At 69.5% G+C, this 54,623-nt stretch carries 54 protein-coding genes (1 of these 54 only partly in view); 34 read left to right on the plus strand and 20 right to left on the minus strand.

What is annotated here, in order from left to right; genetic code table 11:
• Both BM175_RS16420 and BM175_RS16425 read left to right on the plus strand, forming a co-directional pair.
• Nucleotides 1-655, plus strand: the final stretch of a protein-coding gene (locus BM175_RS16420) for a sugar ABC transporter ATP-binding protein (RefSeq protein ID WP_090964908.1). Its footprint begins 899 nt before the window's first position; only the last 655 of its 1,554 coding nucleotides appear in the window; its start codon lies beyond the left edge, outside the window; the stop codon is at nucleotides 653-655.
• A complete protein-coding gene (locus tag BM175_RS16425) occupies nucleotides 652-1,719 on the plus strand; it encodes an ABC transporter permease (protein WP_090964910.1) in 1,068 nt (355 codons plus the stop codon). The genes BM175_RS16420 and BM175_RS16425 overlap by 4 nt, the downstream gene beginning before the upstream one ends.
• A 327-nt stretch (nucleotides 1,720-2,046) precedes the next feature.
• On the opposite strand, the gene BM175_RS16430 is transcribed toward BM175_RS16425, so the two are convergent.
• Nucleotides 2,047-2,931, minus strand: coding sequence for an NmrA family NAD(P)-binding protein (locus tag BM175_RS16430; protein ID WP_090964911.1), 885 nt, complete (start codon nucleotides 2,929-2,931; stop codon nucleotides 2,047-2,049).
• Nucleotides 2,932-3,058: 127 nt separating this feature from the next.
• Between BM175_RS16430 and BM175_RS16435 the strand changes: the two genes are divergently transcribed.
• Complete coding sequence (locus BM175_RS16435) at nucleotides 3,059-3,955, plus strand: AraC family transcriptional regulator (RefSeq protein WP_342029284.1); 897 nt, start codon at nucleotides 3,059-3,061, stop codon at nucleotides 3,953-3,955.
• 221 nt (nucleotides 3,956-4,176) lie between these two features.
• On the opposite strand, the gene BM175_RS16440 is transcribed toward BM175_RS16435, so the two are convergent.
• Nucleotides 4,177-5,223 carry a Gfo/Idh/MocA family protein gene (locus BM175_RS16440; protein WP_090964915.1) on the minus strand — a complete coding sequence of 349 codons (1,047 nt, stop codon included), beginning with the start codon at nucleotides 5,221-5,223 and terminating at the stop codon, nucleotides 4,177-4,179.
• A 109-nt stretch (nucleotides 5,224-5,332) separates the two neighbouring features.
• Between BM175_RS16440 and uxaC the strand changes: the two genes are divergently transcribed.
• From uxaC to BM175_RS16485, 9 genes are all read left to right on the plus strand, one after another.
• Complete coding sequence (gene uxaC, locus BM175_RS16445) at nucleotides 5,333-6,739, plus strand: glucuronate isomerase (RefSeq protein WP_090964917.1); 1,407 nt, start codon at nucleotides 5,333-5,335, stop codon at nucleotides 6,737-6,739.
• Nucleotides 6,740-6,878: 139 nt separating this feature from the next.
• A complete protein-coding gene (locus BM175_RS16450; protein ID WP_090964918.1) occupies nucleotides 6,879-7,853 on the plus strand; it encodes a TRAP transporter substrate-binding protein in 975 nt (324 codons plus the stop codon).
• Between the two features lie 117 nt (nucleotides 7,854-7,970).
• A complete protein-coding gene (locus BM175_RS16455) occupies nucleotides 7,971-8,561 on the plus strand; it encodes a TRAP transporter small permease (protein ID WP_090964920.1) in 591 nt (196 codons plus the stop codon).
• Nucleotides 8,562-8,566: 5 nt separating this feature from the next.
• Entirely contained in the window at nucleotides 8,567-9,847 is a 1,281-nt protein-coding gene (locus tag BM175_RS16460; protein ID WP_090964922.1) for a TRAP transporter large permease, read from the plus strand.
• An 11-nt stretch (nucleotides 9,848-9,858) separates the two neighbouring features.
• Entirely contained in the window at nucleotides 9,859-10,653 is a 795-nt protein-coding gene (locus tag BM175_RS16465; RefSeq protein WP_090964924.1) for a FadR/GntR family transcriptional regulator, read from the plus strand.
• Nucleotides 10,650-11,486, plus strand: a complete 837-nt coding sequence (kduI, locus tag BM175_RS16470) for a 5-dehydro-4-deoxy-D-glucuronate isomerase (RefSeq protein WP_090964926.1) — start codon at nucleotides 10,650-10,652, stop codon at nucleotides 11,484-11,486. Before BM175_RS16465 ends, kduI begins: the two co-directional genes overlap by 4 nt.
• Nucleotides 11,486-12,244, plus strand: coding sequence for a 2-dehydro-3-deoxy-D-gluconate 5-dehydrogenase KduD (gene kduD / locus BM175_RS16475; protein WP_090964928.1), 759 nt, complete (start codon nucleotides 11,486-11,488; stop codon nucleotides 12,242-12,244). Before kduI ends, kduD begins: the two co-directional genes overlap by 1 nt.
• A gap of 5 nt (nucleotides 12,245-12,249) precedes the next feature.
• The gene (locus tag BM175_RS16480; protein WP_090964930.1) at nucleotides 12,250-12,603 is read left to right on the plus strand and encodes a cupin domain-containing protein; all 354 of its coding nucleotides are present in this window, start codon (nucleotides 12,250-12,252) and stop codon (nucleotides 12,601-12,603) included.
• Nucleotides 12,604-12,708: 105 nt separating this feature from the next.
• Nucleotides 12,709-13,581, plus strand: coding sequence for an MBL fold metallo-hydrolase (locus tag BM175_RS16485; RefSeq protein ID WP_090964932.1), 873 nt, complete (start codon nucleotides 12,709-12,711; stop codon nucleotides 13,579-13,581).
• A 50-nt stretch (nucleotides 13,582-13,631) separates the two neighbouring features.
• Here BM175_RS16485 and BM175_RS16490 read toward each other — a convergent pair whose 3' ends face one another.
• On the minus strand, nucleotides 13,632-14,525 hold the full coding sequence (locus tag BM175_RS16490; RefSeq protein ID WP_090964933.1) for a polysaccharide deacetylase family protein: 894 nt from the start codon (nucleotides 14,523-14,525) through the stop codon (nucleotides 13,632-13,634).
• Nucleotides 14,526-14,952: 427 nt separating this feature from the next.
• On the opposite strand from BM175_RS16490, the gene BM175_RS16495 reads away from it, so the two are divergent.
• Genes BM175_RS16495 through BM175_RS16515 form a run of 5 tightly spaced genes read left to right on the plus strand, consistent with a single transcriptional unit; the run spans nucleotide 14,953 to nucleotide 20,233 of the window.
• Entirely contained in the window at nucleotides 14,953-16,563 is a 1,611-nt protein-coding gene (locus BM175_RS16495; RefSeq protein ID WP_090964934.1) for an ABC transporter substrate-binding protein, read from the plus strand.
• Nucleotides 16,564-16,594: 31 nt separating this feature from the next.
• Nucleotides 16,595-17,686, plus strand: a complete 1,092-nt coding sequence (locus BM175_RS16500; protein ID WP_090964936.1) for an ABC transporter permease — start codon at nucleotides 16,595-16,597, stop codon at nucleotides 17,684-17,686.
• On the plus strand, nucleotides 17,683-18,606 hold the full coding sequence (gene nikC, locus BM175_RS16505) for a nickel transporter permease (protein ID WP_090964938.1): 924 nt from the start codon (nucleotides 17,683-17,685) through the stop codon (nucleotides 18,604-18,606). The genes BM175_RS16500 and nikC overlap by 4 nt, the downstream gene beginning before the upstream one ends.
• Entirely contained in the window at nucleotides 18,603-19,460 is an 858-nt protein-coding gene (locus BM175_RS16510; RefSeq protein ID WP_090964940.1) for an ABC transporter ATP-binding protein, read from the plus strand. Before nikC ends, BM175_RS16510 begins: the two co-directional genes overlap by 4 nt.
• The gene (locus tag BM175_RS16515) at nucleotides 19,457-20,233 is read left to right on the plus strand and encodes an ABC transporter ATP-binding protein (RefSeq protein ID WP_090964941.1); all 777 of its coding nucleotides are present in this window, start codon (nucleotides 19,457-19,459) and stop codon (nucleotides 20,231-20,233) included. The genes BM175_RS16510 and BM175_RS16515 overlap by 4 nt, the downstream gene beginning before the upstream one ends.
• 9 nt (nucleotides 20,234-20,242) lie before the next feature.
• Here the strand turns inward: BM175_RS16515 and BM175_RS16520 are convergent, their stop codons facing one another.
• From BM175_RS16520 to BM175_RS16530, 3 genes are all read right to left on the minus strand, one after another.
• Nucleotides 20,243-20,680, minus strand: coding sequence for a BLUF domain-containing protein (locus BM175_RS16520; RefSeq protein WP_090964943.1), 438 nt, complete (start codon nucleotides 20,678-20,680; stop codon nucleotides 20,243-20,245).
• On the minus strand, nucleotides 20,677-22,305 hold the full coding sequence (locus BM175_RS16525) for a sensor domain-containing protein (protein ID WP_090965014.1): 1,629 nt from the start codon (nucleotides 22,303-22,305) through the stop codon (nucleotides 20,677-20,679). Before BM175_RS16525 ends, BM175_RS16520 begins: the two co-directional genes overlap by 4 nt.
• 111 nt (nucleotides 22,306-22,416) lie before the next feature.
• Nucleotides 22,417-23,304, minus strand: a complete 888-nt coding sequence (locus tag BM175_RS16530) for a sensor domain-containing diguanylate cyclase (protein ID WP_090964945.1) — start codon at nucleotides 23,302-23,304, stop codon at nucleotides 22,417-22,419.
• A 274-nt stretch (nucleotides 23,305-23,578) separates the two neighbouring features.
• Between BM175_RS16530 and BM175_RS16535 the strand changes: the two genes are divergently transcribed.
• The 7 genes from BM175_RS16535 to BM175_RS16565 all read left to right on the plus strand — a co-directional run bounded on the left by BM175_RS16535 (nucleotide 23,579) and on the right by BM175_RS16565 (nucleotide 32,196).
• Nucleotides 23,579-24,322 carry a FadR/GntR family transcriptional regulator gene (locus BM175_RS16535; RefSeq protein WP_244546045.1) on the plus strand — a complete coding sequence of 248 codons (744 nt, stop codon included), beginning with the start codon at nucleotides 23,579-23,581 and terminating at the stop codon, nucleotides 24,320-24,322.
• Between the two features lie 32 nt (nucleotides 24,323-24,354).
• Nucleotides 24,355-25,863: an ABC transporter substrate-binding protein gene (locus BM175_RS16540; protein ID WP_090964949.1), complete on the plus strand. Its 1,509-nt coding sequence runs from the start codon at nucleotides 24,355-24,357 to the stop codon at nucleotides 25,861-25,863.
• 64 nt (nucleotides 25,864-25,927) lie between these two features.
• Nucleotides 25,928-26,875, plus strand: coding sequence for an ABC transporter permease (locus BM175_RS16545; RefSeq protein ID WP_090964951.1), 948 nt, complete (start codon nucleotides 25,928-25,930; stop codon nucleotides 26,873-26,875).
• Between the two features lie 53 nt (nucleotides 26,876-26,928).
• Complete coding sequence (locus BM175_RS16550) at nucleotides 26,929-27,756, plus strand: ABC transporter permease (protein ID WP_090965016.1); 828 nt, start codon at nucleotides 26,929-26,931, stop codon at nucleotides 27,754-27,756.
• Between the two features lie 14 nt (nucleotides 27,757-27,770).
• Complete coding sequence (locus BM175_RS16555) at nucleotides 27,771-29,576, plus strand: gamma-glutamyltransferase family protein (protein ID WP_090964953.1); 1,806 nt, start codon at nucleotides 27,771-27,773, stop codon at nucleotides 29,574-29,576.
• 13 nt (nucleotides 29,577-29,589) lie between these two features.
• Nucleotides 29,590-31,401 (plus strand): ABC transporter ATP-binding protein, encoded by a 1,812-nt coding sequence (locus BM175_RS16560; protein WP_090964955.1) that lies wholly within the window; start codon nucleotides 29,590-29,592, stop codon nucleotides 31,399-31,401.
• Between the two features lie 36 nt (nucleotides 31,402-31,437).
• Complete coding sequence (locus tag BM175_RS16565; protein WP_090964956.1) at nucleotides 31,438-32,196, plus strand: sulfite exporter TauE/SafE family protein; 759 nt, start codon at nucleotides 31,438-31,440, stop codon at nucleotides 32,194-32,196.
• A gap of 31 nt (nucleotides 32,197-32,227) precedes the next feature.
• Here the strand turns inward: BM175_RS16565 and BM175_RS16570 are convergent, their stop codons facing one another.
• The gene (locus BM175_RS16570; RefSeq protein WP_244546046.1) at nucleotides 32,228-32,989 is read right to left on the minus strand and encodes a LuxR family transcriptional regulator; all 762 of its coding nucleotides are present in this window, start codon (nucleotides 32,987-32,989) and stop codon (nucleotides 32,228-32,230) included.
• Between the two features lie 156 nt (nucleotides 32,990-33,145).
• Here BM175_RS16570 and BM175_RS16575 point away from each other — a divergent pair, with 156 nt between their 5' ends.
• From BM175_RS16575 to BM175_RS16610, 8 genes are all read left to right on the plus strand, one after another.
• A complete protein-coding gene (locus BM175_RS16575) occupies nucleotides 33,146-34,066 on the plus strand; it encodes a proline iminopeptidase-family hydrolase (RefSeq protein ID WP_090964958.1) in 921 nt (306 codons plus the stop codon).
• A gap of 9 nt (nucleotides 34,067-34,075) precedes the next feature.
• On the plus strand, nucleotides 34,076-35,014 hold the full coding sequence (locus BM175_RS16580; protein WP_090964961.1) for an ABC transporter permease: 939 nt from the start codon (nucleotides 34,076-34,078) through the stop codon (nucleotides 35,012-35,014).
• Nucleotides 35,015-35,037: 23 nt separating this feature from the next.
• The gene (locus BM175_RS16585; RefSeq protein ID WP_090964963.1) at nucleotides 35,038-35,871 is read left to right on the plus strand and encodes an ABC transporter permease; all 834 of its coding nucleotides are present in this window, start codon (nucleotides 35,038-35,040) and stop codon (nucleotides 35,869-35,871) included.
• Complete coding sequence (locus BM175_RS16590) at nucleotides 35,868-36,869, plus strand: ABC transporter ATP-binding protein (protein WP_090964966.1); 1,002 nt, start codon at nucleotides 35,868-35,870, stop codon at nucleotides 36,867-36,869. The genes BM175_RS16585 and BM175_RS16590 overlap by 4 nt, the downstream gene beginning before the upstream one ends.
• Entirely contained in the window at nucleotides 36,866-37,927 is a 1,062-nt protein-coding gene (locus BM175_RS16595) for an ABC transporter ATP-binding protein (RefSeq protein ID WP_090964968.1), read from the plus strand. The genes BM175_RS16590 and BM175_RS16595 overlap by 4 nt, the downstream gene beginning before the upstream one ends.
• Entirely contained in the window at nucleotides 37,909-39,423 is a 1,515-nt protein-coding gene (locus BM175_RS16600) for an ABC transporter substrate-binding protein (protein WP_425285285.1), read from the plus strand. Before BM175_RS16595 ends, BM175_RS16600 begins: the two co-directional genes overlap by 19 nt.
• A gap of 287 nt (nucleotides 39,424-39,710) precedes the next feature.
• Nucleotides 39,711-40,820 carry a metallophosphoesterase gene (locus BM175_RS16605; protein ID WP_090964972.1) on the plus strand — a complete coding sequence of 370 codons (1,110 nt, stop codon included), beginning with the start codon at nucleotides 39,711-39,713 and terminating at the stop codon, nucleotides 40,818-40,820.
• 160 nt (nucleotides 40,821-40,980) lie between these two features.
• Nucleotides 40,981-41,856, plus strand: coding sequence for a formate/nitrite transporter family protein (locus BM175_RS16610; RefSeq protein ID WP_090964974.1), 876 nt, complete (start codon nucleotides 40,981-40,983; stop codon nucleotides 41,854-41,856).
• A 9-nt stretch (nucleotides 41,857-41,865) separates the two neighbouring features.
• On the opposite strand, the gene BM175_RS16615 is transcribed toward BM175_RS16610, so the two are convergent.
• Nucleotides 41,866-42,336, minus strand: a complete 471-nt coding sequence (locus BM175_RS16615) for a hypothetical protein (RefSeq protein WP_090964976.1) — start codon at nucleotides 42,334-42,336, stop codon at nucleotides 41,866-41,868.
• An 80-nt stretch (nucleotides 42,337-42,416) separates the two neighbouring features.
• Here BM175_RS16615 and BM175_RS16620 point away from each other — a divergent pair, with 80 nt between their 5' ends.
• Nucleotides 42,417-43,580 carry a PQQ-dependent sugar dehydrogenase gene (locus BM175_RS16620; RefSeq protein ID WP_210185804.1) on the plus strand — a complete coding sequence of 388 codons (1,164 nt, stop codon included), beginning with the start codon at nucleotides 42,417-42,419 and terminating at the stop codon, nucleotides 43,578-43,580.
• Nucleotides 43,581-43,604: 24 nt separating this feature from the next.
• On the opposite strand, the gene pqqE is transcribed toward BM175_RS16620, so the two are convergent.
• From pqqE to BM175_RS16650, 6 genes are all read right to left on the minus strand, one after another.
• Nucleotides 43,605-44,714 (minus strand): pyrroloquinoline quinone biosynthesis protein PqqE, encoded by a 1,110-nt coding sequence (pqqE, locus tag BM175_RS16625; protein ID WP_090964978.1) that lies wholly within the window; start codon nucleotides 44,712-44,714, stop codon nucleotides 43,605-43,607.
• Nucleotides 44,711-44,983 (minus strand): pyrroloquinoline quinone biosynthesis peptide chaperone PqqD, encoded by a 273-nt coding sequence (gene pqqD / locus BM175_RS16630; protein WP_090964980.1) that lies wholly within the window; start codon nucleotides 44,981-44,983, stop codon nucleotides 44,711-44,713. The genes pqqE and pqqD overlap by 4 nt, the downstream gene beginning before the upstream one ends.
• 17 nt (nucleotides 44,984-45,000) lie before the next feature.
• Complete coding sequence (pqqC, locus tag BM175_RS16635) at nucleotides 45,001-45,756, minus strand: pyrroloquinoline-quinone synthase PqqC (RefSeq protein WP_090964982.1); 756 nt, start codon at nucleotides 45,754-45,756, stop codon at nucleotides 45,001-45,003.
• Nucleotides 45,753-46,685 (minus strand): pyrroloquinoline quinone biosynthesis protein PqqB, encoded by a 933-nt coding sequence (pqqB, locus tag BM175_RS16640; RefSeq protein ID WP_090965022.1) that lies wholly within the window; start codon nucleotides 46,683-46,685, stop codon nucleotides 45,753-45,755. The genes pqqC and pqqB overlap by 4 nt, the downstream gene beginning before the upstream one ends.
• Before the next feature lie 347 nt (nucleotides 46,686-47,032).
• Entirely contained in the window at nucleotides 47,033-47,974 is a 942-nt protein-coding gene (locus BM175_RS16645) for an ROK family protein (RefSeq protein ID WP_090964984.1), read from the minus strand.
• A 16-nt stretch (nucleotides 47,975-47,990) separates the two neighbouring features.
• Nucleotides 47,991-49,001: an SIS domain-containing protein gene (locus BM175_RS16650; protein WP_090964986.1), complete on the minus strand. Its 1,011-nt coding sequence runs from the start codon at nucleotides 48,999-49,001 to the stop codon at nucleotides 47,991-47,993.
• Nucleotides 49,002-49,120: 119 nt separating this feature from the next.
• Here BM175_RS16650 and BM175_RS16655 point away from each other — a divergent pair, with 119 nt between their 5' ends.
• A complete protein-coding gene (locus tag BM175_RS16655) occupies nucleotides 49,121-50,125 on the plus strand; it encodes a LacI family DNA-binding transcriptional regulator (RefSeq protein ID WP_244546047.1) in 1,005 nt (334 codons plus the stop codon).
• 32 nt (nucleotides 50,126-50,157) lie between these two features.
• Here the strand turns inward: BM175_RS16655 and BM175_RS16660 are convergent, their stop codons facing one another.
• The 6 genes from BM175_RS16660 to BM175_RS16685 all read right to left on the minus strand — a co-directional run.
• Entirely contained in the window at nucleotides 50,158-50,949 is a 792-nt protein-coding gene (locus tag BM175_RS16660; RefSeq protein ID WP_090964989.1) for a transporter substrate-binding domain-containing protein, read from the minus strand.
• Between the two features lie 18 nt (nucleotides 50,950-50,967).
• On the minus strand, nucleotides 50,968-51,885 hold the full coding sequence (locus BM175_RS16665; RefSeq protein ID WP_090964991.1) for an isoaspartyl peptidase/L-asparaginase: 918 nt from the start codon (nucleotides 51,883-51,885) through the stop codon (nucleotides 50,968-50,970).
• A 7-nt stretch (nucleotides 51,886-51,892) separates the two neighbouring features.
• Complete coding sequence (locus BM175_RS16670) at nucleotides 51,893-52,627, minus strand: amino acid ABC transporter ATP-binding protein (protein WP_090964993.1); 735 nt, start codon at nucleotides 52,625-52,627, stop codon at nucleotides 51,893-51,895.
• A gap of 1 nt (nucleotide 52,628) precedes the next feature.
• On the minus strand, nucleotides 52,629-53,300 hold the full coding sequence (locus BM175_RS16675) for an amino acid ABC transporter permease (RefSeq protein WP_090964995.1): 672 nt from the start codon (nucleotides 53,298-53,300) through the stop codon (nucleotides 52,629-52,631).
• Nucleotides 53,300-53,971 carry an amino acid ABC transporter permease gene (locus BM175_RS16680; RefSeq protein WP_090964997.1) on the minus strand — a complete coding sequence of 224 codons (672 nt, stop codon included), beginning with the start codon at nucleotides 53,969-53,971 and terminating at the stop codon, nucleotides 53,300-53,302. Before BM175_RS16680 ends, BM175_RS16675 begins: the two co-directional genes overlap by 1 nt.
• Nucleotides 53,972-54,115: 144 nt before the next feature.
• A partial coding sequence (locus BM175_RS16685; protein WP_483073371.1) for a Rossmann-fold NAD(P)-binding domain-containing protein occupies nucleotides 54,116-54,623 on the minus strand: 508 nt, incomplete at its 5' end.

Here is a 54,623-nt window from a genome sequence, read left to right on the forward strand (position 1 = left end):
CGAGCTCTTCGACTGCATCATGGGCCGCGAGCCGCTGTCGACCGGCCGCGTGACGCTGGGCGGCGAGACGCTGTCCGACCGCTCGATCCACGGCCGCATCAAGCGCGGCATCGCGCTGATCCCGGAGGACCGCAAGGCGGAAGGGCTGGTGCAGATCCTCTCGGTCGCCGAGAACATGTCCATGTCGAGCCTGTCGTCCTTCACGCGGCTCTTCCACCTCGATGTCGGTCGCGAGCGGTCGAGCGTGCGCGACTTCGTCAGGCGGCTCGCGGTCAAGGTGTCGAACATCGACAACCCGGTGTCCTCCCTGTCGGGCGGCAACCAGCAGAAGATCGTCATCGGCAAGGCGCTGATGACGGGCCCCAAAGTGCTCCTGATGGACGAGCCGAGCCGCGGCATCGACATCGGCGCGAAGGCGGAGGTGTTTCGCGTCATGCGCGAGCTGGCCGCGCAAGGGCTCGGCATCCTGTTCGTGACCTCCGACCTCGAGGAGGTGATGGAGCTGTCGGACCGCATCATCGTCATGTCCAACGGCCGCGTCGCCGGCGAGCGCCACCGCTCCGAGACCGACGAGCCTGAGATCGTCGCCCTGTCCGCCGCCGGCCACGGCCGGGCGCCCGCCATTCCACCGACCCGACCGGAGCCCGCCCGATGACCGCCACCCATCCCGCGGCCACCGCGCCCGCCAGCGACCTGTCCCTCGCGCTCCTGCTTCTCAAGGCGCGCACCTTCATCGCGCTGATCCTCGTCGTCCTGTTCTTCTCCTTCGCCGCCCCGAACTTCCTGTCGACGGCGAACCTCATCATCATGTCGGAGCATGTCGCGCTGAACGCGTTCCTCGCGATCGGCATGACCTTCGTCATCATCACCGGCGGCATCGACCTGTCGGTCGGCTCGATCGTCGGCCTCTGCGGCATGGTCGCGGGCTACCTGGTGCTGAACGGCGTGGCGATCGACCTCGTCGGCTACACCGTGTTCTTCAACACGTTCGAGATCGTGCTGATCACGCTCGGCGTCGGCGTCCTGGTCGGCGTGGTCAACGGGCTCCTGATCACCCGGCTCAACGTCGCCCCTTTCATCGCGACGCTCGGCACGCTCTACGTCGCGCGCGGGCTGGCGCTCCTGTCGTCCGACGGGGCGACCTTCCCGAACCTTCGCGGCTCGGCCGAATGGGGCACGGCGAGCTTCCCCCTGATCGGGTCCGGCTCGTTCCTCGGCATCCCCGTCTCGATCTGGACGCTGGTCGTGGTGGGGTGCGGAGCGGCCTATCTCGCCGCCCGCACGCCGCTCGGCCGCGCGATCTATGCGGTCGGCGGCAACGAGCGCGCCGCCGCCCTGTCGGGCCTGCGGGTCAACCGGACCAAGATGTTCGTCTACATGTTCTCCGGCTTCTGCGCCGCGATCGTCGGTCTGATCGTCGCATCGCAGCTCGTCGCCTCGCATCCCGCCACCGGCGAGACCTTCGAGCTCAACGCCATCGCGGCGGCCGTGCTCGGCGGCACCTCCATGTCGGGCGGACGGGGGCGGATCGGCGGCACGATCGTCGGTGCCTTCGTAATCGGCATCCTGTCCGACGGGCTCGTGATGATGGGCGTCTCCTCGTTCTGGCAGACCGTGATCAAGGGCCTCGTCATCATCGCGGCCGTCGTCGTCGACCAGTTCCAGCAGCGCCTCCAGCAGCGGATCGCCCTCCAGCGCCAGGCGGCGCTCGCGCGCTAGCGCGGCCCTCGGGCGCGGGGCCCCGAGGGCATCCGCGCCCCGCGCCTCACGTGAGGTTCTTTGCCGCGACGAGGGATCGACCGCCGCAGCGGCGATCGCGGCAAGGGTCCCCCGAGACGCCTGATCGCCGAAAGGGCGGCCGTGCCGGCGCTGCAGAAGCGGCCGACGGCACGATGGATACCAACCTTCGGATGCCGACGTCGGAAGGAAAGGCTGCCGGCACGGTCACCGAAAGCCGATGGGTGACCAGTCAGCCATGCGCGGTCCGGAACGGAGACGGGAGCGAGCCGGCGCCTCCCCGCACCGGCTCTTCACCGCGGGAGCCCCTCAGCCGTCGACCGCCGGTTTCAGGACGTCCGTGCACCATTGGCGGAAGGTCGTCGGCGTCGTGTTCTCGGGCGTGCGGGCGACGAAGTTGTCGAGCCCCTCGGCCTTGGCCGCCATCATCGCGGCATAGCCGTCCGCGATGGCCGGCGACAGGCCGCGCCGGGCGAGCGTGGCGCGGAAGTCGTCGAGCGCGACCTCGCGGAAGGCGATGGGCCGCCCGAGAGCGTCCGACATGATGCGGGCCAGGTCGTTCGGCGAAAGGTCCTCCGGTCCGAGCACCGGCTGCTCGCCCTGACCCGTCCAGGCCCGGTCGCGCAGGAGCGTCACGGCCCTGTCGGCGATGTCGCCCGTCGCGCAGATCGGCGCCTTCAGATCGCCCGGTGCCGGCAGGTAGAACTCGCCGCGCTCGCGCAGCGAGGCGGCCTGCCGCAGCAGGTTGTCCATGAAGGACGGCATGACGAGCGCCCGAAAGGCGACACCGGTGGACGCGATCAGATCGTCCATGGCGAGCGAGGCCGTCACGAACCCCGCCTGCTGCGCCAGCGGCGTGCCGCGCCCCAGCGCCGAGACGCCGACGACATGGCCGACGCCGCACCGCGCGAAGGCCTCGCAGGCCGGACGGGCGAAGCCCGCATAGACGTCGTCGAGATCGCGCGCATGCATGTCCGGCGGCGGCAGCCAGAAGACGGCGCGCGCCCCCTCGAATGCGCGGTTCACGACGACGGCATCGCCGTGCGATCCCGCGACGACGTCGACGCGCTCCCGGATTTCCGGCGGGATGCGGCCGGGATCGCGCACGACGACGCGGACGGTTTCGCCGAGATCGAGGAGCTTTGCCAGAACCTGGCTGCCGATGGCACCGGTCGGTGTGGTGACGACGATCATGACATCCACCTTTCCTGAGGGCCGACATGCGCGGCCGATGGAAATCGTATAATCCTCAAGCGGTCGGACGCTCCATGCGAGCTGGTCCAGCTTCTCTTCGAGATCGTCCAGGATGCTTCCCGATCCGTTGTCCGAAGTCCTCTCGCTCCTGAAGCCTCGAAGCTCTGTATCGTCGGGCTTCGAGGCGGGCGGCGACTGGGCGGTGCGCTTTGCGGACCCGGAGGCGCGCATCAAGTGCTACGCCGTCACGCACGGGTCCTGCTGGCTGAGTGTCGAGGGGGGCGAGGCGCCCGTGCGCATCGCGGCCGGCGAATGCTTCGTCCTGCCGCGGGGGCGCCCCTTTCGCCTGGGAAGCGATCTCGTCACACCGCCCGTCGACGCCCGCACGATCTTCCCGCCCCGCGTCGTCGGTGGGGTCGTCAGCCTCAACGGTGGCGGGTCGTTCGCCCTGGTCGGCAGCCGCTTTGCGGTCGAGGGGCGGCTGGCGTCCGTCCTTCTGGACGGCCTACCCGCCATCGTGCAGGTGCGCGGCGCGGCGGACCAGGAAGCGCTCGTCTGGCTGGTCGAGCAGATGCGGCGCGAGGTGCGCGAGCCGAGACCGGGCGGCGCGCTCGTCGCAAGGCACCTCGCCCACATGATGCTCGTCCAGGCCCTGCGGCTGCATCTCGCCGATGCGGCGACGAGCGGCACCGGATGGTATTTCGCGCTCGCCCATCCGCGGCTTGCCGCGGCGATGGCGGCCCTCCACGCCGATCCCGGCCGGCGCTGGACCTTGAGCGAACTCGGACGCATCGCCGGCATGTCGCGCTCCGCCTTCGCGCTGACCTTTCGCGAGCGCGTCGGGGAGACGCCGATCGGCTATCTCCAGCGCTGGCGGATGCTCCTGGCGGGTGAGCGCCTCAAGCAAGGCGAGCCGATCGCGGCGATCGCACCGGGGCTCGGCTACGAGTCCGAAAGCGCGTTCAGTACCGCCTTCAAGCGCACCATGGGCTGCACACCCCGCGCCTTCAGGACGCAGGCCTAGAGCGCTTTCCGACCGGCTCGAATGGCCGTCATCGTCCTTCGGACGCCCGCTGCGCGGCGGGGCGCTTTCGCTCCGCGGCGGCGTTGCTCGTCGGTCACGATGCGACAGCATCGCTCCCTCCTCGCGCCTTGCCGAGAACCAAAACCACCTCCGTGCCGACCACCCGAACCGGTCGGGAAACGCTCTCGACGAGGCCGCCGTATCGCGCCCGCAATGCGACCTCACACCCGATCGCCCGCCGGCCCGACCGCCACCCTCGTCGGGGCGCCGGAAGCCTGCGAGGAGGCCAGGATCGCGTCGATCAGGGCGTGGACCTTCAACGCCTCGCGTCCCAAGACGCGCGGTTCGCGGCCCTCAGTGAGACTGTCGAGAAAGTCTGCCAGCAGTCGCTGGTGGTTCGCGCTGGAGAAGGCCATGGGATCGGCGCCCGTGCCGTTGCCCACCGTTCCGTCCTCGATGCGCCACTGGCGGCCGTCCGCCAGCGTGACGGCGACGCTCGACGAATCGAGCCGCAGCGAGCCCAGGGTGCCGAACAGGTCGATCGCATCGGGAAAGCCGGGAAAGGCTGCGGTCGTCGCGCTGACCGCGCCGAGCGCGCCGTTGGGAAAGCGCAGCGCCGCGTGGGCCACGTCCTCCGTCTCCATCCGGTGGGCGCGGCTGGTCGTGGCGAAGCCCGCGACCTCATCGGGCAGGCCGACGAGCGCGATCATCGCGTCGAGTGTATGGATGCCTTGCGTGAGAAGCACGCCGCCGCCGTCGCGCGTCCGCGTTCCCCGCCCCGCTTCGTCATAGTAGCTCTGCGGCCGCCAGTTGCTGAGACGCGCGGAGACGCTGACCACCTCGCCGATGGCGCCCTCGCGGAGGAGACGCAGGGTCCCTTCCACCGATGGGCGGAACCGGTTCTGCAGGACGACGCCGAGCCGCACGCCCGCCCCCTCCGCCGCCTCGACCAGCGCGCGGGACCGGGCCGGGTCGACCTCCAGCGGCTTCTCCAGGAGGATGTGCTTGCCGGCCGCCGCCGCCTGGCGCACGAGATCGAGATGCGTCGCGGGTGGGGTCAGGATGAGGACGGCCTCGACCGAGCGGTCGTCGAGAAGGGCTTCGAGCCGCTCCGCCACCGGAAGCCCATGCGCTTGCCCGAACGCGGCGCGGCGCTCGGGCGACGGGCTGAACGCCCCGGCGACCTCCACGTGGGACCCGAGCGCACGAAGCGCCGCGACATGGGGGGCGGCCGCCATGCCGAGCCCGACGATTCCGATCCTCACCATCGACGTTCCTCCCGATACAAAGTCATCATACCATTTCTGAATTTGTATGTTGACATGATCTCCGCTGCGGCACTACCGTCCGCTTGCCTTGGGAGGGGCTCGCGCACGCATGGCACTCGTCGACCCGAACTATCTGTTTCCGGCCGAACCCGGCGTGCGCTCGCTGGCACGTGACCTCTACGGCACGGTCCGCGACCTTCCGATCGTCAGTCCGCACGGCCATACCGACCCGCGCTGGTACGCCGACAACCAGCTGTTTCCCGATCCGGCGCAGCTGCTGATCGTCCCCGATCACTACATCTTCCGGATGCTGTTCAGCCAGGGACACCGGCTCGAGGACTTCGGCGTTCCGACGCTCGACGGTGCGCCGGTGGAAACGGACGGGCGCACGATCTGGCGACGGTTCGCAAAGTCGTATTATCACTTTCGCGGCACGCCGACACGGCTCTGGCTCGACTACACGCTCCAGACCCTCTTCGCGCTGGACGAGCCGCTGACGGGAGCGACCGCCGACCGGCACTACGATGCGATCGCCGAGCGGCTCGCCAGCGACAGCTATCGCCCCCGTGCGCTCTACGAGCGGTTCAACATCGAAGTGATCGCCACCACCGATGGCGCGCTGGACGATCTGTCGTCGCATCGCGCGATCCGCGACAGCGGCTGGCGGGGCCGCATCGTGCCGACCTATCGCCCGGATGCCGTGGTGGATCCCGATTTCGAGGGCTTTGCCGCCAATCTCGACCGGCTCGCCGACATCTCGGGCGCCGATACCGGCACGTGGGACGGCTATCTCGACGCGCACCGCCGGCGTCGGGCCGCGTTCCAGGCACTCGGCGCGACGGCCACAGATCACGGCCACCCGACCGCCGAGACCGCGAACCTCACCCACACTGAAGCCGCACGCCTGTTCGACCGGGTGCGCCTCGGCACGGCCGACGCCGGCGAGCGCGCCCTGTTCCGGGCCCAGATGCTGACCGAAATGGCGCGCATGAGCGCCGACGACGGGCTGGTCATGCAGATCCACCCCGGCTCCATGCGCAACCATTCGGCCGCCATGTTCGCCCGCTTCGGCCGCGACAAGGGCTTCGACATCCCGACGCGCACCGACTACGTGCGCGCGCTCCAGCCGCTTCTCGACGCCGTCGGCACCGATCCGCGCGCGAGCGTCATCCTCTTCACGCTGGACGAGACGAGCTACGCACGCGAGCTCGCCCCGCTCGCCGGCGTCTATCCCGCGTTGAAGCTCGGCCCCGCCTGGTGGTTCCACGACAGCCCGGAAGGCATGCGCCGTTTCCGCGAGGCGACGACCGAGACGGCCGGCTTCTACAACACGGTCGGCTTCAACGACGACACCCGTGCCTTCCCCTCGATCCCCGCGCGCCACGACGTCGCGCGTCGCGTCGACTGCGCCTTCCTCGCCCGCCTCGTGACCGAGCACCGCCTGCGCGAGGCGGAAGCGCACGAGCTGGCCCACGACCTCGCCTACGGCCTCGCCAAGAAGGCCTACCGGCTTTGATACCGCCGCGTCTCAGGACGGACCCGTTCGAAGACGCGGCGGCCAGGCCCGAACGGAGGCCCGCCCCCGTGGGCGAAGCCGAACTGGCATGACCGATCAGAACAGGGCGAAAAGCCCGGACCCTTTGGAGGAACACCCCATGCGCATGATGAAACTCCTGGCGGGCGTCGCGCTCGCTTCCCTTCTCGGCATGGGCGCGGCCGGCGCCCAGACGCTCCTTCGCTCGTCCGACACCCACCCGGACGGCTATCCGACGGTCGAGGGCGTCAAGTATTTCGGCGAGCTGGTGAAGGAGCGCACGGCCGGGCGCTACGAGGTCGAGGTCTACCACTCCGCCCAGCTCGGCGAGGAGAAGGACACGATCGAGCAGGTGCGCTCGGGCGTGATCCAGCTGAACCGCGTCTCCATGGCGCCCTTCAACGGCACGGTGAAGGAGACGATCGTCCCGGCGCTGCCTTACGTGTTCCGCGACGAGGAGCACATGCACAAGGTCATGGACGGCCCGGTCGGCGACCAGATCAAGGCCGCGTTCGAGCCGGCCGGTCTCGTGGCGCTCGCCTTCTACGACGCGGGCTCGCGCTCCTTCTACAATTCCAAGAAGCCGATCCGCACGGTCGCCGACCTCGCCGGTCTCAAGTTCCGCGTCATCCAGTCCGACATCTTCGTCGACATGACGTCGGCGCTCGGCGCCAACGCCACCCCGATGCCCTACGGCGAGGTCTATTCCTCGATCGAGACTGGCGTCATCGACGGGGCCGAGAACAACTTCCCGAGCTACGACACGGCCCGCCACGTCGAGGTCGCGAAATACTATTCGCTCGACCAGCACACGATCCTTCCCGAGGTCTTCGTGATGAACAAGGCGGCCTTCGACGCCCTGACGCCGGAGGATCAGGCGATCTTCCGCCAGGCCGCCAAGGACAGCGTCGGGCGCCAGCGCGAGTTGTGGACCGCGATGACGGAAAGCTCGCGCAAGAAGGTCGAGGAGGCCGGCGCCGAGATCAACGAGGTCGAGAAGCAGGGCTTCATCGACGCGATGAAGCCGGTCTACGACAAGCACGTGAAGGACGACGTCCTGCGCAAGCTCGTCGAGGACGTGCGCGCGACGCAGTAAGGCGGCTCCCTCGGGGTCGGCGCAGTCGCCCCCGATCCCCCATCCTGACCGCCCGTCGGCCGCGCGTCACCGCGCGCGGCACCGGCGCCCTGCACTCCCCGCGCAACGGATGATCCGATGTCCGCACAGCCGATCTATGGCGTCCCGATCCTGTCACGGTTCAACCTCGCCGCCCTCTATGTCGCGGGCATCGGGCTCGTCCTGATGACGCTGATCGTCGGCTGGCAGGTGTTCTGCCGCTACGTCCTCAACGATTCTCCGAGCTGGACGGAACCGGGCGCCGTGATGCTGATGAGCTGGTTCATTTTTCTGGGCGCCGCCGTCGGCGTGCGCGAGAACAACCATCTCGGCTTCGACGTCCTCCTTTATGTCGTGCCGCCCGGCGGCAAGAAGTGGCTGCGGATGATCTCCGACATCGCGATCCTCGTCTTCGGGATCGGCATGGTCTGGTACGGCTCCAGCCTCGTCGCGCTCACCGCCGCGACCACGCTGCCCGCGCTCGGCATCTCCGGCGCCTGGGACTACTACCCGATCGTCGGCGGCGGGGCGCTCGTCTCGCTCTTCGCGCTGGAGCGCATCGTCCTGCGCCTGTCGGGCGCGCCGATCGACGCGGCGCTCGACGAGGTCGCCCCGTCCGAGATCGCGGTCGAACTCGAGAACATCGCCGACGTGCGCCGCGACGCGGCCGACCTCAACACCAAGGGCTGACCGTCATGGAACTCCTGATCCTCTTCGGCAGCTTCACGGCCCTGATGCTGATCGGCACGCCGATCGCCTTCTGCCTCGGCATCTCGAGCCTCGCCACGGTCGCCTATATGGGCCTGCCGCCGCTCGTCGTGTTCCAGCGGCTGAATTCGGGCATGAGCGTCTTCTCGATGCTCGCCATCCCCTTCTTCATCTACGCCGGCGACCTGATGGTGCGCGGCGGCATCGCCGGGCGCATCGTCGCCTTCGCGGCGAGCGTCATCGGCCACGTGCGCGGTGGCCTGGGGCAGGTCAACATCCTGACCTCGACCCTCTTCGGCGGCATCTCCGGCTCGGCGGTGGCGGAGGCGGCGGCCGTCGGCGGCATCATGATCCCGCAAATGAAGTCGCGCGGCTACGGCGCGGACTACGCCGTCAACGTCACCTCGATGGCGGCGCTGATCGCGCTCCTCCTGCCGCCGTCGCACAACATGATCATCTACTCGATCTCGGCGGGCGGGCGCATCTCGATCGCCGACCTCTTCACCGCCGGCATCATCCCCGGCCTGCTTCTGGCCGCCTCGCTCATGGTGACGGCCTATATCGTGGCGCGGAAGCGCGGCTATCCGACCGAGCCGTTCCAGGGCTTCCTCGTCATCGGCCATCTTCTGGCCGCCGCGGTGCCGGGCCTCCTTCTCATCGCCATCATCTTCGGCGGCGTGCGGTCCGGTATCTTCACGGCGACCGAGAGCTCCTGCATCGCCGTCCTCTACGCGCTCCTCGTCACCACCTTCGTCTACCGGCAGCTGACCTGGGCGGACTTCGTCCATGCCACGATGGGCGCGGTGCGCACCACCGCCATGGTGCTCCTCATCATCGGCACGGCCGCCGCCTTCTCCTGGCTGATGGCGTTCCTCCGGGTGCCGGCGACCCTCGTCGACTGGATGCAGGGCCTCTCCGACAACCCGATCATGATCCTCCTTCTCCTCAACGTCTTGATGCTGCTGCTCGGCACCTTCATGGACATGGGGCCGACGATCATCATCACGACGCCGATCTTCCTGCCGATCGCCACCGCCTACGGCATCGATCCCGTGCATTTCGGGGTGATCATGATCCTGAACTACGGCATCGGGCTGAACACGCCGCCCGTCGGCGGGGTGCAGTTCGTGGCCTGCGCCGTCGGCCGGATCACGGTATGGGAGGCGATGCGCTCCGTATGGCCGTTCTACGGGGCGGGCGTCGTGGTCCTGCTGCTCGTGACCTACATTCCCGCCCTGTCGCTGTGGCTGCCAGCCGTGTTCCGATAAGGGTCTGACCGATGTCCGAAGCATTCGTGGATGGGCGCATCGAGCGCAAGGCGAAGCTCTCGGAGTCCGTCGTCAGCGCCCTGCGCGCCCAGATCATCGCCGGCGACTTCGCCGTCGGCGAGAAGCTGCCGACCGAGACACGCATGTCCGAGATCTTCGGCGTCAGCCGCACCGTGGTGCGCGAGGCCGTCGCCATCCTGTCGGCCGACGGGCTGGTCGAGCCGCGCCACGGCGCGGGCGTCTTCGTGCGGATGAACCCGCAGCGCCGCATCGCCTCCATCGCGGCCGACGTCGGCGATCGCATCAGCCAGGCGATCAACGTGCTCGAGGTGCGCATGGGCATCGAGATCGAGAGCGCGGGGCTCGCGGCCGAGCGCTGCAACGCCTCGCAGGCGGCCCGCATCCAGGAGGCCTTCTTCGAGTTCGACCGCCTCATCCCGCTCGGCGAGCAGACCGGCAAGGCGGACTTCGCCTTCCACCGCGAGATCGCGGCGGCCACCAACAACCCGTTCTACGTCGACATCCTCGACGCGCTTGGCGACCGCACCATCCCCTGCGACCGCACCTCGCCCTGGTATTCGGTCGAGGTCCTCTCGCCGCAATACCTGATGGGCCTGCAGCGCGAGCACCTCGCGGTGCTCCAAGCGATCACCGCGGGCGACCCGGCCGGCGCGCGCGACGCGATGCGCCGGCATCTCACTTCCGCCCAGCAGCGCTACCGCCGCCGCCTCGCCCACCAGCAGGACTCCTACGCCGCCGCAGCCGGCGGCCGACGCCCTCCCGATACGGAACCGGAACCATCATGACGATCGACCACGAGACACGCTTTGCCGTCCATCCCGATGCGGCGGCAGCCATGGGCACCGAGGACCTCCGCCGGCACTTCCTGATCCAGGACCTCTTCCAGCCCGGCCGCATCCGCCTCACCTACACCCACTACGACCGCATGATCGTCGGCGGTGCCGTCCCGGGCGCCGATCCCCTCCCCCTCGAAACCATCCGCCCCAACGGCACGGCGCGCTTCCTGGAGCGCCGCGAACTCGTGGTCGTCCATGTCGGCGGCGGCGCGGCGGAGATCCGCGCCGGCGAGGAGAGCCACGCGCTCCAGCCCCGCGACATGCTCTATGTCGGCATGGGGCAGGAGGTGACGTTCCGCTCCGCCGATGCCGGCGATCCCGCGCGGCTCTATCTCCTGTCGGCGCCCGCCCACCGCACGCTGCCGACGCGGCACCTGCCGCATGCGGCGGCGAAGCGCATGGATCTCGGCGCCCGCGCCACCGCCAACGAGCGCTCGATCTTCCAGTACACGACGACGATCGAGACCTGCCAGATCGTCGTCGGCATGACCCAGTTGGCCGAGGGCTCGGTCTGGAACACGATGCCAGCGCATATCCACGACCGGCGTATGGAGGCCTATCTCTACTTCGACCTGCCCCTCGAGGCGCGGGTCTTCCACATGATGGGCGCGCCGCACGAGACGCGCTACATCGTCATGGCCAACGAGGAGGCGGTCGTCTCGCCGCCCTGGTCGATCCATTCGGGCTGCGGCACCAGCGCCTACGCCTTCGTCTGGGCGATGGCGGGCGACAACGTCGACTACACCGACATGGACCCCGCGCCCCTGAAGGACATGCGCTGATGACCCCGGATCCCTTCAGCCTCCACGGCCGGCGCATCGCGGTGACCGGCGCCAACACCGGGATCGGCCGGGGCATCGCGCTCGCCGTCGCCCGCGCCGGTGGCGCTGTCGTCGGCATCGGCCGCTCGGCGATGGACGAGACCGCCGCCGAGATCGAGGCGGCGGGCGGCGTGTTTTCGAGCTGCCGCGTCGATCTGTCGAACGTCGCGGCGGGCGTCGAGGCGCTGGACGGCATCATGGGCGAGGCGCCGCTCGACGGTCTCGTCAACAATGCCGGGATCATCCGGCGGGCGGATTCCACCGAGTTCACCGAGGCCGAATGGGACGCGGTGATGGACGTGAACCTGAAGTCGGTGTTTTTCCTGTCGCAGGCCTTCGCGCGAAGCTGCCTGTCCGCCGGCCGGCCCGGACGGATCGTCAACATCGCCTCGCTCCTGTCGTTCCAGGGCGGCATCCGCGTGCCGTCCTACACGGCGGCCAAGCACGGCGTCGCGGGGATCACCAAGATCCTCGCCAACGAATGGGCAGCGCGCGACATCAACGTCAACGCCATCGCACCCGGCTACATCGAGACCAACAACACGGCGGCGCTGCGCGCCGACCCGGACCGATCCCGCGCGATCCTCGAGCGCATCCCGGCCGGTCGCTGGGGCGTCGCCGAGGATATCGGCGCGGCCACGGTGTTCCTGCTCGCCGAGGCCTCGCGCTACGTCCACGGAACGGTTCTGCCGGTCGACGGCGGCTGGCTCGCGAGGTGACCCCGATGACCGCCAAACCCGACATCTTCGCGCGCGCCGGCGACGGCACCTTCGAGCCGACGCCCGACGGCAACGAGCGGCGCATCGTTTGCTGGACGCCCGAACTGATGATGGTCGAGTTCCGCTTCGAGGCCGGCGGCGTCGGCTGGCTGCACGAGCATCCGCACGTCCAGTCGAGCTATGTCGCGGAAGGGGCCTTCGAGGTGACTGTGGACGGTCGTACCGAGACGCTGCGCGCCGGCGACTGCTTCATCGTCCCGTCCGGCCTGCGGCACGGCGTGAAGGCGCTCGAGAAGGGCCGTCTCGTCGACACGTTCACGCCCTCCCGGCAGGATTTCCTGTCGCATCCGCCCGGCTGACGCGCAGCAGCCTTTTCGTGCCGCCGGACGCGCGCCGTTGCCAGGCGGTCCCGGTCCGTCGCATCAAGGCGTTTCTTCAGCGGCGCGCCTTCGGGAGGAGTGGGTATGGGCAGCGGCATCGAACTGGCGACCTATCCGGGTCTCGACGAGCGGATTTCGGTGCTTCGGCTCGGCACCACCGTCGATGCGATCTTCGTGCGCACGGCGCGCTTCGACGTCCTTATCGATACGCTCGACACGCCCGAGACGTGCCGTGAGGCGATGGAACTCGTCGGCGCAGAACGCGGTGGCCGGCCGCTGGTCGTCGTGAACTCCCACATGGACTGGGACCATTTCTGGGGCAACGCGGCCGTCGCCGGGCGGGCGGCGATCGTCGCGCACGAGGCCGCGCGCGAGCGCTTCCGGAACGGAAGCGTCCACGAGGTCCTGCGGCGCAAGGCGGCAGAGGACGCGCGCTTCGGCGCGGTCGAGCTTCATCCGCCCACCTTGTTCTTCTCCGATCGGATAGGACTCGACGGGGGCGATCTCACGCTCGAACTCCTCCACACGCCGGGGCACGCGCCCGACCATGTCGTGGTCTGGATCCCGGAACTGCGGACATGCCTGGCGGTCGATGCGGTCGAGAACCCGATTCCGAAGGTCTGGAGCGACGATCCAGCGGACCTTGCCTCCCTCGTCGCCTCGCTCCACCGCATCAGGCGCCTCGGCGCGCAACACCTCGTCCTCGCGCATGGCCAGACCGATGCGCCCTCGACGATGGACAGGAACCTTGCCTACTTCGAGGCGCTGGCCGAACGCGTCGGCGCACTCGGCGCCGCGCCCTCGGTCGCCCCGGACGACGCGCTGCCGGACGGGCTCCGGTTGACGGACTTCGTGGAGGGCATCGACGCCCTGCCGGACGCCGCACGCCGGTTCTACGAGCGCTTCCACCGGGCAAACCTTGCCGCCACCATCCGCAGCGTTCACGGCCGCCGCTGACGGCGCGGGCCGGTGATGGACGGCGGGTGCCCGCAGACCGGCCCCCGGCGTCAGTCCCGGTCGTTCGGAGGCGTCGGCGCCTGATGGTCGGCGATGGCGCCCGCCGTGGTCCACCAGATGCGCGGATCGTCCTTCTCGCGCAACCGGGTCAGGACGCGATCGAGGTGGAGGGCCCGGTGGGCCTGTCCCATGATGTAGGGGTGGAGCGCGATCCCGAGAACCACGGGGCGCCGGTCGCATTCGCTCAGAAGCTGATCGACGGCATCCTCGATCATCGCGGCAAAGGTCGCCCCCTCCTGATGGCGCGAGACGATCGCAGGGATGTCGTTGATCTCCTGCGAATAGGGAACCGACAGGATCCCCGTCCCGCTGCGCGTCCGCAGCCGGATCGGCTGGTCGTCGTGCGCCCAGTCGAGAACGTAGGCGAAGCCCGCCTCCTCCAGAAGATCGGGCGTCCGATGGCTTTCGGAAATCCACGGCCCCAGCCAGCCCAGCGGCCGGACGCCGATCGTCGCGAAATCGTCGAGGGTTCGGGCGATCATCGCGCGCTCCTCGTCCTCGCCCATCCCGCCTTGCGCCTCCGCATTGGTGCGGCCATGGGCAGCGATCTCGTCGCCCCGGTCCCGGCAGGCTTCGGCAAGGCCCGGGCAGCGTTCGATCACCGCGCTGTTCAGAAGCGCCGTCGTGGTCAGCTCCAGCCGGTCGAACATCTCCATGAAGCGCCAGGCGCCGACCCGGTTGCCGTAGTCCCGCCAGGCGAAGTTCATCACGTCGGGCTGGGTCTGGGACGGCGCGAGCGTCGCTCCCAGCCCGTCGCCGAACCCGAACACCTCGTGGTTGACGCCGAGATAGACGGCCAGCCGGCGTCCCTCGGGCCAGGCGTAGTCCGGACGCCCGACGATGGGCGCGTAGTCGTACCGGCCGTGATGGGGAAGCTGGCTCATGGCGAAATCCTGGGCGCGTGACGAAGTGTGCGGCGGGAATGCCGGCGGCCGGAACGTGCGTCCGCGGCCAGGCGCCGGGCAGAGCCGGCCGTTCTAGACGCTCGGCCGGATCGAGGGTTCCGCGCGTCGCTCGGATCACGGTTCATGCCGAAGGGCAACCGGGACCATCCGGCCATCGTCCCGCCAGAGCCTGCCCGGCGCGTCGTCGCGACCGGCTCTCGCGTGGCGATGACCAGATCGCGCCCTGCCCGAGCGGAGTGATGAAGCCAATCCCGGGCACGGTCCGCCCTGTCCATCCCACGCCCCGGTTTTGTGCAGCGCACATGCTTGCCGCCCGTTTCATCATCGCATAGCGTCCCCTCACCGGGACGTGACGGGATTCTCTCTCGCCGCTCCTGCTCGCCCCACGAACCCGACGAGGTCGCCCGTGTCTTCTTCTCTCCGTTCGCTCGCCTGCCGCCTGTTTGCCGGGACCGTGCTTCTCGGATCGGTCGCCGCAGGCTCGGCGGCCCTGGCCGAGACCCCGGCCGACACGCTGGTGATCGCCAACGGCATCGACGACATGAAGTCGCTCGACCCGGCCGAAAGCTTCGAGTTCTCGGGCCAGGATCAGATCAACAACATCTACGAGACGCTGGTCGAGATCGATCCGCAGACGCTGAAGCCCGTTCCGGGACTGGCCGCCAGTTGGTCGGTCAGCGACGACGGCCTGACCTTCACCTTCAAGATGGCCGAGGGGCGCAAGTTCGCGTCCGGTAATCCGGTGACAGCCGAGGACGCCGCCTTCTCGCTCCAGCGCGCCGTGAAGCTCGACCAGACGCCGGCCTTCATCCTCACCCAGTTCGGCCTCAGCAAGGACAATGTCGACCAGACCGTGAAGGCGGTGGACGCCTCGACGCTCCAGATCGTCACCGACAAGCCCTACGCGCCGTCCTTCCTCTACAACGCGCTGACCGCCGAGGTCGGCTCGATTGTCGACAAGGCGGTGGTGATGGAGAATGCCGGCGAGGACTACGGCAACACGTGGCTCGACACCCATTCGGCGGGCTCGGGTCCCTATGTCCTGCGCGCCTGGAAGCCGAACGAGTCCGTCGTGCTCGACGCCAACCCGAACTTCGACCGCGAGGTCGCGATGAAGCGCGTCTTCGTGCGCCATGTCGTCGAGCCCGCGACGCAGCTCCTTCTTCTCCAGAAGGGCGACGTCGACGTCGCGCGCAACCTCGGGCCCACCGACATCGCTTCTGTCGAGAAGGATGCGAACCTCAAGGTCCAGACCGAGCTGCGCGGACAGGTCTACTATCTCTCCGGCAACCAGAAGGACGAGATCCTGTCGAAGCCGAAGGTGATGGAGGCGATAAAGTACCTGATCGACTACGACGGCATCACCAGCCAGCTCCTGAAGGGCCAGGAGCAGGTGCACCAGTCCTTCCTGCCCGCCGGCTTCCTCGGCGCGATCGAGGACAAGCCGTTCAAGCTCGACGTCGCCAAGGCCAAGGCGCTTCTGGCTGAGGCCGGCTATCCCGACGGGTTCGAGACCGAGATCCTGATCCGCAACGAGAAGGAGCGCGTCGACATCGCGCAGGCCATCCAGGGCACGCTCGCCCAGGCCGGCATCAAGGCGTCGCTCCGCTCGGTGACGGGCGCCGAGGCGCTCTCGATCTATCGCGCGCGCAACCACAAGCTGACGCTGCAGACCTGGGGTCCGGACTACCCGGACCCGCAGACCAACGCCTCGGTCTTCGCCGCCAACGCCGACAACTCCGACGCGGGCGCCCTCGTCGGCAACCTCGCCTGGCGCAACGCCTATGCGGCCACGGAAACGACGCCGCAGGTGGCCGCCGCCGTGGTCGAGAAGGACGAGGCCAAGCGCGCCAAGCTCTACGAGGACATGCAGCGCCATGAGCAGATGGCCTCGCCGATCGCCGTCCTCTTCCAGCGCTCCGAGCAGCCGGCCGTGCGCAAGGGCGTCGACGGCTTCAAGACCGGCAGCGCGGTGGCCTCGGCCTTCTACTGGACCGTGACCAAGACGGCGCAGTAAGCGTGATCGCCAAGACCGTGGAGGCGGGCCGTTGAGCCCGCCCGTGATCGACGAGCCGGCGCTGCACGGCGCCCGCTCGGGGCTTCGCGCCTTCGGCCTGCCGCGCTTCGTCTCGCGCGGCGCGAGCCTTCTGTTCAGCCTGCTGCTGACGCTCTTCGGCCTGCTCTTCGTCACCTTCCTGATCGCGCGCGTCGTGCCGGTCGATCCGGTGCTCGCGATCGTCGGCGACCGGGCGACGCAGGCGCAGTACGACGCCGCGCGCGTCTCGCTCGGCCTCGACCAGCCGCTCCCCGTCCAGTTCGTGCGTTATCTCGGCGATGTCGTGACCGGCGATCTCGGGCGCTCTAACCTCACCTCGCGCCCCGTCGTCGAGGACATCGCCTCGGCCTTCCCGGCAACGCTCGAACTTGCCACGCTCGCGACGCTGATCGGCGTCCTGATCGGCGTGCCCGCGGGCGTCGTCAGCGCGGTGCACCAAGGGCGATGGCAAGACCAGGCGATCCGCGTCGTCGGGCTGCTCGGCTATTCCATGCCGGTCTTCTGGCTCGGCCTCATCGCCCTTCTCGTGTTCTACGGGCAGCTCGGCTGGGTCGGCGGCCCCGGGCGGCTCGACGTGTCCTACGAGCTCGCCTACGAGTTCGACGTGACGCCCGTCACCGGCTCGATCCTCATCGATTCCGCGCTGTCGGGCGCCTGGGACGTGTTCCGCAACGCCTTGTCGCACCTGATCCTGCCGGCGCTGGTGCTCGGCTACTTCTCGCTCGCCTACATCTCGCGCATGACGCGCTCGTTCATGCTGGAGCAGCTGTCGCAGGACTATGTGACGACCGCGCGCGTCAAGGGCGTGTCGGAGCGGCGCGTCGTCTGGGTCCACGCGCTCGGCAACGCCATGGTGCCGCTCGTGACCGTGATCGCCCTGTCCTATGCCGCGCTTCTGGAGGGATCGGTGCTCACCGAAACCGTCTTCGCCTGGCCCGGCCTCGGGCTCTACATCACGCAGGCCCTCTTCGCCGCCGACTTCAACGCCGTGCTCGGCGGCACGCTGGTCATCGGCGCGGTCTTCGTCGTCCTCAACATCCTGTCCGACCTCGTCTACACGCTGGTCGATCCGAGGGCGCGATGAGCGGGACGGCTTCGACCTCCACCGGCTGGGTCGGCTGGCTGACGACGGACACGCCGCGCTCGCGGCTGCAGGCGCGCGCCGTCTCGCTCTACCAGGGTTGGCGCATCCTCAGCCGCAATCCGCTGGCGATGATCGGCCTCGTTCTCATCGCGATCCTTCTCCTGATGGCGGCCTTCGCGCCGCTTCTCGCCACGCACGATCCCAACGCGCAGAACCTGTCCACGCGCCTCCTGCCGCCCGGCGCCGGACACTTTCTGGGAACCGACGAACTCGGCCGCGACGTCTGGAGCCGCCTCGTCTACGGCTCGCGGGTCACGCTCTATGTCGTCGCCCTCGTCGCATTGACGGCGCCGGTGCTCGGCCTCGTGATCGGCACCGTCGCCGGGACGCTTGGTGGCTGGACCGACCGCGTCCTGATGCGCATCACCGACATCTTTCTCGCCTTCCCACGCCTCGTGCTGGCGCTCGCCTTCGTCGCGGCGCTTGGTCCCGGCATCGAGAACGCGGTCCTCGCCATCGCCTTGACCGCATGGCCACCCTATGCGCGCGTCGCGCGCGCCGAGACGCTGACCGTGCGCCGCTCCGACTACATCGCCGCCGCCCGGCTGCAGGGGGCGGGCACGCTGCGCATCATCACCGGCCACATCATGCCGATGTGCCTGTCTTCGGTGATCGTGCGCATCACGCTCGACATGGCCGGCATCATCCTGACGGCCGCCGGCCTCGGCTTCCTCGGCCTCGGCGCGCAGCCGCCGCTCGCCGAATGGGGGGCGATGATCTCGTCGGGCCGGCAGTACCTCCTCACCCACTGGTGGGTCGCGACCATTCCGGGCATCGCGATCCTGCTCGTCAGCCTCGCCTTCAACCTCCTCGGCGACGCGCTTCGCGACATTCTCGATCCCAGGAGCGGCCAGCAATGAGCGGGCCCGCCTCGTCCGACGCACCGCTTCTCGAGGTGCGCAATCTCCAGGTCGGGTTCGATACGCGGCGCGGTCTCGTGGAAGCCGTGCGCGACATCTCCTTCGATGTCGGGCGCGAGCGGGTCGCGATCGTCGGCGAATCGGGCTCCGGCAAGTCGATGACGGGGCGTGCGATCCTGCGCCTCGTGCGCCCGCCCGGGCACGTCGCGGCCGACCGCCTCGCCTTTCGCGGCACCGATCTCCTCGGCCTGTCCGAAAAGGAGATGCGCGCGGTGCGCGGCCGGCGCATCGCCATGGTCATGCAGGACCCGAAATATTCGCTGAACCCCGTCATGCGGATCGACCGGCAGCTCGGCGAGGCGCTGCGCGCCCACGGGCGCATCTCGTCCCGTGAGGCGAGGCATCGCATGATCGCGATGCTGGAGGACGTCCAGATCCGCGATCCCGAGCGCGTCCTGCGATCCTATCCGCACGAATTGTCGGGCGGCATGGGGCAGCGCGTCATGATCGCGATGATGCTGATCCCGGAGCCCGAACTCCTGATCGCGGACGAGCCGACCTCGGCGCTCGACGTCACCGTCCAGCTCGAGGTCCTTCGGATCCTCGACGGACTCGTGCGCGGGCGCGGCATGGGGCTCCTGTTCATCAGCCATGACCTGCGCCTCGTATCGACCTTCTGCGACCGGGTGCTCGTGATGTATCGCGGGCGGATCGTCGAGGAGATCGAGGCCGACCGGCTCGGCCAAGCGCGCCACCCCTATACGCAGGGGCTTCTTGCCTGCCTGCCGCGCATCGGCGGCGGGCACGAGACCCTGCCGACGCTCGACCGCCGACCGGAATGGCTGAACGCATGACGACGGGACCCCGCATCGAAGTCCGCGACCTGGTGGTGACGCTCGAGGAAGGCCGCAACCGCGTCGACGCGGTGAAGGGCGTGTCCTTCCGGGTGGAGACGGGCGAGTCCTTCGGTCTCGTCGGCGAATCGGGCTCTGGCAAATCCACGATCCTGCGTGCCATCTGCGGGCTGGCGCCGATCTCGGCGGGCGAGATCCGGGTGGATGGCGAGACGCTCGGGGAGCGGCGCGACAAGCGCTTCGCCGCCCGCGTCCAGATGGTGTTCCAGGACCCCTACGGCTCGCTGCACCCGCGCCACACGATCGACCGCATCCTGTCAGAGCCGCTGGCGATCCACGGTCTCAAGGATCGCGACAGGCGGGTGCTCCAGGCGCTGTCGGACGTCGGGCTCGACCCGGCCTTCCGCTTCCGCCTGCCGCACCAGCTCTCGGGTGGGCAGCGCCAGCGGATCGCAATCGCCCGCGCGCTGATCCTCGAGCCGTCGGTCCTGCTTCTCGACGAGCCGACCTCGGCGCTCGACGCCTCGATCCAGGCCGAGGTCCTGAACCTCCTCACGCGACTTCGCGCGGAACGGGGTCTGACCTACCTCTTCGTCAGCCACGATCTCGCCGTGGTCGACCACATGTGCGAGCGCCTCCTCGTCATGCGCGGCGGCGAGGCGGTGGAAGCGCTGGAGGAGGGTCGCCTCGCTGCCCGAGACGTCGCGTCCGATTATGCGCGGACGCTGATGACGGCGAGCGACGGCTTCGTGCGCCCGCCAGCCAGCGGATAGGGCGCGTCGTCAGGCGGCCTCTTCCTCGATCGTCAGGTCCCGCAGGAGCGTGTGGATCTCGTCGCCGCTGAGGCGCGACGGGTCGAAGCCGCTGGACGCGCCGACGCCGGCAAAGCGCCCGGCATCGACGTCCGACGCCCCGACGAAGCCCATCGCCCAGTTCGGAAAGCTGCGGGCGGCGATCGGATCGAGGGCGAGGAGCGACACGTCGCCGTGCCGCTCGTCCTGCTGGATCCGCTCGAAGGCCGCCTCCACCGTCGCGAGCGGGCCCTCCAGCACCTGCGCGAAGCAGCCGCGGTTGAACAGGAGTGCGCCCGTGATGCCGTCGCGCGTGTTGTTGGTGCGGCTTCGCGCCAGGATGTCGCCGACATGGGCGTCGAACGTGTCGGCGTCGCCGCGGATGTGGTTGCGGCTGTAGTAGACGAGACGAAAGAGGTCGTCGTTCATCGCGGATCGCCTTTCGGATCTTGGTCGGGCCGGGTCAGGAAGTCGGCGACGAGATGGGCCGCCATCGGCCGCCCCGTCAGGTAGCCCTGGACATGCGTGCAGCGCTCGTCCCGGATGCGGGCGAGTTGTTCGGCGGTCTCGACGCCCTCGGCGGTGATCGCCATGCCCAGACTTGCGCCGAGCCCCGCGACCGCCCGCAGGATCGCCTCGCTGTCGGCGTTCGCGTTGGCGATGAAGGAGCGGTCGATCTTGATCTTGTTGAACGGGAACTTCTGGAGATAGCTGAGGGACGAATACCCCGTGCCGAAGTCGTCCATCGAGATCTTCACCCCGATGTCGCGAAGCGCGGCGAGCGTCCTCAGGACATTGTCGGTATCGTCGAGAAGCGCGCCCTCGGTGATCTCGATCTCCAGCCGGTGGGCCGACAGGCCCGATCGCTTAAGCGCCGACATCACGGTGTCCAGCAGCGTATCGGCCTTGAACTGGATCGGGGAGACGTTGACCGCGACGATTATCTCGCCCGGCCAGGTTGCCGCCTCCTGGCAGGCCGTCCGCAGCACCCATTCGCCGATCTTGACGATCAGCCCGTTCTCCTCGGCGAGCGAGATGAACTCCAGCGGCGGGATGTAGCCCCGCACCGGGTGCTTCCAGCGCAGGAGCGCCTCGAAGCCGATGCAGCGGTCGTCGGAAAGGTCGAGGAAGGGCTGGAAGTTCAGCTCGAACTGCTTGAGCGCGAGGGCGCGGCGCAGGTCGATCTCCGTTTCCCGGCGTCGCTGCAGGAGATCGTCCATGCCGGTCTCGAACAGGCGGTAGCGGCCCCGGCCGGCCCGCTTGGCCTCGTAGAGCGCGAGGTCACCGTTGCGCAGCAAGTCCCGCGCCTGCGTGACGTCGCCCTGCAGCGCGACGCCGACGCTGACGCCGATGTTGATCGTATGGCCGCTGAGCACATAGGTCCGCCCGACGAGATCCACGATGCGGGCGGCCAGCTTTTCGGCGTCCGCCGTCTCGCGCACGCCGTGCTGGAGGACCACGAACTCGTCGCCGCCCAGACGCGCGACGACGTCGCCCTTCCGGCAGGCGCTGGCGAGGCGGTCGGCCACCTTCTTCAGGAGAAGGTCGCCGATCCCGTGACCCAGCGTGTCGTTGATCATCTTGAAGCGGTCGAGATCGAGGCAGTGGACCGCGACGGCCGAGCCCTCGCCGCGCGCCAGCGCCGCAGCCAGGTGCCGCATGAACATGTTGCGCTTGGCGAGCCCGGTGAGGTCGTCGAGGTCCGCCGCGATGGCGGTTTCCCTCCCCTCGTTCGCGAGCCTGAGGTCGACGACGAACGAGTCCTCGCCGAGGGGCGCGAGCCGGGCGTCGAAGCTCACGTGCTCCTTGGTCGTCAGGATCATCGGCGAGGACCGGCCGCGGTCCGCAGCCGCCGGCGCAAAGCCCGAAAACAGGTCGCGGATGTTGAGACCGATGATCCACCCCCCGAACGAGGCTTCCGCCGCCGCATTGGCATAGGTCACGCTGCCGTCCGCGCCGAGCGCCAGCACGGGATGGGAGAGCCTCTGCAGGATGAGTTCGCAGCTCGGTGGATCGAGCGGGCTCGCGGGCGAAAGGGCAGCGGGAACGTTCATGACGGTCTCCTCGTCATGGCCTGGGAGCCCGAACCCTCGCAGGCGAAGGTTGACGAGCCGCGCGCCGGTCCCGCGCCTGTCCACCGCTTTCGGCGGCGATTGCCGGAACGGTTAGCGCCCCGTGAAGCCGGCGGCACGCGAGACGGTCGGCGCCGAGGCGCGGCGATGCGAGCCCTTTCGGGCATACATCGCGGTATCCGCGACCGACAGAGTCTGCGCCACGGCGTCGCCGGGATGCCAGACGGCCCCGCCCAGCGAAACGGCGATCCGCGTCGGCAGGCTCGACCATCGAAGCTCGTCGGCGGCGGCTTCGCGCAGCGCATCGAGGCGCCGGTCGAGGCAAGCCTCGTCGGGTTCTTCCAGGAGCAGGTGGAACTCGTCGCCCCCGATCCGCGCGGCGGCCTCGCCGGGACGCACGTGATCTCGAAGCCAGGCCCCGACGCGCCGGATCGCCTCGTCCCCGGCGTCGTGCCCGTGGCGGTCGTTGATCCCCTTCAGACCGTCGAGGTCAACGACCACCAGGGCAAAGCCGAGGCGCGATGCGATGGCCGCGTCGCACCGCTCAGCGAGCATCCCCTCGAAGCCGCGCCGGTTGGCAAGACCGGTCAGCGCATCCTTCAGCGCCGCGTTGGCGAGGCGCTTGGTCGCCGTGATGTTCTGGCAGATCGTCAGGATGCGCACGACCTCCCCGGTTTCCCGGTCGATGCAGGGCGAGAGCGTCGTCCGGTACCAGTCGCCGGTCGGGGACATCTCGCCCCGCTCCTCGAACTGCATCGAGCGACGCGACCGGACGCAGACCCCGTAGCGATCCGTCAGCATGCTGGCCTTGGCCAGTGGAACGCAGTCCTCGAACATGCGCCCCGCCAGGCTTCCGCTGGACTGCCCGGTTTCCTTCTCGGCCGCCTGGTTCATGCCGAAGATGCGAAAGCGTGGGCCGGACTCGACGTCCACCACGAAGATCGGGACATCGATCATGTTGAGATTGAATGTCAGATCCATGCTGCGCCCCCGCCCTGCCGCTGCGTCACATTGGCCCTTCGATGGTTGAGGAAGGGATAAGGGTTCGATCCGGCGTGCTTAGACGACCATGGTTTGAAGGACCGTTCAAAGACGAGGCATCCAACTGAGCCGGTTGGGCCTCCGAAAGAACCGCAGGGTTTCCGGCCGCCTCAGTGACCAGAAAATGTGCATCTCTCGATCTGCACAAAATACGGTTGACACGGCCAATGAAAGCGATTTGTCTGAACCAATCGTTCATTGGTTTGGTCACCCCTTGTCGCTCACTGGCCCCGACAATTCCGCCCTGGCTCTCGGTCGCATCCGCGACCTGCTGGGTCAGCTTGCAGGACGAGAGGAAACGCGGCTTCCGACCGAGCGCGCCCTGTCCGAGCAGCTGGGCGTCAGCCGGAGCGCCGTTCGGCGCGCCCTCGAAGTCTTGGAGGCCGAGGGCGTCGTCTGGCGGCGCCAGGGCTCGGGCACCTTTGCCGGCCCCCGGCCGGATCCCTCGCCGGCACAGACCGATCCCCTCGTCGCCTCGATCGATTTCCTGGAGATCATGGAAGTCCGCCTGCGGATCGAGCCGCCGCTTGCACAGCTCGCCGCGATGCGGGCGACGCCGTCCGATGTCGAGCGCATGCGCGAGCTCGTCGAGCGCATCGCGGGAACCGAGGACGCCGACGCGCGCGAGCTCTGGGACGGCGCCCTGCACCGGCAGATCGCCATCAGCGCCCGCAACCGTCTGTTTCTCGCGCTCTTCGACACGGTCGACCGCATCCGCCAGGACGACAGCTGGCGCATCGTCCGCGAACGGGCCCGCACGCTCGCCGGCTCGCGCGCGGCCACGCTTGGGCAGCACTGGGCCATCGTCCACGCCATCGCGGCGCGCGACCCGATGCGGGCCGGCGAGGCGATGCGCGAGCACCTCCTCCTCATCCAGGAAATCCTGATCCGGCAGACCTCGATCGAGCCGGTGCCGCCGCACGTCCCACCAGCCGCCCAAGAGCTAGAGCCCGTCTGACCCCTCCCCCGATCTTTCAGGAACGCGACGCCATGACCCTTCGACGCCTTGCCGTTTCCCTTCTCCTGACCGCCGCTCTCGCCGGCCCTGCCCTGTCGGCCGAGCTGCGGATCGGCCTCGGCGACGATGCCGATGTCCTCGACCCCGCCCAGTCGCGCACCTTCGTCGGGCGCATCGTCTACACCGCGCTCTGCGACAAGCTGGTCGACATCTCGACCGATCTCCAGATCGTCCCGCAGCTGGCGACCGACTGGAAATGGTCGGACGATGCCCGCAGCCTCGTCATGAACCTGCGCCAGGACGCCCGCTTCCACGACGGTGAGCCGCTCGACGCCAAGGCGGTCGTCTTCAACATCGAACGGATGAAGACGCTGCCAGAATCGCGGCGCAAGAGCGAGCTCGCCTCGGTTTCGAAGGTCGAGGCGACGGGCGCTTATCAGGTGACCTTCACGCTCGGCACGCCCGACGTCTCGCTGCTCGCCCAGCTGTCGGACCGGGCGGGCATGATGGTCTCGCCGAAAGCGGCGGCTGCCAGCGGCGCGAACTTCGGGGCCAACCCGGTGTGTTCGGGTCCCTACCGCTTCGTCGAGCGCGTCCAGCAGGATCGCATCGTTCTGGAGAAGTTCGCCGAGCACTGGGACGCGGCGAACTACCCGCTCGATCGCGTCACTTATCTTCCGATCCCGGACACCACCGTGCGCCTCGCCAACCTGCGCTCGGGCGATCTCGACATGGTGGAGCGCGTGGCCGCGAGCGACGCCGCAGCGGTTGCCGCCGATTCGAGCCTGAAGAGCGAGACGGTGATCGGCCTCGGCTACCAAGCGCTCTACGTGAACGTCGCCAACGGCGCACGGGCCGACAACCCGCTCGGCAAGGACAAGCGCGTCCGCCAAGCCTTCTCGCTCGCCATCGACCGCGATGCGATCAACCAGGTGGTCTACGAGGGCACGCAGGCCGCCGGAAACCAGCCATTCCCACCGGAAAGCCCCTGGTTCAACACGAGCTTCCCCGTGCCGGCCCGCGACATCGAGAAGGCGAAGGCCCTGATGGCGGAGGCCGGGGTGTCGAGCGTCGACGTGCAGCTGCAGGCGGCCAACGTGCCGGTGACGATGCAGGCGATGCAGGTCGTCCAGGCGATGGTCGCCGAGGCGGGCTTCAACGTCTCGCTGCAGGCGACCGAGTTCACCACGCTCCTCGCCGCACAAAGCTCGGGCGATTTTCAGATCTCGCGCTCGGACTGGTCGGGCCGGCTCGATCCGGACGGCAACGTCCACCAGTTCATCACCTGCGCGGGTGGCCAGAACGACGTGAAATACTGCAATCCCGCGCTCGATGCCCTGCTCGACGAGGCGCGTACCATCCCGGATCCGGCCGCGCGCAAGGTGAAGTACGACGCAGCCACCGCGATCATGCAGGACGACATGCCGATCATCTACCTCGGCAACCAGTCCTACATCTACGCCTTCGACACCGACGTGTCCGGCTTCACGCCCTATCCCGACGGCCTGATCCGCCTGCGCGGCATGAACAAGGCCGACTGACGCCCCTTCTCAACGCCCGGCGGCCGCGATCGCGCGCCGCCGGCCTCTCCTCCCGAGGCCCGTCATGTTGAGCATCATCGCCAAGCGGCTCCTTCTTGCGATCCCGACGCTTCTGATCGTCTCCGTCTTCGTCTTCCTCCTGCAGAAGCTCCTGCCGGGCGATCCGATCCTGGCGCTGGCCGGCGAGGAGCGCGATCCCGCGACGCTCGATTTCCTGCGCGAGAAGTATCGCCTGAACGATCCGATCATCTGGCAATACGTCTACTGGCTCGGCGACCTCCTGCGCGGCGACCTCGGGATCTCGCTGCGCACCAACCAGCCGGTGACCGAGCTGATCCTCGAGAAGCTGCCCGTCACCATCCAGCTCGCGGTGCTGGCGATGATCCTTGCGATGGCGATCGGCATACCGGCCGGCATTCTCGCCGCCGTGCGCAAGAACTCGGCGATCGACGTGACGGCGAACCTCGTCGCGCTGTCGGGCCTTTCGGTGCCGAACTTCTGGCTCGGCATCATGCTGATCCTCCTCGTCTCGGTGAACCTCGGCTGGCTGCCGGCCTCCGGCTACGCCCCGCTCTTTTCCGATCCGGTCCGCGCCCTCGAGACCATGATCATGCCGGCCTTCGTCCTGTCGACGCCGCTGGCGGCGACCCTGATGCGCCACACGCGCTCGGCCATGCTCGGCGCGCTGAAGGCCGACTACGTGCGCACGGCGCGCGCCAAGGGCCTGTCGCCGCGCGAGGTCGTGCTGGGACACGGGTTCCGCAACGCGCTCCTGCCGGTCGTCACGCTTTCGGCGCTCCTCTTCGGCGACCTCCTCGCCGGGGCCGTCCTCACCGAGCAGATCTTCACGATCCCCGGCTTCGGCAAGCTGATCGTCGATGCCGTGTTCAATCGCGACTACGCGGTGGTGCAGGGCGTCGTCCTGTGCACGGCGGTCGGCTTCATCGCCATGAACCTCGTCGCCGACATTCTCTACGTCCTCCTCAACCCGCGCATGAGGACCGCCCTGTGAGCATCGCAGCCACCACCGCCGTCCCGGCGGCCAGCGCCCTGCGCGACACGCCGATGCGTCGTTCCTGGCGCAAGCTCGCGGCCAATCGCGGCGCGCTCGTCGGCCTCGTCATCGTCGCCTTCTTCACGCTGGCCGCGATCCTCGCCCCCCTCCTGCCCCTGCCCGACCCGAACGCGACAAGCTGGAGCGTGATCCGCAAGGCGCCGTCCGCCGCCCATTGGCTTGGCACCGACGAGATCGGCCGGGACATCCTCTCGCGCCTCGTCTGGGGCACGCGGGCCTCCCTGTCCGCCGGCATCGTGTCGGTGCTGATCGCGGTGGCGATCGGCGTGCCGATCGGGCTCCTCTCCGGCTATTTCGGCGGATGGTTCGACCAGGTCGTCTCGCGGTTGACGGAAGCCTTCCTCGCGATGCCGTTCCTGATCCTCGCCATCGCCCTCGCCGCCTTCCTCGGCCCCTCGCTCGGCAACGCGATGATCGCGATCGGCCTGTCGGCGATGCCGGTCTTCGTGCGCCTCACGCGCGGGCAGGTCCTGTCGGTGATGACGGAGGACTATGTCGAGGGCGCCCGCTCGGTCGGCCTGCGTCACCCGCGCATCCTGTGGCGCTACATCTTTCCCAACGTCCTGCCGCCGATCGTGGTGCAGGCGACGCTGACCATCGCCACCGCCATCATCGCCGAAGCCTCCCTGTCGTTTCTCGGCCTCGGGCAGCAGCCGCCGGCCGCGTCCTGGGGGTCGATGCTGAACACCGCCAAGAACTTCCTCGGCCAGGCGCCCTGGATGGCGCTGTCACCGGGCGCCGCGATCTTCACCGTCGTGATCGCCTTCAATCTCCTGGGCGACGGCCTCGCCGACGCGCTCGACCCCCGCGAATCCTGATCCGGACACCTCCCATGCTGCCACCCGTCGCCGTTCCCTTCACCACGCGCCCCGAGATCCTCGGCACGTTCGGCACCGTCGCCTCCACCCACTGGATCGCGTCCGCGGTCGGCATGAGCATCCTGGAACGGGGCGGCAATGCGTTCGATGCCGCGGTGGCGACGGGCTTCGCGCTGCAGATCGTCGAGCCGCACCTCAACGGACCGGGCGGCGACCTGCCGGCGATCGTCTACTCGGCGGCCACCGGGCGCACCGAGGTAATCTGCGGCCAGGGCACGGCGCCCGCCGGCGCGACGCTGGAGCACTACCGCGCGGAAGGGCTGCGGATCATTCCCGGCAACGGTCTGCTTGCCACCGTCATCCCCGGCGCCTTCGACGCCTGGATGCTGATGCTGCGCGACTACGGCACCATGAGCGTGCGCGAGGTCCTCGAGCCCGCGATCCATTACGCCGAGCACGGCCATCCCGTCCTCCCGCGGGTGTCCGAGACGATCCGTGGGCTCGCCACCTTCTTCGAGACGGAGTGGCCGACCTCGCATGCGACGTGGCTGCCGGCCGGCGTCGTGCCGGAAGCCCACACCCTGTTCAGGAACCCGGTGCTCGCCGAAACCTGGCGGCGGATCGTCGCGGAGGCCGAGGCGGCGGGCAGCCGCGAGGCCGGCGTCGAGGCGGCCCGCAACGCCTTCTATCGCGGCTTCGTGGCCGACGCGATCACGCGCTACCTCGACACGGCCGAGGTCATGGACGGCAGCGGCGCCCGCCATCGCGGCGTCCTGTCCGCCGACGACCTCGCGGGCTACCAAGCCCATGTGGAAGCGCCGCAGACCTACGAATACGAGGGCTGGACGGTCGCCAAGACCGGGCCCTGGGGGCAGGGTCCGGTGCTCCTCCAGTCGCTGGCGCTCCTCAAGGGCTTCGACCTCAAGAACCTCGATACCGAAGGCCCGGACTTCGTCCATGTCGTCACCGAGGCGATGAAGCTCGCCTATGCCGACCGCGACATCTACTACGGTGACCCGAATTTCGGCGACGTGCCGATCGATCGGCTGCTGTCGGACGCCTACAACGACGAGCGCCGCGGGCTGATCCGGATGGATCGCGCCTCGCTCGACCTCGATGCCGGGCGCCTTCCAGGCTTCGAGGACCTGCACGACCGCACGATGGCCATGCTGAACGCCGACGGCATGACGGCCGGCACCGTCTACGAGCCGACCATGTCGCACCTGTCGGAGAAGCGCGGCGACACGGTGCATATCGACGTGATCGACCGCTGGGGCAACATGGTCTCGGCAACGCCCTCCGGCGGCTGGCTCCAGTCCTCGCCGATCATCCCGGACCTCGGCTTCTGCCTCAACTCGCGCGCCCAGATGTTCTGGATGACGCCGGGCCTTCCGACCTCGCTCGCGCCCGGCAAGCGCCCGCGCACGACGCTGACGCCCTCGCTCGCCATCCACGGCGACGGCCGCCGGCTGGCCTTCGGGACGCCCGGCGGTGACCAGCAGGACCAGTGGCAGCTTTCCTTCTTCCTGCGCTACATCCATCACGGCGGCGACCTGCAGGCGACGATCGATCGCCCGCTCTTCCACACGACGCATTTTCCCGGCTCGTTCCATCCGCGAACCCGCTCGCCGGGCAACCTGACGATCGAGCGCTCCTTCGGCGATGCGACGCTGGCCGAACTCGAGCGTCGCGGCCACCGCCTCGCCGTGACCGATCCCTGGAGCATCGGCCGCCTGACGGCCGCGCAGCGCGACCCGTCCGGCCTCCTGCGCGCGGCGGCGACGCCGCGCCTCATGCAGGCCTACGCCGTCGGCCGATAAGGAGACCCGCGCCATGACCCTTGCCCCGATCCTGTCCGTGCGCGACCTCACGGTGTCCTTTCCCGTTGCGGGAACCTGGAAACCCGTGGTGCGTGGCGCCTCCTTCGACGTCGCCCCGCGCGAGACGGTGGCGATCGTCGGCGAGTCGGGATCGGGCAAGTCGGTCACCTCGCTCGCCATCATGCGGCTCCTCGCCAAGGGCGCGAGCCGGATCGAGGGCTCGGTGACGATGGGAGGCCGCGACCTCCTCGCCATCCCCGAGCGCGCGATGCGAGACGTGCGCGGCAACGAGATCGCGATGATCTTCCAGGAGCCGATGACGAGCCTCAATCCGGTCTACACGATCGGGCGGCAGATCTCCGAAGTGCTGATGCGCCATCGCGGCATGGGCGCGGCGGCCGCGCGCGCCGAAACGATCCGCACGCTCGAGAAGGTGCGCATTCCCAACGCCGCCTCCCGCTTCGGCAGCTACCCGCATGAGTTCTCCGGCGGCATGCGACAGCGCGTGATGATCGCGATGGCGCTCGCCTCGTCGCCCAAGCTCCTGATCGCCGACGAGCCGACGACCGCGCTCGACGTCACGATCCAGGGCGAGATTCTCGACCTCATCAAGACGCTGCAGGACGAGGACGGCATGAGCGTCCTCTTCATCACGCACGACATGGGGGTCGTGGCCGAGATCTCGGACCGGACGCTGGTGATGTTCCGCGGTTCGGTGGTGGAGAGCGGACCGACGGCCGAGATCTTCTCGAATGCCGCCAAGCCCTACACGCGCTCGCTTCTGGCCAGCGTGCCGCGCCTCGGCTCGATGAACGGCGAGGCGATGCCGCGCCGGTTCCCGACGGTCGGCATTGAGGATGGGGCGCTCGTCGAAGGCGCGCCGCTCGCGGTGTCGCTCGGGTCGGAGGCGACGCCGATCCTCAGCGTTCGCAACCTGTGCACCCGCTTTCCCGTGCGCTCGGGCGCGTTCGGGCGCCGCACCGGCTCGGTCCACGCGGTCGAGAACGTGTCCTTCGACCTGCGCGCCGGCGAGACCCTGTCGATCGTCGGCGAGTCCGGCTGCGGCAAGTCCACCACGGGGCGTTCGGTGATCCGCCTTCTGGAGCCGAGCGACGGGACCATCCAGCTCGACGGCTGGGACGTGCGCAATCTCGGCCCCGCCGAGCTGCGGCGCATGCGCCAGAGCGCCCAGATGATTTTCCAGGACCCGTTCGCCTCGCTCAACCCGCGCATGAGCGTCGGCGAGACGGTGGCCGAGCCCTTCCTTGCCCACGGTCTCGGCACGAGACGCGAGGCGGAGGCCATGGTCGCGGACCTTCTCGGCCGCGTCGGCCTCGGCGAGGAGGCGGCGGACCGCTTTCCGCACGAGTTCTCCGGGGGACAGCGCCAGCGCATCGCCATCGCGCGTGCCCTGTCTCTGAAGCCGAAGGTGATCGTCGCCGACGAGGCGGTGTCTGCGCTCGACGTGTCGATCAAGGTCCAGGTCTGTAACCTCCTCCTCGACCTGCAGGAGGAGATGGGCCTCGCCTATCTCTTCATCAGCCACGACATGGCGGTGGTGGAGCGCATGAGCCATCGCGTGGCGGTGATGTATCTCGGCGAGATCGTCGAGATCGGGCCGCGCCAGGCCATCTTCGAGAACCCGCAGCACCCTTACACGAAGAAGCTGATGGCCGCGGTCCCGGTGCCCGATCCGTCGCGACGCCACCTGAAGCGCACGGTCGGCTCGGACGACCTGCGCAGCGCGGTGCGCCCCTTGAGCTACGTTCCGCCCGAGCGGACCTACACGCAGGTCGGCCCCGGCCATCTCGTGCAGGCCGCCTGATCCCTCCCCGAACCCCTCCGGCGATCGTCCCCGCGCATGTCCCTTCTCTGGATTCTCCTCCTGTTCCTGTCGGGCTTTGTCTCGGGTGCGATCAACGCCGTCGCCGGCGGCGGCACGTTCATCACGTTCGGCGCGCTCAGCCTCGCCGGCGTGCCGCCGATCGTCGCCAACGCCACGTCCTCGGTGACGCAGTTTCCGGGCTACGTCACCTCGACACTCGCCTATCGCGCCGACATTGCGCGCTTCTGGCGCGGCGCACTGCTGCTGGCGCTCTTGTCGGCGCTCGGCGCCCTGGCCGGCGCGGCGATCCTTCTCGTCCTCGACAACGACGAGTTCCGCCTCACCGTGCCGTGGCTGCTGCTCGGGGCGACGGCGCTCTTCGCCGCCGGCCCGTGGCTGAAGCCCAAGCCGCGCGAAGCCGGAGCGTCGGCGCGCGTCGGCACCCTACCCGGCAGCATAGTCCAGTTCCTGACCGCCCTATACGGCGGCTTCTTCGGCGCGGGGATGGGCGTGATGATGCTGGCGACGCTCGGCCTCACCCAACCTGCCGACTACCACCGCCTCAACGCCCTGAAGAACCTCCTGTCGATCGTCATCGCGCTCGTCGCCATCGCGGTGTTCGTGAGCGGCGGGCTGATCAGCTGGCCCCACGCGGCGGCCATGGTGCCGGGCGTGGCGCTCGGCGGCTACGCCGGCGTCTGGGCAGCGAAGCGGCTGCCGCAATCGATCCTGCGCGGGATCGTGATCCTGATCGGCCTGTCGCTCTCCGTCTACTACTTCGCGGCAGCGGACTGAGCGCACCGGGCTCCGCTTCGACCTTCGCAGCCTATAGCAGCCGGTAGTGCGCGGCCCGCGCGATCATCTGCGCCCGGTTACGCGCACCGAGCTTCCGGGCGGCGGCGTTCAGATGCATCGTGACGGTCGGCACCGAGCGCGACAGGCGACCGGAAATGTCCTTCGCCGACAGGCCCTCGGCAGAAAAGCGCAGGCATTCGCGCTCGCGCGGTGTCAGGTGCACCGCGCGCGAGCGGCGCTCCGCCTCGCCGAACAGCGGCTCCACCGCGGCATGGACCGCGTGGGCGAGGAGCGTGAAGTCACCAAGCAACTCGGCGCCCTCGCGGTGGAAATCGTCCTCGGCCCCATAGCGGATGCCGGTCACCGTCGCGCAGTCGCCCGACCGCCCATGGATCGGCACCGTCATGCCGCAGGTGATCGCCATGTCGTGGACATAGGTGACGACCGGTTCGTGCCGCTCGTCGAGCGCCCGGTTGAGCACCGTCTGCCCGTTCCGGCGGTAGCTCCAGACGAACGGGCGCGGGCTGTTCAGCGCCAGATGCTGCACCGGATCGATCTGGTAGAAACCGCTCGACGACCAGAGGTCGACCATGTCGTCCGGCACCTCGCGCATCCCGAAGAACGACGGCGTGATGAGTTCGCCCTCGTGCGTGTAGGCGACCGGCGCGTAGTCGTAGATCAGGGCGCCGAGCCCGAGCGCCGCCATCGCCGCATGGGCGATGTCGAGGCGGGCGCCGATCGTCGGCGCCTCCTCCAGCGCCGCCTCGAGTTCCAAAGCATTCCAGGCCGTCACGGGCGCATCCCGCTGCTGAACATTGAGGCATGTTCACATCTTGTGCGGCGCCGGGCAAGCGGGCACGCTGCCATCCTGTTAGTTTTGATAGCTTTCGCAGGGCGCGAACCCCGGCCTAGTCTCGGCGCGAAGCAACCAACAGAGTGACGGGCGGCCATGTGGCGCGAGATCGAACCGGACCAAGTCCAGCGTGTCGAGGTCGAGGGCGGCAGCGTCGTCACCTATTCGTTCGGCGAGGGCGACGAGACGATCCTCCTCCTCAACGGAGGGCCCGGCCTGCCCTGCGACTACCTGCGCGACTCCCATTCCTGCCTCGTCGACCACGGCTATCGCGTGGTCGCCTTCGACCAGCTCGGCACCGGGCGCTCGGACCGGCCGACCGATCCCGCGTTGTGGACGATCACGCGCTATGTCGGCGAGGTGGAGGCCGTGCGCCAAGCCCTCGATCTCGGCCCCGTCCACCTCGTCGGCCAGTCCTGGGGTGGCTGGCTTTCGGTCGAATACGCGCTGACCCATCCGCGGGCGCTGCGCACGCTGGTGCTCGAGAACACGGCGGCCGACATTCCCCATCTCGTCGCCGAACTCGGCCGCCTGCGCGAGGCGCTCGGCTCCGAGACGGTCGCCATGATGCAGCGCCATGAGGCGGAGGGGACGCTCGACCATCCCGAATACCAGGCGGCGATCACGGTCCTGAACTACCGGCATGTCTGCCGCCTCGCCGAATGGCCGGCCCCGGTGCGCCGCTCGCTGGGCGACTGGAACATGGGTCCCTACGAGACGATCCAGGGGCCGAACGAGTTCACCTATACCGGCAACCTGAAGGACTGGAACCGCATTCCCGACATGCATCGGATCACGGTGCCCACGCTGATCACGGTCGGCCAGCACGACGAACTGACGCCGGCCTGCGCCATGCGCATGAAGCTCGCCCTGCCCGACGCCGAGCTCCGCGTCTTCCCCAATTCCAGCCACATGCCCTTCTTCGAGGAGCCGGCCGCGTTCTTCCCCGTGCTGGTCGACTTCCTCGCCCGTCGCGGCGGGCGAAGCCGAGCCGCCGACCTTGCGGGAGCCGCCTGAGCCCGCCCGATGCATCGCTATCGCTTCGTCCTGTCGCGCCCCTTCCAGTTGATCCCGGTCCTGATCGGCATCAGCCTCGTCACCTTCGTGCTCGTCCGCTCGATCCCCGGCGACCCGGCGCGGCTGATCCTTGGCACGCGCGCGACGCCGCAGGCGCTGGAGCGCGTGCGCGCGCAGTTCGGCCTGGATGAGCCGCTCTGGCTTCAGTACCTCTATTTCCTGCGCAATCTCGGGCACGGCGAGATGGGCCGCTCGATCCTCTACAAGGTCGACGTCCTCGGCCTGATCCTCCAGCGCATCGAGCCGACGCTGGTGCTGGTGGCGGGATCGGTCGTGCTGTCGCTCCTCATCTGCGTGCCGCTCGCCACGATCGCCGCGCGGCGGCAGGGCTCGGCCACCGACAGCAGCGTGCGGCTCGCCTCGACGCTCGGCCTCGGCCTGCCGAACTTCTGGCTGGCGATCATGCTGATCATCCTCTTCTCGGTGACGCTCGGCTGGTTTCCGGTCTCGGGCTACGGCGACACGATCGCAGAGAAGCTGCACCACATGGCCTTGCCCTGGCTCACCGTCGCGCTCTCGCTGTCGGCCGTCCTCACGCGGCAGCTGCGCGCCTCGCTGATCGCCGAGATGCGGTCCGACGTCGCGCTCGCGGCCCGCGCGCGTGGCCTGCCCGAGGCCGTGATCTTCCGGCGCCACGTCCTGCCCAACTCGATCCTTCCGACGCTCAACCTCCTGGCGGTCAACATCGGCTGGCTGATCGGGGGCACCGTCGTGGTGGAGCAGGTCTTTGCCATCCCCGGCATGGGTCAGCTCCTGGTCCGGGCAATCTTCTCGCGCGACTACATGGTGGTGCAGGGCGTTGCGATGGTCTTCGCGCTGGCCACCGTCCTCGTGAACTTCCTCGCCGACGTCCTGACCGTCACGGCCGACCCCCGGGTGCGCCTGTGAGCGTCGTCCCCGTCCCGGCCCCCTTGCTCGTTCCCGCCCGGCCGCGCCGCGGCGCAGGGACGCCGCTGCCGCTCGTCGCGGGCCTCGCGCTGCTCGCGGGCTTTCTTCTTCTCGCGCTCCTCGCCCCGCTCGTCGCGCCCTACGACCCGATCTTCCAGGATGCCGCCGCGCGTCTTGCCCCGCCTTCGCTCGCCCATCCCTTCGGCACCGACAACTATGGGCGCGACATCCTCTCGCGCATCATCTGGGGCACGCGGATCGACCTGCAGCTCGCCGTCTTCGGCGTGGTCTTCCCGTTCCTGATCGGCACGGTGGTCGGCACCGTGTCCGGCTATTTCGGCGGGCTCGTCGACGGCATCTTCATGCGCGTCGTCGACGTCGTCCTCGCCTTTCCGTTCCTCGTCCTGATGCTGTCCGTGATCACCATTCTCGGACCCGGCCTCCAGAGCTTCTTCATCGCGATGGCGCTGGTCGGCTGGGTGTCCTACGCGCGGCTCGTGCGGGCGCAGATCCTCGTCCTGAAGGGCAGCGACTTCGCGCTCGCCGCCCGCTCGCTCGGCTTCGGCCATGCGCGCATCATGTTCCGCCACCTCCTGCCCAATGCGCTGACCGCGTCGGTGGTCTTCGCCATGTCGGACTGCGTGCTCGTCCTCCTGTCGGGCGCGGCGATCAGCTATCTCGGCCTCGGGGTGCAGCCGCCCGCCGCCGAATGGGGAATCATGGTGGCCGAGGGGCAGGCCTTTCTCGCGCGCGCCTGGTGGATCTCCGCCTTCCCGGGCCTTGCGATCGTGCTCCTCGCCTTCAGCTTCAGCCTCGTCGCCGACGGGCTCGGCGACGTCCTCGGGCGGCGCGCATGAGCGGGGCGGGTTCGCATGCGCTGGAGGTCGAAGGCCTCACCGTCACCGCGTCCGGCCCGTTCGGCGAGCGCCGGATCGTCGACGACCTCTCCTTCCAGCTGGAGCGCGGCGAGATCCTCGGGCTCGTCGGCGAGAGCGGCTCGGGCAAGACGGTCGCCTGCCGCGCCCTGATGCGGCTCCTGCCGCCGGCGCTCGCCGTGTCGGCCGACGCGATCCGCCTGAAGGGCCGCGAGGTCGCCGGGCTGTCCGATGCGCAATTCGCGCCGCTGCGAGGTCGCGAGATCGGCATGGTCTTCCAGAACCCCGCGAGCCACCTCGATCCGGTGATGCGCATCGGCGAGCAGATCGCCGAGACCGTGCGCCTGACACGCGGCCTCGGGCGGCGCGAGGCCCGCGCGGAAAGCGTCGAGCTTCTCCGGCAGGTGGGCATCCCCGATCCCGAGCGGCGCGCAGAGGCCTACCCGCACGAGTTTTCCGGCGGCATGCGCCAGCGCGCGATGATCGCCGTCGCCCTCGCCTCCGATCCCGACATCCTCATCGCCGACGAGCCGACCACGGCGCTCGACGTGACGGTCCAAGCGCAGATCCTGCGCCTCCTCCTCGACCTTCGCGACCGGCGCGGCCTGTCGATCGTCTTCATCACCCACGACCTCGGCGTCGTGTCGCAGCTCTGCGACCGGATCGCGGTGCTCTATGCCGGCCGCCTCTGCGAGATCGGGCCGAAGCGCGACGTGCTGATGCAGCCGCGCCATCCCTACACGGCCGGCCTCGTCGCATGCCAGCCGGCCCGGAGCACCGGGGCGAGGCGCCTTCGCACCATCGAAGGTCAGCCGCCGGGCGCCGGCGAGATGCCGTCCGGATGCCGGTTCCATCCCCGCTGCCCCCGCTCGGGCGAGGTCTGTCGTACCCGCCAGCCGCCGCTCGTCGCCATGGATACGGAGCGACGCGCGGCGTGCCACCATCCGCTCGGGCACGGCATACTGGAGGGCGCGGCATGAGCCAGCCCGACATCATCCTCGAAGCCGACGATGTCGTCGTCCGCTTTCCCGGCCCCGGTGCGGGGCCCCTCGGCCTCCGGCGGCGCAGCGTCCAGGCGGTGAACGGCGTCTCGCTTCAGGTCCGGCGCGGCGAGACGATCGGGATCGTGGGCGAATCGGGATCGGGCAAGTCGACGCTCGGCCGCGCGCTTCTCGGGCTTGAGCCGATCTCGGGCGGCCACGTCCTGCTCGACGGGCTGGCGGTCTCGGACGGCCGGCGGGCCGACCTGAAGGCGCTGCGCCGGCGCACCGCCATGGTGTTCCAGGACCCCGCGAACTCGCTCAACCCACGCCTCACGGTCGGCGAGACGCTGGCCGAAGTCCTGCGCGTCCACGGCAAGGCGCCGCGTGGCGGAACGGATCCCCGCGTCGCCGAGCTTTTAGCGATGGTCGGCCTCGATCCGGCGCTGGCCAGCCGGCGTCCGGCCGCGCTCTCCGGCGGCCAGTGCCAGCGCGTCGGCATCGCACGGGCGCTGGCGGTCGAGCCCAGCCTCGTCATCGCCGACGAATGCGTCGCCGCGCTCGACGTCTCGATCCAGGGGCAGGTGATCAACCTCTTCCTCGACCTGAAAGAACGGATCGGCCTGACGCTGATCTTCATTGCGCACGATCTCGCCGTCGTGCGCCGCCTCTGCGACCGGGTTGCCGTGATGTATCTCGGCCGGATCGTCGAGGAGGGGCCAACCGAGAGTGTGTTCCGCGCGCCGCGCCATCCGTATACGGCGGCGCTCATCGCCTCGATCCCCGAGATCGACCCCAATATCGCGCTGCCGCTGGCGCCAATGGGCGGCGAGCCGCCGAGCCCGCTCGATCCCCCGCCCGGCTGCCCGTTCCATCCGCGCTGCACCTATGCCGAGGATCGCTGCCGCACCGGCCCGGCGCCCGCCCTGCGCCGCGCCGACGACCACGGCTGGGCCTGCATCCTCGAGCCCGGCACCCTCCCGGCGCCGGTCCGCGAACCGCCGACCTCCCCTCCCCCAACGACCCGCGAGGCTTTTCCATGTCCCGACCCCGCATGACCCGCCTTCTGGCCGCAACGGCGCTCGCCGCCCTGTCGCTCACCGCCTCGATCGCGGAGGCCGCCGGCGTCCTCACGATCGGACGGCGCGAGGACTCCACGACCTTCGATCCTATCGCCTCGGCCCAGAACGTCGACAACTGGGTCTATTCCAACGTCTTCGACGTGCTCGTGCGGGTCGACAAGACCGGCACCAAGCTGGAGCCGGGCCTTGCGGAAAGCTGGACCGTCTCGGACGACAAGCTGACCTACACGTTCAAGCTGCGGGATGCGAAGTTCTCGGACGGCTCGCCCGTCACCGCCGAGGATGCGGCCTTCTCGCTCCTGCGCATCCGCGACGATCCGGCCTCGCTCTGGTCGTCGAGCTACTCGATCGTCGACACGGCGACGGCCAGCGACCCGCGCACGCTCACCGTCAAGCTGAAGGAGCCCTCGGTTCCCTTCCTCGCCTCGCTGGCTCTGCCCAACGTCTCGGTCCTGCCGAAGGCCGTTGTGGAGGCCAAGGGCGAGGAGTTCGCATCCGCGCCGATCGGGTCCGGCGCCTTCTCGGTAAAGGAATGGGTCCGCGGCGACCGCGTGATCCTCGAGAGGAACCCGAACTACTGGGAGGCCGACAAGGTCAGCCTCGACGGCGTCGAGTGGATCTCGGTGCCCGACGACAACACGCGCATGCTGAACGTGCAGGCGGGACAGCTCGACGCGGCGATCTTCGTGCCCTTCTCGCGCGTCGAGCAGCTGAAGCAGGACCCGCAGCTCAAGGTCTCGCTCGATACCTCGACCCGCGAGGACGCGCTGCTCATCAACCACGAGAAGGGCAAGCTCGGCGAGATCGCGGTGCGCCAGGCGCTGGACATGGCGATCGACAAGCAGGCGATCGTCGACGCCGTCACCTTCGGCATCGGCGAGGTCGCCAATTCCTACATCCCGAAGGGTGCGCTCTACTACTACGCCGACAACCTGCGCCGCCCCTACGACCCGGAACGCGCCAAGGCGATGCTGGCGGAGGCGGGCGCTTCCGACCTTGCCCTCGACTACAACGTCAAGGCCGGCGACGAGGTGGACGAGCAGATCGCCGTCCTGATGCAGCAGCAGCTCTCGAAGGCGGGCGTCACCGTCAACATCAACAAGGTCGACGCCGCCTCGCAGTGGGACATGTTCATCAACGGCGATTTCGACGTGGCCGTCGGCTACTGGACCAACGACGTCCTCGATCCCGACCAGAAGACCACCTTCGTGCTCGGCCACGACACGAACATGAACTACATGACGCGCTACAATAACGACACGGTGAAAGATCTGGTCGCCAAGGCGCGCACCGAAGCCGACTCCGCCAAGCGCGAGGCGATGTATGTCGAGCTGCAGAAGATCGCCAAGGAGGAGGTCAACTGGATCGACCTCTACTACAGCCCCTACATCAACGTGACGCGCGCCAATATCGACGGCTTCTACCAGAACCCGCTCGGCCGCTTCTGGCTGGAGGACGTGCGCAAGAACTAGCGCCCGCAAGATCCCTCGCAAGCGGTCGGCCGAGCCCCCTGGCTTCGCCGGCCGCTCCGGCATGTCCGGCCGGCGGCGCACCGATCCGGCCTCGGCCCGCCGGTGCGAACGCGCGGAGTGCCGGGCGTCCGTCTATTTCCAAACGACCCGAGTGCCACACATCCTGCGAAGTGCGGCCCGCAAGGGCTCGCGCAGGCCTACGCCCTCCCCCCACGCGCGCTGCGCTGCCGAGACGTCGCATCCGGCAGGTCGCGGCCGATCGCCGTCGCCCACCGAACGGACCACGCATGCTCTTGTGGATCGCGATCGCCGTCTGGCTCTACCTCACTCTGCGGGTGATCCGGCGCCTGCCGATCGGCCCGTGGCGCATCGCCCTCTCACTCGCGCTTCTCGCCCTGCTGCGCCACCACTGGCTGACTGATCTCGTCTGGGGCAGCATGTTCTCGCTCGAACTGCCGCGCCCGGTGGTGATCGCGGTGAACTGGCTGTTTGCCGGGGCCGTTCTCTTTGCGATCCTCCACGCGCTCGCCGACGTCCTCGCCCTCGCACTGTCGGCCTTCAGGCGCCGCATGGCGCGCGTTCCGGCCGGCGTCGGTGTGGCGCTCGCCGTCGCGGGCTTCGGCGTTTCCGGCTATGCCGTCTCCTCCGCCATCCGGGTGCCGGAGGTGAAGGAGATCGAGGTCGAGATCGCCGATCTTCCCCCCGCGTTCGACGGCTACCGCTTCGTCCACCTCACCGATCTCCATGTCAGCCGCCTCTTCGACGCACGCTGGGTCGAGGATCTCGTGCGGCGCGTCGACGACCTGACGCCCGACATGATCGTGGTGTCGGGAGACGTGATCGACGGGACGCCGGAACGGCGCGTCGCCGACGTCGCCCTGCTGGCCGATCTCCGCGCGCCGGACGGCATCTTCTTCATCGCGGGCAACCACGAATATTACTTCGGGTTCGAGCGCTGGATGGAGCGTCTGGGCGCGCCGGGCTGGCGGTCCGTGGTGAACCGGCACGAGGTGGTGGCGCGGGACGGCGCGCAGCTGGTGATCGCGGGGGTCGCCGACACGGTGGCGGACCGTTTCGGCCTGCCGGGTCCCGACCTCGGCACCGCGCTCGGCGGGGCGCCGGATGCGCCCGTCATCCTTCTCCAGCACCGCCCGGAAGGGGCCGCGGCCAATGCCGCGGCCGGGGTCGACCTCCAGCTGTCCGGCCATACGCACGGCGGCATGATGATCGGCTTCGACCGGCTGGTCGCCAACGCCAACGAGGGGTTCGTCTCCGGCGTCTACCCGGTTGGCGACATGACGCTCTACGTCAGCAACGGAACAGCCCTCTGGCCCGGCTTCGCCTATCGCCTGTTCGTGCCGCCCGAACTCACCCGCGTGACGCTGCGCGCCCGCTGAGCGCCCCGACCCGATACCGCTGGCAACCCGGCCTCCCGGCGTCAGCCAACGACTTCGATCCGTACCGCGCCTTGCGCACCCGCCCGCACGGCCGACTTTCAAGAAGACCCTGGCGACCTTCCGCCGGCGGTGCGCAGACCAGATCGAAGGCGAGAACCCGATGACCGACGACGATGCGAACCGCCTGACCCCCGCCGCCTCCGCCGAGGACCTCAACGAGGGCGAGCAGCGGGCCGTCGACCATCAGAGCCGCCCGAGCGCGGCGCTGATCCACGAGACGATCCGGGTCGAGGGCGAGCGGGAGCTCGAGCGCAGCGGCTTCGCGCTGATGATGTCGGGCCTTGCGGCCGGCCTGTCGATCGGCTTCTCGGTCGTGGTGCCGGCGATCCTGATCGTGGCGCTGCCGGAAGCGCCGTGGAAGCATCTCCTGACCTCGCTCGGCTACACCGTCGGCTTCCTGATCGTGGTGCTCGGACGCCAGCAGCTCTTCACCGAGAACACGCTGACGCCCGTCCTGCCCATGCTGCGTGCGCCGAGCTGGCGGCGGGCCGGCCTCGTGCTGCGGCTCTGGCTGATCGTCCTACTCTCGAACGTCGCGGCCACCTGGATATTCTCGGCGGTCCTCGCGCACACGCCCGTCTTCGAGCCGGAGATCAAACAGGCGCTGGCCGCCTTCTCGCAGTCCACGATGGCGTCGCCCTTCTGGACGATGCTGCTGAAGGCGGTGTTCGCCGGCTGGCTGATCGCGCTGATGGTGTGGCTGATGCCGGCCTCGGGCGATTCCAAGCCCTTCGTCATCATCATCGTGACCTATGTCGTGGCCGTCGGTCACTTCGCCCATATCATCGCGGGGTCGGTCGAGGCGTCGTATCTCGTCCAGATCGGCGAGGCGACGCTGCGCGACTACGTCCTCACCTTCTTCGTGCCGACGCTCCTCGGCAACATGCTGGGCGGCATCGCGCTCGTCGCCTGCTTCAACTTCGGGCAGGTGGCGCCGGAACTGCAGGGGTCCGACCGGCGGCTCCCGCGGGACTGAGCGGCGGCCTCAGGCGACCGCTCGCGCGGGCGACAAGCGGTGTCGACCGGTGAGGCGGGCGAAGATTGCGCCGCCGATCAGCCCGGTCGACGAGAGCGCCAGGAGGCCCTCGGTCGTGCGGGCGGCCGCGACCAGCGTCGGCATCGGCGTGAAGACACCCATCACTTCGAAGGCCGTCCACAGCGACACGGCGCCCGCCACCGCATGGATCAGCCCCCTTGCGATCGGGAAGGCATGCGACACCAGCGAGGCGGCAGCGAGGCCCGGCAGAAACGCGGCGGCCGTGATTGCGGCCATCACCGGCCCGAAGAAGGCGATGTCCTGAAGCGTGGTGAGCGCGCGGATCGAGGGCGTCACGGGGGCGCCGAGCGCCGTGAGCGCGGACAGGTTGAACTGCGTCTGGACGATGCTGGCCGCGATCGCCGTCGCCAGCACCGCGAGCAGGAAGGCGAATGCGAGACGCCCGGCGGTTGCGATCATCGTTCACCATTCCTTGTGCCGCGGCGTCGCCAGTCGTTTCGCGCCTATCTTCCCGTCGAGATAGGAGCGAGATCGCCGATATGAACCCGAACATCGACATGCCCTCGGCCTCCCGACGCCGTCGTCTGGCTGCGGGTCTCCTTGCCATCGGGTTCCTCGCAGGCCTTCCCGAGGGTGCCGTTGCCGAGCCCGCGCGCGTCGATCCCGCGCGCTACCGCATCGTCGCCGAGGTCGAGGGGCTGGAGCGTCCCTGGTCGCTCGCCTTCCTGCCCGACGGGCGGCGCCTCGTTACCGAGGCGGTGGGGCGGCTTCGCATCGTCGGCGCGGACGGGACGCTCGATCCCGAGCCGGTACGCGGCCTTCCCCCGATCTACACGGCCGGCCAGGGCGGGCTGATGGACGTGGCGGTGGACCCGGACTTCGGCGAGACGGGCCGGATCTTCCTGAGCTTCCTTCATGGCGACGCGAGCGCCAACAACGTGCGGCTCGTCAGCGCCCGCCTTGGCGACGGCGTGCTGGACAACCTGCGCGTCCTCTTCACCGCGACACCGAAATCGGGCGACTCCAACCACGGAAGCCGCATCGCCTTCCTGCCGGACGGCACGCTGGCACTTTCGCTCGGCGACGGGTTCGACCGGCGCGAGGAGGCGCAGAACCCCGCCAACACGCTCGGCAAGATCGTGCGGCTCAACCGCGACGGATCGATCCCGCCGGACAATCCGTTCGTGGGCCAGGGCAGCGCCGCACCCGAGATCCTCACCCTCGGCCATCGCAACGTCCAGGGCATCGCGCTCGACCCAGCCGACGGCGCGCTGCTGATTGCCGAACACGGGCCGCGCGGCGGCGACGAGCTCAACCGCCTCGTGCCGGGCGGCAACTACGGCTGGCCGCTCGCCTCGCGTGGCCTCGACTACACGTTCGCGCGCGTCACGCCCTTCGCCGCGCTGCCGGGCTTCGAGGCGCCGCTCCTCGAATGGACGCCCTCGATCGCGCCGTCGGGGCTTGCGGTCTACGAGGGCACCTTGTTTCCCGAATGGCGCGGCGCGCTGCTGGTGCCCGCGCTGGTGGAAAAGGCGGTGCGCCTCGTCCGGCGCGACGGCCAACGCATCACCGGGCAGGCGTTGCTGCTCGCCGAACTCGAGACCCGCATCCGCGACGTCCGGTCCGCGCCCGACGGGTCCATCCAGGTGCTGACCGACGGAACGCCCGGACGCCTCCTCCGCCTCGTGCCGCCATCCCCCTGATGCCGCGGGCCGCGGCCAGGCGTTTCAGGCCGGCTCCCTCGCCGCTCCGATCCGGCGATAGCGAAACGGCGGCGCCTCGCCTTGCGCTTCGTCTCGCGCGATGGCGTTGATCCGATCGTTCAGGGGCGACAAAGAGCAGGCGGGGTCGGTGGCGGCGGCGTCGCCCGCCAGCATCATCGCCTGGCAGCGGCAACCGCCGAAATCGATCTCCCGCCGATCGCAGCTTCGGCAGGGTTCCTTCATCCAGGCCGTCCCGCGATAGGCCTCGAAGGCGGGCGAGCGCGCCCAGATGTCGGCGAGCGGAACCCGTGCCGCGTTGTCGAAGACGAGATGCGGGATCGACGCCGCGCCATGGCAGGGCATCGCGGTGCCGTCGGGGGTGATCATGAACGCGTCGCGCGCCCATCCGCCCATGCAGGCCTTGGGATAGCGCGCATAGTAGTCCGGCGCGACGAAATCGATCGCAAGGACGCCGCGCAGGCGCTCGCGCGCCGCTTCCACTACAGCGATCTGGCGCTCCAGCGCGGCGCGCGAGGGCATCAGCGTCGCGCGGTTGAGGAGCGCCCAGCCGTAATACTGGACATTGGCGATCTCCAGACGTTCCGCGCCGAGCTCCAGGGCAAGCTCGATGAAGAGCTCCACCTCGTCGATGTTGTGCCGGTGGATCGGCGCATTCACCGTGAGCGGCAGGCCGGCGTCGCGCACGGCGCGCGCGGCGGCGAGCTTGCGCTCGTGCGCGCCCTTCAGCCGGCCGATCAGCTCGGTGGTCTCGGGCCGCGCGCCCTGGAACGAGATCTGGACGTGGTCGAGGCCGGCCGCCCGGAGCGTCTCGACGAGCGGCGCATCGACGCCGACGCCCGCCGTGATCAGGTTGGTATAGACCCCTCGTGCGGCGAGCGTCTCGATCAGCGTCGGCAGGTCGCGCCTGAGGGTCGGCTCGCCGCCCGACAGATGCACCTGCAGGATGCCGAGATCGGCGGCCTGCCGGAAGATCGAGACCCAGTCGTCGGTGCCCAGTTCGCGGTCGGCCTTGAGCAGTTCGAGCGGATTGGAGCAATAGGCGCACTGCAGGGTACAGCGGTGGGTGAGTTCGGCGAGGATGCCGATCGGAAGTCCGGGTCCGGCGAGGCTCACAGGCGCACCACCATGCGGTCGCTCCAGTCCTGGAGGAAGGCGAGGACGTCGGCGCGCACCTCGGTCTCGTCCGCTCCGTATTCGCGTGCGAGGTCGCGGGCGATCTCGGCAACCCTCGCGCGTCCGTCGCAGCGTCGCAGGATCGCGAGGCTGATCTCGTCGGGCCAGAGCACCTTTTCCGGCGAAAGAAGCGCCCAGGCGCCCCGGTGCGGGTCGAAATGCATGCGAACGTGGCGCGGCAGGACGGGCTGGGAGGCCTCGACCGCCATCGGTCTCCGGCGGGCCGTCACGAGGCCGCCTCCGGCACGAACGCGCCGGGGGGCACGTGGCCCGGCTCGACATAGCTGAAATGCAGCGCGTCCAGCATGGTCCACAAGATCTCGCACTTGGCGATCAGCGCATCGACCACCAGCTGCTGCGTTTCGATCGAGCGGGCGTGCTCGCGCACATGGGCGAGGGCGACGTCGACGTCGCGCGGGGCCTGCGTCAGGCGCGGCGTGAAATAGCCGAGCGTGTCCTCGTCGATATAGGGGTAGCGCTGGAGGATCGCGGCGACGCGCTCGCCGATCACCTGCGGCGAGAACATCTCGGTCAGCGACGAGGCGATGGCCTCGAGAAGCGTGCGCTTCTCGACGAAGGTCAGATAGGCGCCGACGCTGAAGCGCGTGGCCGGCAGGGCGAGACGCTGCGAGGCGACGATGGCGGCGTCGAGCCCGAGGCCGGTGGCCAGCCGCATCCAGCGTTCGATGCCGCCGGGCGAGGCACCGTCGCCGTCGTGGTCGAGGATGCGCTCGCGCCAGACGAGCCGCAGCGACCGGTCCTCGATCCGCGACAGGATGATGGCGTCCTTTCTCGGGATCGCCGCCTGGTAGCAGTAGCGGTTCAGGGCCCAGGCCTGCATCTGGCCGCGCGTCAGGCGGCCCTCCACCATCAGGCGGTGGAACGGGTGGCGGATGTGGTAGCGCTCGCTCCCCACCTGCCGCAGCACGTCTTCGAGTTCGCTGGCCGAGAGCGTGCGGTCGAGCCGGAAGTCCGGGGTCACAGGGCGATCTCCATGCCGTCGAACGCGACCTCCCAGCCGCCGGCCTCCACCAGGCGGCGTTCGGGCGAGGCTTCGTCGAGGATCGGATTGGTGTTGTTGATGTGAACGAAGATGCGTCGCGCCACCCCGACGCCTGTCCAGGCGTCGAGCGAGCCGTCCTCGCCGGTGATCGGCTGGTGCCCCATGCGCCGGCCGGTCTTGCTGCCGACGCCGGCCTCGGCCATCTCGTCGTCCCGGAACACGGTTCCGTCGAACAGGAGCACGTCGCCGCCCTCGACCCGGGCCCGCAGCACCGGATCGACGCGGGCGCAGCCCGGCACGTAGAAGACCGACCGTCCGTCGGCGTCGGTCAAGCGCACGCCGACGGTGTCCTCGGGATCGGCCTCGAAATCCTGCGCGCGCCGGCCGGTCTCCAGAAACAGCGCGACCTTGCCGGGCACGGCGAAGAGTTCGGCGGTGAGCCCGGCCTCGCCCTGCGGCCCCTCGATCGCGAAGGGCCGGTCGAGCAACACGGGCACGCGTCGGACGAGGGCGGGATCGAGCACGCGAAAGATCGGGTTGGCCTCGAGAACACCGAGGACCCGCGGCGTCGCGTAGAGATGGAAGGCCTGTCGCTCGCGCAGCGACAGGAGCCCGGCAAGATGATCGACGTCGGCATTGGTGAGCACCACCGCGCGGATCGGCGTCGAACGGGACGGCGCGTCGGCGGCCGGCTGGAGCTCGGGCGTCTCGTTGATCTGCTGGCGGATATCCGGCGAGGCGTTGAAGAGGACCCAGCCGCGATCGTCCCCGCCGCTCGCCGCCAGGCTCGACTGCAGCCGCGGGCGGATGCCGGGCGCGCGCGCGCGCGCCGCGCGGCTCAGCCGATAGTTGCAGTTCCACTGCGGGAAGCCGCCGCCCGCCGCCGATCCGAGGATCTTCAATCGCACCTGTCGCATGCCCCGCTGCACAAGGAAACGGCCCGCCGCAGGAGCGGCGGGCCGTCGGAACGAGCCTGCGGGCTCCTTACTTCTTGGCGTCCTTGCGCACGGCGATCTCGGCTTCCGCATAGCGGGTGATCTCGAAACCGGCCGCCACCTGGCACATCTCGGGCTTCTTCCAGGACTTGGTCATGGGTCTTGCTCCATCATGCAGCCGGAACATCCGGCCTCCGCCCATGAGCTAGGGTCGGTTCGCAGCTGCGAAAACCGGGAGGCCATCAAACCATCTTGATGAAAAAGTTGAGCCATCCGGAGGAACAAGCCGGCGAAGCGCCCTGCCGCTCGACCTGTCGCGCTTATCGCGATTCCTTCGCGTGCACGGCGGCGCCGATCAGACCGGCGTCGTCGCCGAGCTTCGAGCTGGCGATGTCGGGCACCTCGTGGCCGGGAAGCAGACGGCGGCGCATCGCCTCGCGGATGTCCGCGAGCATCAGGTCCAGCGCCTGCGACACGCCGCCGCCGAGCACCACGCGCTCGGGCGAAAAGGCATGCTGCACGTTGACGAGGCCGGCGGCGAGCCAGGCCGCCTCCTCACGCAGGAGCGTGAGCGCGACGGGGCAGCCCTCGCGCGCGGCGCGCGTCACGTCTTCGCCCGTGGCCGGCGCTTCGCCGGCGAGCGCCGCCAACCGTGAACGGGGTTGCCGGTCCACCGCCATACGGGCGGCCCGCGCCAGCGCCGTGCCGGACGCGACGGCCTCCCAGCAGCCCTCGTGCCCGCAGGAGCAGGGCGCCGAGCGGTCGGTGATGCGGGTGTGGCCGACCTCGCCGGCCAGACCCCGGAATCCGCGCACCAGCCGGTCGCCGACGACGAAGGCGCCCCCGATGCCGGTGCTGATCGTGAGATAGGCGAAATCGGCGATGCCGCGCCCGGCTCCGAAGCGCCACTCGCCGAGCGCGGCGACCTTGGCATCGTTCTCGAGGACGGTGGGAAGACCGGTGCGCGCCTCGATCTCAGTGGCAAGCGGGATCGCGGTCCAGCCGGCCAAGGCGGGAATGTCGAGGACGAGCCCCTGCCCCGGATCGAAGGCGCCGGGAACGCCAATCCCGACGACCGCCGTGTCCGGGCGCCGGACCTTGGCGATCAGCGCCTCCATCTGCCCGATCACCGCCCGGACGCCCCCGGCCCGATCGACGGGCGCGGCGCGGCGGTCGAGAATGCGGCCGGCCGCATCGATCGCCGCGACGCGAAGCTGCGTGCCGCCGAGGTCGATCCCTATGAAGCTATCCTCCCGGACCATCGCCTCCGCCCGCCCGTCAGGCCGTGACCTTGGTGGTGCGCTGGGGCGTGCCGATGCCCGCCGGGATCGTGCGACGCGCGACGGCGATGTTGAGGTGCTGGAGCGCAAGGATCATGCTGGCGGCTGCCGCCAGCCCCTCGCCGCGCCGGAGCGGCACATGCACCGTGCCCGGCGGCGGCGCGTCGCCGGACGCATCGAAGACGACCGTGGCGCATCCGGCCGCGACAGCGGCCTCCGCCAGCGGCGCGACGCCGGCGCGGTCGGGCCCGAGGCTGCGAAACAGCACCACGCCGAGCCCGGGGCGCAGCACCTCGAACGGCCCGTGGCGGAACTGGCCGCCCTCCAAGCCGATCGTCGGAACGCGGGCAAGCTCCATCATCGACAGCGCCGCGCTTTCCGCGACGCCCGCCATCGCGTGGCGTCCGGCAAAGATCGTGGCGTCGACCCCGGCGAGCGCGGCATCGGCGGCGTCGACCGCGGCCGGATCGGCGGCTTCGGCAAGGCTCGCCCGCAGCGCGTCCTGCGGCGCGCCCAGCGCCTCCAGCACCGCGCCGTGCATGGCGAGCGTCAGGACGATCGAGCGCGAGGCGGCAAACGCCCGCTCGGTGCCGCCGGCCGCCACGATCGAGGCGCGTGCGCTGCGCGCGAGCGTGCTGTCGCCCTCGAGCGTCAGGCCGAAGCGCTCCTCGCGTCCGGGCCCGCGCTTCAGGAGGTCGCGAATCTCGCCGGACTCGCCCGACTGCGAGACGACGAGCGCGGCGCGCGCCGCGTCGGGCAGAGGCGAGAGGAGCGCCTCCGAGGCGTTGAGCGCGCGCGCGTCCCAGCCGAGGTCGCGGTAGAGCGGCTCGGCGATCCGGTTGACGTGATGCGAGCCGCCCATCGCATAGAGCACGATGCGGCCGGTGCGGCGCACCGCGTCGGCGATGCGGACGGCGACCGGCGCGCCGGCCTCGATCGTCGCGAGGGCGTCGAGCCCCTGCCGGCGCATTTCGTCATACATGAGGTCGAGACCGGGGTGTTCGCTCATGGGCGTTCCTAATCGGGTCGGAGGGAAGAACGACGGGGCCGCCGCGCGGCGTGTTGCGCGCAGGCGCTAGGCGGCGCATGGAAGAGGACGGGTGCGAGCCCGATCCGCCGGGGCGACGTTTGAGCGACACGACAGACCACAAGACCGGACGGCCGACCCTGGCCGACGTGGCCGCGCTGGCCGAGGTCTCGCGCGCGGTGGTCTCGCGCGCGCTGTCGCCCTCGCCCCGCCCCGTCTCGGCCGACAAGCGCGAGCGCGTGCTCCGGGCCGCCGAGGCGCTCGGCTACCGGCCGAACCCGCTGGCGCGCAGCCTCACCACGAAGCGGACCAACCTCGTCGCCGTGGTGGTGAACCACATCCACGACCTGTCCGACCTCGACCTCTTCGACCGGCTGCTCGGCGAGATCCAGGCGATCGGCAAGCAGGTCCTGCTCCTGAAGGTCGGCTCGGTCGATCGCGTCGAGGCGTTCCTGCGCGAGGGCGTCGCGCATCATGTCGATGCGGCGCTGGTCTGGTCGGACTTTGCGGATGCCGCGACCGTGCGGCGCATGTTCCGCTCCGACCTCGTGGTGATGATGAACGGGTGCCACGATGCCCTGTCGCCCGCCGTGGTGCCGGACGAGGCGGTGGGCATCCGCGAGGCGGTCGCGGACGCCGCCGCAAAGGGCGTGCATAGCGCCGCGCTGGTCACCGGCCGCGCCTCTTCGGCGATCGAGGGCGAGCGCGTGGCCTCCTATCGCGCGGCCTTCGAGGCGGAGGGCATTGCGCTCGCGGCGGTTCTCCAGGGCGACTATTCCTATGCGAGCGGGCGCGCGGCGGCGGCCGCCTTTCAGCACGAGGCGACGCCGGACGCGGTGTTCTGCACGTCGGACGCGATGGCGATGGGCGTCCTCGACGCCTGCCGCCGGTTCTTTCCGGACGACCGACCGAGCCGCTTCCGCCTCTACGGCTTCGACAATCTCAGCATCACCGACCACGACGCCTATCCGATCAGCTCGATCGGCTTCGATAAGGCCGGTTTCGTCGAGCATATCGTGCGCTTCGTGGTGCATCCGGAGACCTTCGTGCCGGGCTCGCCGCCGGTGGGCGTTCCTACGCGCTTCTTCCCGCGCGCGACCGGCTGACGTCCGGCCCGCGCGCGGCAAGCGGTGTTGGCCTACCAGAGCGGGTTCAGCTTCGGCGGGTTGGCGTTCTCGCCCCACCACTTCTTGTAGTTCGCCTCGTAGGCGCCCGACTGGACGTAGTCGGAGACGAACATGTCGAGCCAGCGCACGAACTCCGGATCGCCCTTGGCGACGGCGATGCCGATCGGGTCGTTGGAGTAGAGGTCGGGCAGGGTCACGAGCTGGTCGTTCTGCGTGGCGAGATAGTCGACGAGCGAGGAGTCCTCGACCGCGGCCTGGACGCGGCCCTGCTGCAGCTGGAGTACGCCGTCGGGCGCGAAGTTGTCGACATAGGCGATGGTGGCGCCCGGCGCCTCGCGCTTGATGAAGGCCTCGCCCGTCGTGCCGCGGCCGACCACGACGCTCTTGCCGGCGAGGTCGGCGAGCGAGGAGATGCCGGCGTCCTTGCGCACGATCACCCGCAGGCCCGCACGGTTGTAGGGGATCGAGAAGTCCACCGTCTTGGCGCGCTCCAGCGTCGCCGAGGTGTTGGCGACCACGATGTCGAGCTGGCCCGAGACGAGCATCGAGATGCGCGCGTCACCCGAGACGTCGGTCAGTTCCACCGGGACGCCGAGCTTCTCGGCAAGGCGGTTGGCGACGTCGACGTCGTAGCCGACCGGGTTGTTCTGCGGGTCGCGGAAGCCGATCGGCTCGCCGCCGAGCGACACGCCGATGCGGACCTTGCCCGCCGAGCGGATGTCGTCGATCTTGCCGGCCGCGGCGGGCGCGACCGCGCCGGCGACGAGCGCGAGGGCTGCGATGGCAGTCAGGATGCGCTTCATGGACTTCTCCCCTTCTCGTTAAAACACCGTTGCCGGCCGGAGTTCGGGCTCGGCCATTCCGTCGGTCCAGAACCAGTAGCGGATCTCGCCCTCGCACCGGAAATTCACCACCTCGTGCCCGCCATGCGCATCCACCGCGTGGATCACGACACCGGCGAGGAAGCCCTCGCGAAGCTCGGCAAGGTCCTCGACCGCAAGCCGCACGGCATCGTGGAGCGAGTGCCCGAGCCGCATGGCGAGCACGATCGAGCGCGCGGTGCCGCAGCGCATGGTCATCTCGCCGGTATGGGTGCAGGCGGCGGCGCCATAGCGGCTGTCGGCATAGAAGCCGGCGCCCGGAATGGGGGAATCGCCGAGCCGGCCGGGATATTTCCAGGCCCAGCCGGAGGTCGAGGTGGCGGCGTGGATGCCGGCCGCCGGATCGGCGCTGAGGAACACGGTCGTATCGCGCACGCGCTCCGGGTCGGTGATGGTCCGGCTCAAGGGCGCCAGCGGCACATCGGGGAAGCGGGCGAGTTCGTCCGGCGAGAGTTCGCGCTCGAGGCGCTCCCACCAGACGCGGCGGCTGTCCTCCAGAAGCGTCGTGTCGAGCGGCATGCCGATCTCGGTCGCGAAGCGCCGCGCGCCCTCGCCCGTCAGCATGACATGCGGCAGGCGGCGCATGACCTCGAGCGCGAGCCTTGCCACGGGCACCGTGTCCGGCACGGCGCCGACCGATCCGACCTCGCGCGTCGTCCCGTCCATCACGGCCGCGTCGAACTCCATGATCCCCAGCATGTTCGGCCAGCCGCCGTAGCCGACGCTGCGAACCTTCTCCTCGCGCTCCACGAGGCCGATCCCCTCCACCATGGCGTCGAGACTGCCCTGCCCCGCGCGCAGGCGATCGACGGTGGTGGAGAAGCCCGGCCAGGCCTCGGCATTGGCGAGGAGCAGCATGTCCGCGTCAGTCCTTGTGCATCTTGGAAAGGAATTGCGCGATGCGCGGGTTGGCGAGCCCGCCGGCCGGGCTGAAGAATTCGACCGTCGGCAGGTCGACGAGGAGACGCCCGGCGTCGAGAAAGACGATGCGGTCGGAGATGCGCCGCGCGAACTCGATCTCGTGGGTCACGAAGAGCATGGTGGTGCCGCCGCGGGCGAGCTCCCCGAGGATCGCCAGCACCTCGGCGGTCATCTCGGGGTCGAGCGCGCTCGTCACCTCGTCGAGGAGGAGATAGCGCGGCTCCATGGCGAGCGCGCGGGCGAGCCCGACGCGCTGGCGCTGGCCGCCCGACAGCTGGGCGGGATAGGCATCGGCGCGCGGGCTGAGGCCGACCGAGGCGAGGATCGCGCGCGCCTGTGCCTCCGCCTCGCGGCGCGGGCGCTTCAAGACCTCGACCGGCGCCAGCATGACGTTCTCGACCGCGGTCATGTGCGGGTAGAGGTTGAAGAGCTGGAATACGGTGCCGGAGCGCTTGCGCGCCTCCGCGAGCTCACGGGGTTTGGAGACGTCGAACTCGTCCACCGTGATGCGCCCGCCGTCGAGCCGCTCCAGCCCGTTGATGCAGCGGATGAGGGTCGACTTGCCCGAGCCGGAACTGCCGAGCACCGAGACCACCTCACCCGGCCGGATCCGCAGGTCGACCCCGTCGAGCACGGTGGTCGCGCCGAAGACCTTGCGAACCTTGTCCACCGTCAGCATGTCACAGCCCCCGCCAGGCGTTGTGGGCGCGCAGGCGCCTTTCGAGGCGCACGCCGAGATGGGCGACCAGCTTCGCCGCGACGTAGTAGAGGAGCCCGACCACGGTCCAGACCACGAAGGGCTTCAGCGTGCGCAGGTTGAGGATGTTGCCGACCTTGGTGAGATCGGTGATGCCGATCACCGAGATCAGCGAGGTGACCTGCAGCTGGTTGACGAGAAGCGCCACCAGCGGCCCGATCGCGAAGGCGACCGCCTGCGGGGCGACGACGCGTCGAAGCACCTGCCAGCGCGTCAGGCCGAAGACGCGTGCCGCCTCGATCTGGTCGCGCCCCACCGCCTCGACGCCCGCCACCGCGATCACGAAGACGAAGGCCGCGGTGTTGGCCGACAGGGTGATGATCGCCGCCTCGACCGGCGTGACGTTGATCTTGAGGAAGGCGGGCAGGCCGAAGAAGACGAGGAAGAGCTGGACGAGGACCGGCGAGTTCTTGAGGATCTCGGCGAGGAACGTCAGCCCCTGCGAGAGGATCGGCACGCGGTAGAAGCGCACCACGGCCCAGGCGACGCCGAGGACCAGCCCGATCGCCGAGGTCGCGAGGAACACCGCAAGGCTGGTGCCGAGCCCCTGTGCCAGGAGCACCGCGTCGTAGGGCGTGAAGCTCGTGTAGCGCATCAGGCGACGTCCTGCGCGAGGCCGCGGTTCATGCGCCGATGCAGGAGTTCGACCGCCACCGAGACGGCCCAGGTCATCGCGGCATAGGCGACGAGCAGCACCGCATAGACCTCGAAGGGCCGGAACGTGTCGGAGGCGACGATCCGCCCGGTTCCCGTCAGCTCGTTCAGGGTGATGGCCGAGAGGATCGAGGAGGTCAGGATGAGGTTGACGAGTACCGAGCCGAGCGGGCGGATCGCGGTGCGCAAGGCTATCGGCAGGACGATGCGGGTGAAGATCACCCGGCGTGACAGCCCGGAGACCTCGGCCGCCTCCAGGATGCCGGGCTCGATCGCGAGGATGCCGGAGCGGATCGCATCGGAGGCGAAGGCGCCGCCGGAGATCGACAGGGCGAGGACGCCGGTGGTGAAGGCATCGATGAAGATGCCGATCTCCGGCAGGCCATAGTAGAGGAAGAAGAGCTGGACCAGGAACGGCACGTTCCGGAACAGGTCAACATAGACGTAGGCCGCGCCGCGCAGCCAGCGCGAGGACGAGGTGCGTGCGATCGCGACGAGCATGCCGAGGATCGTGCTGCCGAGGATCGCGAGCGCGCAGACCTCGGCGGACAGGATCGCCCCCTGGCCGAGCGCCCCGAGATACGGCGTCAGAACCGACAGATCCAAAGACACGTCCCGCCCGACTGAGTGAAACCGATTTCAATGTGAAAGCGGGTCCGGGATCTTGTCAAGCGGCTGCGCGGCCGGCCGGCGCACGCCGCCCCACAGATGCGTCCTCTGCGAGGCGGTCGCGCGGGTCGTCGAAGCCTTGCGCCGTTACGGGATCAACCGGTCGGCGCGCAGGCGTTCGAAGAGGTCGAAGAAGGCGTCGTCGGTCGGCTGGTAGTCGAGGAAGCCGAGGCGGCGCGACTTGCCCATGTCGGTCACCACCTCGATCGGCCGCCCGAGGTCGGCGTCCGTGTGCCAGGGCGAGGCGAGGCGATCGAGATCCGCCTCGGCCAGCCCCTCCCGCTCGGCGATCCGCCGCCAGACCGGCGCGTCGTCACGCATCTGCTCCTCCAGCGGCAGGACCGTCCCGTCGAACGGGGCGGGCTCCAGCCCGAACCACTCGGCGATGCGCGCCCACATCCACTTCCAGCGGAAGACGTCGCCGTTGACGATGTTGAACGCCTCGTTGAAGGCGTCCGGCGTCGTCGTCGCCCACAGGAGCTGGCGGGCGAGCTGGCGCGCGTCGGTCATGTCGGTGAGGCCGTTCCACTGCGCCGCCGAGCCGGGGAAGCGGAACGGGCGGCCGGTCTCGCGGCAGAGCGTCGCGTAGACGGCG

Origin of the sequence: Aureimonas phyllosphaerae (assembly GCF_900113065.1) — a bacterium.
Lineage (GTDB): Bacteria > Pseudomonadota > Alphaproteobacteria > Rhizobiales > Rhizobiaceae > Aureimonas > Aureimonas phyllosphaerae.

Coding starts and splice junctions, on each gene's coding strand:
- BM175_RS16425 (WP_090964910.1), top strand. CDS start 652: ATGACCGCCACCCATCCCGCGGCCACCGCGCCCGCCAGCGACCTGTCC.
- BM175_RS16430 (WP_090964911.1), bottom strand. CDS start 2,931: ATGATCGTCGTCACCACACCGACCGGTGCCATCGGCAGCCAGGTTCTG.
- BM175_RS16440 (WP_090964915.1), bottom strand. CDS start 5,223: ATGGTGAGGATCGGAATCGTCGGGCTCGGCATGGCGGCCGCCCCCCAT.
- uxaC (WP_090964917.1), top strand. CDS start 5,333: ATGGCACTCGTCGACCCGAACTATCTGTTTCCGGCCGAACCCGGCGTG.
- BM175_RS16450 (WP_090964918.1), top strand. CDS start 6,879: ATGCGCATGATGAAACTCCTGGCGGGCGTCGCGCTCGCTTCCCTTCTC.
- BM175_RS16455 (WP_090964920.1), top strand. CDS start 7,971: ATGTCCGCACAGCCGATCTATGGCGTCCCGATCCTGTCACGGTTCAAC.
- BM175_RS16460 (WP_090964922.1), top strand. CDS start 8,567: ATGGAACTCCTGATCCTCTTCGGCAGCTTCACGGCCCTGATGCTGATC.
- BM175_RS16465 (WP_090964924.1), top strand. CDS start 9,859: ATGTCCGAAGCATTCGTGGATGGGCGCATCGAGCGCAAGGCGAAGCTC.
- kduI (WP_090964926.1), top strand. CDS start 10,650: ATGACGATCGACCACGAGACACGCTTTGCCGTCCATCCCGATGCGGCG.
- kduD (WP_090964928.1), top strand. CDS start 11,486: ATGACCCCGGATCCCTTCAGCCTCCACGGCCGGCGCATCGCGGTGACC.
- BM175_RS16480 (WP_090964930.1), top strand. CDS start 12,250: ATGACCGCCAAACCCGACATCTTCGCGCGCGCCGGCGACGGCACCTTC.
- BM175_RS16485 (WP_090964932.1), top strand. CDS start 12,709: ATGGGCAGCGGCATCGAACTGGCGACCTATCCGGGTCTCGACGAGCGG.
- BM175_RS16490 (WP_090964933.1), bottom strand. CDS start 14,525: ATGAGCCAGCTTCCCCATCACGGCCGGTACGACTACGCGCCCATCGTC.
- nikC (WP_090964938.1), top strand. CDS start 17,683: ATGAGCGGGACGGCTTCGACCTCCACCGGCTGGGTCGGCTGGCTGACG.
- BM175_RS16510 (WP_090964940.1), top strand. CDS start 18,603: ATGAGCGGGCCCGCCTCGTCCGACGCACCGCTTCTCGAGGTGCGCAAT.
- BM175_RS16515 (WP_090964941.1), top strand. CDS start 19,457: ATGACGACGGGACCCCGCATCGAAGTCCGCGACCTGGTGGTGACGCTC.
- BM175_RS16520 (WP_090964943.1), bottom strand. CDS start 20,680: ATGAACGACGACCTCTTTCGTCTCGTCTACTACAGCCGCAACCACATC.
- BM175_RS16525 (WP_090965014.1), bottom strand. CDS start 22,305: ATGAACGTTCCCGCTGCCCTTTCGCCCGCGAGCCCGCTCGATCCACCG.
- BM175_RS16530 (WP_090964945.1), bottom strand. CDS start 23,304: ATGGATCTGACATTCAATCTCAACATGATCGATGTCCCGATCTTCGTG.
- BM175_RS16540 (WP_090964949.1), top strand. CDS start 24,355: ATGACCCTTCGACGCCTTGCCGTTTCCCTTCTCCTGACCGCCGCTCTC.
- BM175_RS16545 (WP_090964951.1), top strand. CDS start 25,928: ATGTTGAGCATCATCGCCAAGCGGCTCCTTCTTGCGATCCCGACGCTT.
- BM175_RS16550 (WP_090965016.1), top strand. CDS start 26,929: ATGCGTCGTTCCTGGCGCAAGCTCGCGGCCAATCGCGGCGCGCTCGTC.
- BM175_RS16555 (WP_090964953.1), top strand. CDS start 27,771: ATGCTGCCACCCGTCGCCGTTCCCTTCACCACGCGCCCCGAGATCCTC.
- BM175_RS16560 (WP_090964955.1), top strand. CDS start 29,590: ATGACCCTTGCCCCGATCCTGTCCGTGCGCGACCTCACGGTGTCCTTT.
- BM175_RS16565 (WP_090964956.1), top strand. CDS start 31,438: ATGTCCCTTCTCTGGATTCTCCTCCTGTTCCTGTCGGGCTTTGTCTCG.
- BM175_RS16575 (WP_090964958.1), top strand. CDS start 33,146: ATGTGGCGCGAGATCGAACCGGACCAAGTCCAGCGTGTCGAGGTCGAG.
- BM175_RS16580 (WP_090964961.1), top strand. CDS start 34,076: ATGCATCGCTATCGCTTCGTCCTGTCGCGCCCCTTCCAGTTGATCCCG.
- BM175_RS16590 (WP_090964966.1), top strand. CDS start 35,868: ATGAGCGGGGCGGGTTCGCATGCGCTGGAGGTCGAAGGCCTCACCGTC.
- BM175_RS16595 (WP_090964968.1), top strand. CDS start 36,866: ATGAGCCAGCCCGACATCATCCTCGAAGCCGACGATGTCGTCGTCCGC.
- BM175_RS16600 (WP_425285285.1), top strand. CDS start 37,909: ATGTCCCGACCCCGCATGACCCGCCTTCTGGCCGCAACGGCGCTCGCC.
- BM175_RS16605 (WP_090964972.1), top strand. CDS start 39,711: ATGCTCTTGTGGATCGCGATCGCCGTCTGGCTCTACCTCACTCTGCGG.
- BM175_RS16610 (WP_090964974.1), top strand. CDS start 40,981: ATGACCGACGACGATGCGAACCGCCTGACCCCCGCCGCCTCCGCCGAG.
- BM175_RS16615 (WP_090964976.1), bottom strand. CDS start 42,336: ATGATCGCAACCGCCGGGCGTCTCGCATTCGCCTTCCTGCTCGCGGTG.
- BM175_RS16620 (WP_210185804.1), top strand. CDS start 42,417: ATGAACCCGAACATCGACATGCCCTCGGCCTCCCGACGCCGTCGTCTG.
- pqqD (WP_090964980.1), bottom strand. CDS start 44,983: ATGGCGGTCGAGGCCTCCCAGCCCGTCCTGCCGCGCCACGTTCGCATG.
- BM175_RS16645 (WP_090964984.1), bottom strand. CDS start 47,974: ATGGTCCGGGAGGATAGCTTCATAGGGATCGACCTCGGCGGCACGCAG.
- BM175_RS16650 (WP_090964986.1), bottom strand. CDS start 49,001: ATGAGCGAACACCCCGGTCTCGACCTCATGTATGACGAAATGCGCCGG.
- BM175_RS16660 (WP_090964989.1), bottom strand. CDS start 50,949: ATGAAGCGCATCCTGACTGCCATCGCAGCCCTCGCGCTCGTCGCCGGC.
- BM175_RS16665 (WP_090964991.1), bottom strand. CDS start 51,885: ATGCTGCTCCTCGCCAATGCCGAGGCCTGGCCGGGCTTCTCCACCACC.
- BM175_RS16670 (WP_090964993.1), bottom strand. CDS start 52,627: ATGCTGACGGTGGACAAGGTTCGCAAGGTCTTCGGCGCGACCACCGTG.
- BM175_RS16675 (WP_090964995.1), bottom strand. CDS start 53,300: ATGCGCTACACGAGCTTCACGCCCTACGACGCGGTGCTCCTGGCACAG.